The sequence below is a fragment of the Streptomyces sp. NPDC087787 genome (genome assembly GCF_044743035.1).
Taxonomy (GTDB): domain Bacteria; phylum Actinomycetota; class Actinomycetes; order Streptomycetales; family Streptomycetaceae; genus Streptomyces.
The window spans coordinates 112,262-166,744 of the sequence record NZ_JBIUVQ010000013.1; the positions used below are offsets into that span (position 1 = coordinate 112,262).

At 72.9% G+C, this 54,483-nt stretch carries 54 protein-coding genes and 1 pseudogene (2 of these 55 only partly in view); 23 read left to right on the plus strand and 32 right to left on the minus strand.

All coding sequences use genetic code 11. The features are described from left to right. The 5 genes from ACIOWN_RS21470 to ACIOWN_RS21490 all read right to left on the minus strand — a co-directional run. Nucleotides 1-1,446: the 5' portion of an FUSC family protein gene (locus tag ACIOWN_RS21470; RefSeq protein WP_401983118.1), read on the minus strand. The gene continues 849 nt to the left of window position 1, outside the view; only the first 1,446 of its 2,295 coding nucleotides appear in the window; its start codon is at nt 1,444-1,446; the stop codon falls past the left edge of the window. A gap of 61 nt (nt 1,447-1,507) precedes the next feature. Next, nucleotides 1,508-2,437 (minus strand): NAD(P)H-binding protein, encoded by a 930-nt coding sequence (locus tag ACIOWN_RS21475; protein ID WP_401983119.1) that lies wholly within the window; start codon nt 2,435-2,437, stop codon nt 1,508-1,510. Then, a complete protein-coding gene (locus ACIOWN_RS21480) occupies nt 2,395-3,219 on the minus strand; it encodes a hypothetical protein (RefSeq protein WP_401983120.1) in 825 nt (274 codons plus the stop codon). The genes ACIOWN_RS21475 and ACIOWN_RS21480 overlap by 43 nt, the downstream gene beginning before the upstream one ends. Before the next feature lie 21 nt (nt 3,220-3,240). Then, nucleotides 3,241-4,245, minus strand: a complete 1,005-nt coding sequence (locus ACIOWN_RS21485; protein WP_362352716.1) for an inorganic phosphate transporter — start codon at nt 4,243-4,245, stop codon at nt 3,241-3,243. 229 nt (nt 4,246-4,474) lie between these two features. Further along, on the minus strand, nt 4,475-5,170 hold the full coding sequence (locus tag ACIOWN_RS21490) for a type 1 glutamine amidotransferase domain-containing protein (RefSeq protein WP_362352719.1): 696 nt from the start codon (nt 5,168-5,170) through the stop codon (nt 4,475-4,477). Nucleotides 5,171-5,948: 778 nt separating this feature from the next. Here ACIOWN_RS21490 and ACIOWN_RS21495 point away from each other — a divergent pair. Both ACIOWN_RS21495 and ACIOWN_RS21500 read left to right on the plus strand, forming a co-directional pair. Continuing rightward, nucleotides 5,949-8,372 (plus strand): SpoIIE family protein phosphatase, encoded by a 2,424-nt coding sequence (locus ACIOWN_RS21495; protein ID WP_401983121.1) that lies wholly within the window; start codon nt 5,949-5,951, stop codon nt 8,370-8,372. Nucleotides 8,373-8,477: 105 nt separating this feature from the next. Continuing rightward, complete coding sequence (locus tag ACIOWN_RS21500) at nt 8,478-9,101, plus strand: DedA family protein (RefSeq protein ID WP_362352725.1); 624 nt, start codon at nt 8,478-8,480, stop codon at nt 9,099-9,101. A 97-nt stretch (nt 9,102-9,198) separates the two neighbouring features. On the opposite strand, the gene ACIOWN_RS21505 is transcribed toward ACIOWN_RS21500, so the two are convergent. The 4 genes from ACIOWN_RS21505 to ACIOWN_RS21520 all read right to left on the minus strand — a co-directional run bounded on the left by ACIOWN_RS21505 (nt 9,199) and on the right by ACIOWN_RS21520 (nt 12,329). Further along, the gene (locus tag ACIOWN_RS21505; protein WP_401983122.1) at nt 9,199-9,510 is read right to left on the minus strand and encodes a hypothetical protein; all 312 of its coding nucleotides are present in this window, start codon (nt 9,508-9,510) and stop codon (nt 9,199-9,201) included. 155 nt (nt 9,511-9,665) lie between these two features. Beyond that, the gene (gene rocD, locus ACIOWN_RS21510) at nt 9,666-10,886 is read right to left on the minus strand and encodes an ornithine--oxo-acid transaminase (protein ID WP_401983123.1); all 1,221 of its coding nucleotides are present in this window, start codon (nt 10,884-10,886) and stop codon (nt 9,666-9,668) included. Continuing rightward, nucleotides 10,886-11,704, minus strand: coding sequence for a dimethylargininase (ddaH, locus tag ACIOWN_RS21515; protein WP_326801438.1), 819 nt, complete (start codon nt 11,702-11,704; stop codon nt 10,886-10,888). The genes rocD and ddaH overlap by 1 nt, the downstream gene beginning before the upstream one ends. A gap of 121 nt (nt 11,705-11,825) precedes the next feature. Then, nucleotides 11,826-12,329 carry an Lrp/AsnC family transcriptional regulator gene (locus tag ACIOWN_RS21520; RefSeq protein ID WP_362352732.1) on the minus strand — a complete coding sequence of 168 codons (504 nt, stop codon included), beginning with the start codon at nt 12,327-12,329 and terminating at the stop codon, nt 11,826-11,828. Between the two features lie 77 nt (nt 12,330-12,406). On the opposite strand from ACIOWN_RS21520, the gene ACIOWN_RS21525 reads away from it, so the two are divergent. Genes ACIOWN_RS21525 through ACIOWN_RS21540 form a run of 4 tightly spaced genes read left to right on the plus strand, consistent with a single transcriptional unit; the run spans nt 12,407 to nt 16,455 of the window. Further along, nucleotides 12,407-13,162 carry a LytTR family DNA-binding domain-containing protein gene (locus tag ACIOWN_RS21525; RefSeq protein ID WP_362352735.1) on the plus strand — a complete coding sequence of 252 codons (756 nt, stop codon included), beginning with the start codon at nt 12,407-12,409 and terminating at the stop codon, nt 13,160-13,162. A 13-nt stretch (nt 13,163-13,175) separates the two neighbouring features. Continuing rightward, on the plus strand, nt 13,176-13,535 hold the full coding sequence (locus ACIOWN_RS21530) for a hypothetical protein (protein WP_362352738.1): 360 nt from the start codon (nt 13,176-13,178) through the stop codon (nt 13,533-13,535). A gap of 5 nt (nt 13,536-13,540) precedes the next feature. Then, entirely contained in the window at nt 13,541-15,253 is a 1,713-nt protein-coding gene (locus tag ACIOWN_RS21535; protein ID WP_362352741.1) for a cation acetate symporter, read from the plus strand. Further along, entirely contained in the window at nt 15,250-16,455 is a 1,206-nt protein-coding gene (locus ACIOWN_RS21540) for a sensor histidine kinase (protein ID WP_401983124.1), read from the plus strand. The genes ACIOWN_RS21535 and ACIOWN_RS21540 overlap by 4 nt, the downstream gene beginning before the upstream one ends. A gap of 6 nt (nt 16,456-16,461) precedes the next feature. Here the strand turns inward: ACIOWN_RS21540 and ACIOWN_RS21545 are convergent, their stop codons facing one another. The 5 genes from ACIOWN_RS21545 to ACIOWN_RS21565 form a co-directional block, all read right to left on the minus strand. Continuing rightward, nucleotides 16,462-16,632, minus strand: a complete 171-nt coding sequence (locus ACIOWN_RS21545) for a hypothetical protein (protein ID WP_100567333.1) — start codon at nt 16,630-16,632, stop codon at nt 16,462-16,464. Nucleotides 16,633-16,800: 168 nt separating this feature from the next. Continuing rightward, the gene (locus ACIOWN_RS21550; protein WP_362352747.1) at nt 16,801-17,751 is read right to left on the minus strand and encodes a cytochrome c oxidase assembly protein; all 951 of its coding nucleotides are present in this window, start codon (nt 17,749-17,751) and stop codon (nt 16,801-16,803) included. 121 nt (nt 17,752-17,872) lie between these two features. Continuing rightward, on the minus strand, nt 17,873-18,898 hold the full coding sequence (locus ACIOWN_RS21555) for a 6-phosphofructokinase (protein WP_362352750.1): 1,026 nt from the start codon (nt 18,896-18,898) through the stop codon (nt 17,873-17,875). Between the two features lie 236 nt (nt 18,899-19,134). Further along, nucleotides 19,135-19,866 carry a glutamine amidotransferase gene (locus tag ACIOWN_RS21560; protein ID WP_362352753.1) on the minus strand — a complete coding sequence of 244 codons (732 nt, stop codon included), beginning with the start codon at nt 19,864-19,866 and terminating at the stop codon, nt 19,135-19,137. Nucleotides 19,867-19,886: 20 nt separating this feature from the next. Continuing rightward, the gene (locus tag ACIOWN_RS21565) at nt 19,887-21,125 is read right to left on the minus strand and encodes a MurT ligase domain-containing protein (RefSeq protein WP_362352756.1); all 1,239 of its coding nucleotides are present in this window, start codon (nt 21,123-21,125) and stop codon (nt 19,887-19,889) included. Between the two features lie 151 nt (nt 21,126-21,276). On the opposite strand from ACIOWN_RS21565, the gene def reads away from it, so the two are divergent. Further along, nucleotides 21,277-21,816, plus strand: coding sequence for a peptide deformylase (def, locus tag ACIOWN_RS21570; RefSeq protein WP_100567338.1), 540 nt, complete (start codon nt 21,277-21,279; stop codon nt 21,814-21,816). Nucleotides 21,817-21,980: 164 nt separating this feature from the next. Here def and ACIOWN_RS21575 read toward each other — a convergent pair whose 3' ends face one another. Further along, nucleotides 21,981-22,625, minus strand: coding sequence for a TetR family transcriptional regulator (locus ACIOWN_RS21575; protein WP_362352759.1), 645 nt, complete (start codon nt 22,623-22,625; stop codon nt 21,981-21,983). A 168-nt stretch (nt 22,626-22,793) separates the two neighbouring features. Here ACIOWN_RS21575 and ACIOWN_RS21580 point away from each other — a divergent pair, with 168 nt between their 5' ends. Then, entirely contained in the window at nt 22,794-24,020 is a 1,227-nt protein-coding gene (locus ACIOWN_RS21580; protein ID WP_401983125.1) for an acyl-CoA dehydrogenase family protein, read from the plus strand. 92 nt (nt 24,021-24,112) lie between these two features. Here ACIOWN_RS21580 and ACIOWN_RS21585 read toward each other — a convergent pair whose 3' ends face one another. The 8 genes and pseudogenes from ACIOWN_RS21585 to ACIOWN_RS21620 form a co-directional block, all read right to left on the minus strand. Then, a complete protein-coding gene (locus ACIOWN_RS21585) occupies nt 24,113-24,631 on the minus strand; it encodes a cupin domain-containing protein (protein ID WP_362352764.1) in 519 nt (172 codons plus the stop codon). 7 nt (nt 24,632-24,638) lie between these two features. Beyond that, entirely contained in the window at nt 24,639-25,868 is a 1,230-nt protein-coding gene (locus ACIOWN_RS21590; RefSeq protein ID WP_401983126.1) for a cytochrome P450, read from the minus strand. Continuing rightward, nucleotides 25,865-26,932, minus strand: a pseudogene (locus ACIOWN_RS21595) (type III polyketide synthase); the annotation flags it as partial. The gene ACIOWN_RS21590 and the pseudogene ACIOWN_RS21595, both read right to left, overlap by 4 nt. Before the next feature lie 1,020 nt (nt 26,933-27,952). Further along, nucleotides 27,953-28,192, minus strand: coding sequence for a DUF6213 family protein (locus ACIOWN_RS21600; RefSeq protein ID WP_362352769.1), 240 nt, complete (start codon nt 28,190-28,192; stop codon nt 27,953-27,955). 25 nt (nt 28,193-28,217) lie between these two features. After that, a complete protein-coding gene (locus ACIOWN_RS21605; protein ID WP_362352772.1) occupies nt 28,218-29,603 on the minus strand; it encodes an NADP-dependent succinic semialdehyde dehydrogenase in 1,386 nt (461 codons plus the stop codon). Nucleotides 29,604-29,679: 76 nt separating this feature from the next. Continuing rightward, nucleotides 29,680-30,165 (minus strand): NUDIX domain-containing protein, encoded by a 486-nt coding sequence (locus ACIOWN_RS21610; RefSeq protein WP_362352775.1) that lies wholly within the window; start codon nt 30,163-30,165, stop codon nt 29,680-29,682. Continuing rightward, complete coding sequence (locus ACIOWN_RS21615) at nt 30,162-31,700, minus strand: ATP-dependent DNA ligase (protein WP_362352778.1); 1,539 nt, start codon at nt 31,698-31,700, stop codon at nt 30,162-30,164. The genes ACIOWN_RS21610 and ACIOWN_RS21615 overlap by 4 nt, the downstream gene beginning before the upstream one ends. 384 nt (nt 31,701-32,084) lie before the next feature. Continuing rightward, nucleotides 32,085-33,071: an NAD(P)/FAD-dependent oxidoreductase gene (locus ACIOWN_RS21620; protein ID WP_401983127.1), complete on the minus strand. Its 987-nt coding sequence runs from the start codon at nt 33,069-33,071 to the stop codon at nt 32,085-32,087. Between the two features lie 90 nt (nt 33,072-33,161). Here ACIOWN_RS21620 and ACIOWN_RS21625 point away from each other — a divergent pair, with 90 nt between their 5' ends. From ACIOWN_RS21625 to ACIOWN_RS21640, 4 genes are all read left to right on the plus strand, one after another. After that, complete coding sequence (locus ACIOWN_RS21625; RefSeq protein WP_362352784.1) at nt 33,162-33,746, plus strand: XRE family transcriptional regulator; 585 nt, start codon at nt 33,162-33,164, stop codon at nt 33,744-33,746. Between the two features lie 91 nt (nt 33,747-33,837). Further along, the gene (locus tag ACIOWN_RS21630; protein ID WP_401983128.1) at nt 33,838-34,815 is read left to right on the plus strand and encodes an NADPH:quinone oxidoreductase family protein; all 978 of its coding nucleotides are present in this window, start codon (nt 33,838-33,840) and stop codon (nt 34,813-34,815) included. Further along, on the plus strand, nt 34,812-35,993 hold the full coding sequence (locus tag ACIOWN_RS21635) for an acyl-CoA dehydrogenase family protein (RefSeq protein ID WP_401983129.1): 1,182 nt from the start codon (nt 34,812-34,814) through the stop codon (nt 35,991-35,993). Before ACIOWN_RS21630 ends, ACIOWN_RS21635 begins: the two co-directional genes overlap by 4 nt. Beyond that, complete coding sequence (locus tag ACIOWN_RS21640; RefSeq protein WP_401983130.1) at nt 35,990-37,099, plus strand: acyl-CoA dehydrogenase family protein; 1,110 nt, start codon at nt 35,990-35,992, stop codon at nt 37,097-37,099. Before ACIOWN_RS21635 ends, ACIOWN_RS21640 begins: the two co-directional genes overlap by 4 nt. Before the next feature lie 14 nt (nt 37,100-37,113). Here the strand turns inward: ACIOWN_RS21640 and ACIOWN_RS21645 are convergent, their stop codons facing one another. Both ACIOWN_RS21645 and ACIOWN_RS21650 read right to left on the minus strand, forming a co-directional pair. Continuing rightward, nucleotides 37,114-37,308, minus strand: a complete 195-nt coding sequence (locus ACIOWN_RS21645) for a hypothetical protein (RefSeq protein WP_100567352.1) — start codon at nt 37,306-37,308, stop codon at nt 37,114-37,116. Nucleotides 37,309-37,466: 158 nt separating this feature from the next. Next, nucleotides 37,467-37,826 carry a DUF779 domain-containing protein gene (locus ACIOWN_RS21650; RefSeq protein WP_362352796.1) on the minus strand — a complete coding sequence of 120 codons (360 nt, stop codon included), beginning with the start codon at nt 37,824-37,826 and terminating at the stop codon, nt 37,467-37,469. Nucleotides 37,827-38,055: 229 nt separating this feature from the next. On the opposite strand from ACIOWN_RS21650, the gene ACIOWN_RS21655 reads away from it, so the two are divergent. The 3 genes from ACIOWN_RS21655 (at nt 38,056) to ACIOWN_RS21665 (ending at nt 41,513) form a co-directional block, all read left to right on the plus strand. Further along, nucleotides 38,056-40,707, plus strand: a complete 2,652-nt coding sequence (locus tag ACIOWN_RS21655) for a LuxR C-terminal-related transcriptional regulator (RefSeq protein WP_401983131.1) — start codon at nt 38,056-38,058, stop codon at nt 40,705-40,707. Continuing rightward, entirely contained in the window at nt 40,704-41,189 is a 486-nt protein-coding gene (locus tag ACIOWN_RS21660; RefSeq protein WP_401983132.1) for a hypothetical protein, read from the plus strand. Before ACIOWN_RS21655 ends, ACIOWN_RS21660 begins: the two co-directional genes overlap by 4 nt. 126 nt (nt 41,190-41,315) lie before the next feature. After that, nucleotides 41,316-41,513, plus strand: a complete 198-nt coding sequence (locus ACIOWN_RS21665) for a hypothetical protein (RefSeq protein ID WP_100567356.1) — start codon at nt 41,316-41,318, stop codon at nt 41,511-41,513. A gap of 31 nt (nt 41,514-41,544) precedes the next feature. Here the strand turns inward: ACIOWN_RS21665 and ACIOWN_RS21670 are convergent, their stop codons facing one another. Beyond that, nucleotides 41,545-42,135, minus strand: coding sequence for a potassium channel family protein (locus ACIOWN_RS21670; RefSeq protein WP_401983133.1), 591 nt, complete (start codon nt 42,133-42,135; stop codon nt 41,545-41,547). 229 nt (nt 42,136-42,364) lie between these two features. Here ACIOWN_RS21670 and ACIOWN_RS21675 point away from each other — a divergent pair, with 229 nt between their 5' ends. The 8 genes from ACIOWN_RS21675 to ACIOWN_RS21710 all read left to right on the plus strand — a co-directional run bounded on the left by ACIOWN_RS21675 (nt 42,365) and on the right by ACIOWN_RS21710 (nt 50,332). Then, complete coding sequence (locus ACIOWN_RS21675; RefSeq protein WP_362352802.1) at nt 42,365-43,027, plus strand: HdeD family acid-resistance protein; 663 nt, start codon at nt 42,365-42,367, stop codon at nt 43,025-43,027. Nucleotides 43,028-43,084: 57 nt separating this feature from the next. Continuing rightward, complete coding sequence (locus ACIOWN_RS21680) at nt 43,085-44,443, plus strand: hypothetical protein (protein WP_401983134.1); 1,359 nt, start codon at nt 43,085-43,087, stop codon at nt 44,441-44,443. A 133-nt stretch (nt 44,444-44,576) separates the two neighbouring features. Further along, nucleotides 44,577-45,080, plus strand: coding sequence for an SHOCT domain-containing protein (locus ACIOWN_RS21685; protein WP_362352807.1), 504 nt, complete (start codon nt 44,577-44,579; stop codon nt 45,078-45,080). Nucleotides 45,081-45,111: 31 nt separating this feature from the next. Beyond that, nucleotides 45,112-45,639 carry a hypothetical protein gene (locus tag ACIOWN_RS21690; RefSeq protein ID WP_401983135.1) on the plus strand — a complete coding sequence of 176 codons (528 nt, stop codon included), beginning with the start codon at nt 45,112-45,114 and terminating at the stop codon, nt 45,637-45,639. A 180-nt stretch (nt 45,640-45,819) separates the two neighbouring features. Continuing rightward, nucleotides 45,820-45,999: a hypothetical protein gene (locus ACIOWN_RS21695; protein WP_159024817.1), complete on the plus strand. Its 180-nt coding sequence runs from the start codon at nt 45,820-45,822 to the stop codon at nt 45,997-45,999. Continuing rightward, nucleotides 45,996-46,946, plus strand: coding sequence for a ThiF family adenylyltransferase (locus ACIOWN_RS21700; RefSeq protein WP_401983136.1), 951 nt, complete (start codon nt 45,996-45,998; stop codon nt 46,944-46,946). The genes ACIOWN_RS21695 and ACIOWN_RS21700 overlap by 4 nt, the downstream gene beginning before the upstream one ends. Before the next feature lie 638 nt (nt 46,947-47,584). Next, nucleotides 47,585-49,111 (plus strand): FAD-dependent oxidoreductase, encoded by a 1,527-nt coding sequence (locus ACIOWN_RS21705; protein WP_401983137.1) that lies wholly within the window; start codon nt 47,585-47,587, stop codon nt 49,109-49,111. 93 nt (nt 49,112-49,204) lie between these two features. Further along, nucleotides 49,205-50,332 carry a glutamate--cysteine ligase gene (locus ACIOWN_RS21710; RefSeq protein ID WP_401983138.1) on the plus strand — a complete coding sequence of 376 codons (1,128 nt, stop codon included), beginning with the start codon at nt 49,205-49,207 and terminating at the stop codon, nt 50,330-50,332. A gap of 63 nt (nt 50,333-50,395) precedes the next feature. On the opposite strand, the gene ligD is transcribed toward ACIOWN_RS21710, so the two are convergent. The 6 genes from ligD to ACIOWN_RS21740 all read right to left on the minus strand — a co-directional run. After that, nucleotides 50,396-51,298 (minus strand): non-homologous end-joining DNA ligase, encoded by a 903-nt coding sequence (ligD, locus tag ACIOWN_RS21715; protein ID WP_362352822.1) that lies wholly within the window; start codon nt 51,296-51,298, stop codon nt 50,396-50,398. Between the two features lie 38 nt (nt 51,299-51,336). Next, nucleotides 51,337-51,954 carry a DNA polymerase ligase N-terminal domain-containing protein gene (locus ACIOWN_RS21720; protein WP_362352825.1) on the minus strand — a complete coding sequence of 206 codons (618 nt, stop codon included), beginning with the start codon at nt 51,952-51,954 and terminating at the stop codon, nt 51,337-51,339. Between the two features lie 200 nt (nt 51,955-52,154). Beyond that, nucleotides 52,155-52,562, minus strand: a complete 408-nt coding sequence (locus tag ACIOWN_RS21725; protein ID WP_362352827.1) for a DUF3147 family protein — start codon at nt 52,560-52,562, stop codon at nt 52,155-52,157. Nucleotides 52,563-52,618: 56 nt separating this feature from the next. Next, a complete protein-coding gene (locus tag ACIOWN_RS21730; RefSeq protein WP_358731533.1) occupies nt 52,619-52,963 on the minus strand; it encodes a DUF3147 family protein in 345 nt (114 codons plus the stop codon). A 110-nt stretch (nt 52,964-53,073) separates the two neighbouring features. Next, a complete protein-coding gene (gene pstB, locus ACIOWN_RS21735; RefSeq protein ID WP_362352877.1) occupies nt 53,074-53,898 on the minus strand; it encodes a phosphate ABC transporter ATP-binding protein PstB in 825 nt (274 codons plus the stop codon). A 77-nt stretch (nt 53,899-53,975) separates the two neighbouring features. Beyond that, a protein-coding gene (locus tag ACIOWN_RS21740; protein ID WP_362352830.1) for a sortase domain-bontaining protein crosses the window boundary here: on the minus strand, nt 53,976-54,483 show its 3' portion. The gene runs 401 nt beyond the window's last position; the window shows 508 of its 909 coding nt (coding positions 402-909); its start codon lies off the right edge, out of view; it ends in the stop codon at nt 53,976-53,978.

Below are 54,483 nucleotides of genomic sequence, written 5' to 3' on the forward strand. Positions count from 1 at the left end.
GCTCGTGTTGTGTCCGATGAGCTGGAGCAGACCGGCGCCCAGGACCGAGCCGGCCAGGGTGCCGCCGAGGGCGCGGAAGACGTTCTGCCCGGTGCTGAGGGCGTTGGAACGCAGCACCGACAGGGTGCCCAGCGTGACCCAGAAGCCGTGCTGGACGCCGGTCACATCGGCCAGCGAGATGCCGATGCCCAGGCCGATGGCGCCACGGATGCTGTTGTGCAGCCATATGGAGTGCGGTTCGACATGTGCGGCGGCGCGTTCCGTGGCGCTGGTCAGGCGACCGGTCGGGGATTCGGGCTCGCGGCCGAGCAGGCGGTCCGGCCAGCTGCGGTGATCGGCGGTCCGGGCGATGTCGACGTTCCGGGCGATCTGCAGGACTACGAAGGCCACCTCCTGAGCCCGGAAGGTGACGTCGAGGCTGTCGACCAAGGTGTCGGGGCCACGCCTGCCACCGGAGCCGCCGTCCGGCATCGCCAGCCGGTCGACCGCCCCGTCCTCCAGCGCGGTCAACGCCTGACGGAGCTCCTCCACACCGGCGCGCAGGCGGTCCGGCGTGACGCGCGGATCATCGAGCATCTCCGCCGCCAGTTCCAGTACGGCGGCAGCGGCCCTGCGCACCGCTGAGGACTGCCGGGTGCCCGTCGAACCGTCCTCGACGGCGGGGGCGGCCTCCGCGAGGATCGCGCTCAGCCAGGTCAGCTCGTCGACCAGGCGGACCAGTGCACGGGACCCGGTGGAGAGACTGGTGGGCCGGTAGGGGGTGGCGGTGAACGCCTGCTGCAGCTTCTGTGCACTCGACCTGGTCTCCTGGGCGCTGGCACGGCACTCCCCGAAGGAGGGGCCGGCGGCACGGCCCGTGACGTAGTCGGCATCGGTGCGCAACTGCACCGCCGCAGCTCGCAAGACCCGAGCCGCCGGCGCGCTGAGCGGATCGGCCTGCGTCCTCGCCCACAACAGCCGGACCGCGATCAGGGACGTACCGGTCGCCAGCCCCACGCCGATCAGCCGGTCGGGCAGCTGGGTCAGGGGAGCGGGCGCGGACACCGGCAGGATGAACGCGAGCAGCAGCGACGTCGTGGCGCCGGCCAGGACCGAGCTGACCACGCCCGAGAAGAGCACGACGAAGCCCACCACCAGCGTCGCGGCAGTCGCGCTCCATACCGACCGCGACGCGAGGGTGCCCAGTGAGACCAGCACCAGCCAGGCCGCCCCGAGCGCCGCGTGCGCGCGCAGCCGCTGCACCACGGGGCCGGTGTATTCGACCAGCAAGAGCATCGCGAACGCGCCGAACGCGGCGAAGGTGCCCGTGACCGGCGCGTGGAAGACCTGGGTGCACAGCGCGAAGAGGGACGGCATCACCACCGCGGTCCTGGCAGCCCGCCGCATGGCGGCGAGGCCCGGATCCCGGCGGCGCAACCACGCGGTGAACTGACGCGTCTGAATCATCGCAATCCGCCTCGGTGAGGTGGCGGCCATCTGCTGGACGACGCACGCCGAGGACGCGGCTTCAGCGGATGAAGAGGCTGGGGTTCTTCCGGACGTAATCGGCCACCCCCGACGGAGGCCGCCCGGTGACCTGCTCGACCCCTTCCGCCTTGCGGTCGTAGCGATTCTCCGCATGAAGGCGAGCCATGGTGGCGGTGTGCTGGAAGACGTGGTCGGGCAGCCCCAGCGGCCTGAGATCGTCGTCGATCCATTCCTGCAGTGGGACGTCGGTGTAACCGACCGGTCGGCCCAGAGCCGCGGAGACCTCCGCCGCCGTGGCGGCGACGTCCTCCGAGCGCGGGCCGGTCAGCTCATGGATCCGGCCGATGTGCGGGGCCGGGTCGGCCAGTATCTCCTCCACGACCGCGGCGACGTCGCCCGCCGCCACAGGGGAGGTTCTCGCCCGGCCGAAGGGCAGTCTGATGCTTCCGGTCCTCGCGATCGAGGAGAAGCCGACACGGAGCAGCGGGTTCTCCAGGAACACGGTGGGCCTGATCTGGACAACGGGCAGGCCCGACCAGTCGAGGACCTGCTCGACCAGCCACTGCTGGCGGTGCTGAACCGACTCGGAGGTGCTGGTGAGGTCCATCTCGGAGACCGTCAGCTGCGACATGTTCACAAACGCTTCCAGGCGTCCGTACGCGCGCGCGACGGCCGCCGCCGTAACGGCAGCCTCCAGATACTGCGCCGACACGCCCATACCGAAGTACATACGTCCGCAGCCGTCCAGCGCGTCGGCGATGTTGCCCGCGCGCGTCAGGTCTCCGACGACGACCTCGGCGCCCGTCGCGCGCAGCGCCTGCGCCCGCTCGTCATCGCGACGCACCATGGCCCGCACGGGCAAACCCCGTTGTCGGAGGCCTTCGACCACGGATCGTCCGACCGCGCCTACGCTGCCCGCCGCGCCCGTCACCAGAATGGGCAGCACACTGGCTGCCGCGGTGCGGTCCATAGGGGCAGCCTGCGGCGCGCTCCGCCAGGGCGCAACTGGAGCCCGACGAGCCGTCGGCGCTGCGACGGCTCAACAGTCGCGCTGTGACCTGAGGCCGAGGGCCGGTCCTTGCTCGCGTTCCCGCCATGGACGGTGACCGATGCGCGGCACCAGACCCCGCTCCCTGATCCGGCCTGATCCAAACGAAAGACCCCAGGCCGCCGAGTACCCGTGATCGTCGCTGTGCTGCCGGGCGGTCCTGGCTTCTGCATGTCGTCCGGTGCCGTCTGCGTGGCGCACAGGGTCAGCAGCCGTAGCAGTGCTCGGTCGGCTTCGGCGGGAGGCAGGGCTGACAACACCCGCACCGCGGTTTCCGCGGCACGACGTGCCGGGCCGTGCAGGCGCAGCCAGGCCGCCACCCTCCCCTCCCACCGGCACGCCTGAAGCCGTGCGCGGGCCACGTCGCGCCGGCGGCACGCGCGCCGCTCGGCCCGGCTGCCGGGCGCCGCGGCGGCACCGACCGCGTCCCAGCAGTGGAAGACGACCCGGTCGCGCACCCCCGCACCCGGCGCACCGCGTATCAGCAGGGGCGCGAGGTGAATCAGCCGACTGCGGCCGGCATCGCTCACGGCATCGTTGACCATCCGGGCAAGGGCCGCCAGGAGGGCATCGGTGCAGGCCGGTCGGTCGGTGAAGCCGGCACCGGCCAGAAGCGAGACGTACTCCATGAGGCACATCCCGTCCGCCGGGCTCAGGTGCGTGTACCGCTGGAGCGCGAGGGGGTGTGCTCCGAAGCCGTTCATCGCACGTACCTCCTTACACGGTCAGGTGCCCAGGGCCAGGTGGATGAGTGCGTAGGTGGCGGCCGCGGTCAGTCCGGCGCCGGGCAGGGTCAGCAGCCAGGCGGTGGCGATGTTGCGGGCCATGGCCCAGCGGACCGCGGACAGCCGCCGGGTGGCGCCGGCGCCGAGGATCGCGGAGGTGATGGTGTGTGTGGTCGAGACCGGCGCCTGCCAGATGAACGCCGTCGCGTACAGCACGCTCGCGGCGGCCGACTCGGCGGCGAAACCTCGCGGCGGGTCGAGGTGCACGATCCGCCGTCCCAGCGTGCGGATGATGCGCCAGCCGCCCGTGTACGTTCCCGCTGCCATGGAGGCGGCGACCGCCCCGATGACCCACCACGGCACGTCGAACGTGGTCTGCTGCCCCGCGGTGACCAGCGCGAGAACGATCACGCCCATCGTCTTCTGCGCGTCCTGCAGGCCGTGCCCGAGGCCCATCCCGGCCGCCGAGACGGACTGCGCGATACGGAAACCGTGCATGGCCTTAGCCGGCCGGGCGCGCCGGAAGATCCACAGGATCAACGTGTGCACCAGGTAGCCGAGCACGACCCCGAGAAGGGGCGAGAAGACCATCGGCAGGACGACCTTGTCCACCACCCCGCTCCAGTGGACGCCGCTGGCCGCGGCGAGCGCGGCGCCCACCAGCCCGCCGATCAGGGCGTGGGTGGAGGAGGTGGGCAGTCCCAGCCGCCAGGTGATCAGGTTCCAGGAGATGGCGCCGATCAGGGCGGCGAACACCACGCTCAGACCGTGGGAGCTGGTCGGTGTGGCGATGATGCCCGAGCCGACCGTCTTCGCCACCCCCGTGCCCAGCGCCGCACCGGCGAAGTTCATGCACGCCGCGAGCGCCAGCGCGGCACTCGGGGTCAGCGCACGGGTGGAGATCGACGTCGCGATCGCGTTCGCGGCATCGTGGAAGCCGTTGGTGAAGTCGAACGCCAAGGCGATGACCACCACAGCGACCAGGGCAGCCAGATTCGCGTCCATCGAGCCTGACTCCGTCCACCGAGAGCCCCGCTACCCCTACATAGCTACCTACCCCTACATAATGGACACTCGTCCATGGACGGGGGAAATGGGGGAGGAGGCCCGGCCCGGGGCAGCGGTGACAGCCGGCAAAGCCGGGCCAGCGCACGCGCAGGGCGCTTCGCCGGTCGGCCCGCAGACGGGTCCCGGCACCTGTCCTGGGGCGGAGGCTTCTCCTGGCACCTGCTGTCTACGCCAACGCCTCCTTCAGCAGGCGCTCCGCAAGGACCCCTGCCGAAGCGGGGTTTTGTCCCGTGTACAGGTTGCGGTCCACCACCGTGTACGGTTTCCAGATCTCGCCGCGAGTGAAGTCGACGCCCAGGTCCTTCAGTTCGTCCTCCAGCAGCCACCGGGCCCGGGAGGCCAGCCCGACGGCCTCTTCCTCGTCGTTGGTGAAGGCCGTGACCCGGTAGCCGGCGAAGGGCGAGACACCGTGCATCCTGGTGGCCAGCATCGCGGCCGGGGCGTGGCACACGACGGCGAGTGGTTTGCCCGAGGCGAGCGCCGCGGTCAGGAGCCGGCCCGCGTCGGCGTCGACGCACAGGTCCTCCATCGGACCATGGCCGCCGGGGAAGTAGACGGCGTCGTAATCTTCCAAGCGGGCGTCCGACAGCCGGATCGGCCGCCGCATCTCCTCCGCGGAGCGGATGACGCGCTCGAGGTCGAGGGCGATCTCGGCACTGCCCGCCATCTCGGGGCGGAGGCTCATCATGTCCACGTTCGGGACCACGCCATGGGGCGTGGCCACCACGATCCGGTGGCCGGCTTCCGTGAGCGCCTTGTACGGGGCCGCGAACTCCTCGGCCCAGTAACCGGTTGCATGTCGGGTGCCGTCCTTGAGCGTCCAGTACGTGGCTCCGGTCATCACGAACAGCAGCTTCGCCATCAGGGAGCACCTTCCCATTCTCGCCCGACGCGACGGGGAGTTACCTGTGTCCATTGCCAACCTAGGCCGGTATTCGAGCAGGCGCATGCGGACGGCTGCGCGACGACAACGCAGGCACACGACGAGGCGCCCGCCGAATCCTCGGCAGGGGCCTCGCGCCGCGCAGTCCGATGTCAGGTCAGTGCCGACTGGCCTTGGTGATAAGGCACTTCAATCCATCGGGTGCCCTGGCCAGACCCCGGCCGACCTCGACGAGGTCCGCACCGCCCCGGAGACGCTGACATTCCGGCTCGCGGCCCAGCGACGCAACCGCGCCGGCCTGGAGAAGCTGCGGACGGATCTGGACGCCGACCTCGAAGCGGCGCGCCGGGGCGACGCCGTCAAGGCCCGGCGTGCCGCGGCCGACAGCCGACGCGGTAGCGGTCCGAAGTACGTGCGCGGCGGGGGCCGGACCGGGGCTCTGCCGCTGCCTGGGGTTCTGAGGCCGCCGGACGGCCGGGAACAGGCCGGATGCGAGCGGTGCGGCGCGTGTCGGCCGTCGATGACTGCTGACCAGCCGCCAGGGCCCCGGCACCTGCGTGACCGTAACCGACGAGAGTGAGAGGACGTGCGCCTCCTCGGCCCGGACCGCGCCGCGCAGGCCGCTCCGGGGCCGCCGACCGTGTGCCGGACCGGCGTCGTCGGGTGGGCCCGGCGGGGGAGCGGAGGCGCGGGTTGTCCCGAATCGCCGATAATGGGACGAGCCTGTCGGGCGGCTCGACCGCCAGCGAGGAGCGAGATGAACGGGTTCGACCCCGCCGGCGCCCTTGCCCCAGGTGCCGTGGCAGCCGCCGTGCTCGACGAAGCCGGGACCGTCGTGCGCTGGTCCCGCGCGGCGGCCGACCTGTTGGGACACCCGGCCGCACACGTCTGCGGCCGCCCCGTCGGGGGCCTGCTCGCCGACACGCCCGGTCGGACGCACCCCTGCGCCTTCGCGGCGGACGGGTCTCCGGCCGTCGGCCGGACCCGGTTGCGGCACAGCTCAGGGAGTGCGGTGGAGGTCGCCTTCCGGATCGAGCCCATGGAGGGTTCCGCCGAACTGCTGGCCCTGGCCGCCCCCGTGGCCGGGGCGACCGAGCGGCAACAGGGCCTGTCCCTGCTGCACGCGCTCTTCTCCCAGACCCGGATGGGGGTCACCCTTCGCGACACGGACCTGGCCCTCGTACGGACCAACATCACCCTCGAGACGCTCGGCGGGCCTCCCGGCGCCGACGGCGTGCACATGCGGGAGGTGGCCGACGCCGCGAGCGCCGAAGCCGCGGAGGCGGCCCTGCGCCGGGTGCTGGAGACGGGCATGCCGCTGATCGGGGAGGCACAGGAGGTGCACTCGCCGCACCTGCCCGGGCGGCACCGGACACTCTCCCTGTCCGCCTTCCGGCTGGAGGACGCGCGGGGGGAGCCCGTGGGCGTCGTCACGCTGGTCACCGACATCTCCGAGCAGCAGCGGACCCGCCGGCACCTGGACCTGCTGCGCGACGCCTCCACCCGGATCGGCGGCTCACTGGACGTCATGCGCACCGCGCAGGACCTGGTCGACGTCCTCGTCCCCGCTCTCGGGGACCTCGCCTGGGTGGAGCTGGCGGAGCCCGTCATCGAGGGCGACGAACCGGCCAATGTGCTCGGCGGCGCCAGGCTGAGCTGGCGCCGGGTCGCGGTCGCCTCGGCCGCCGGGCCGTGGCCCTCCCGCCTGCTCCAGAAGGGCGCGGTGGCGCCGCCGCAGCCGGACATGCCCACCCTGCTCGCGGTCCAGCGCGGCGACGTCGTCGTCGCCGACAGCGAGACCATCAGCGCCATGTTCGGCGAGCCGCGCCTGATCGAGTTGCTGGTGCCCGACAACGCGCGCTGGATCGCCGTGGCGCCACTGGTCGCACGCGGCTCGGTGCTCGGCGTCGTCGGGGTCTGCCGCACCGGGCAGGGAGAGCCCTTCGAAGAGGACGAGGGCGACCTGCTGAAGAAGATCGCCTCCAGGGCGGCGCTCAGCGTCGACAACGCCCGCCGCTACACGCGCGAGCGGCGTGCGGCCGTCGCGCTCCAAAGGCGCCTTCTGCCGCGCGCGACCACGGAGACCCCGGCCGCCGAGACCGTCGGCGTCTACCGGCCCGCGGGCGGCGGGGCGGAGATCAGCGGCGACTGGTTCGACGTCCTCTCACTGCCCTCGCTGCGGGCCGCGTTCGTCGTCGGCGACGTCTTCGGGCACGGCCTGCACGCCTCCGCCACCATGGGCCGGCTGCGCACCGCCGTGCAGACCCTGGCCGACCTGGAACTCGACTGCGACGACCTGCTCACCCACCTCGACGACCTGGTGCAGCGGCTCGCGGGGGAGGCCGCCCCCGAGAACCGGGACACCGTCGGGGCCACCTGCCTGTACGCCCTCTACGACCCGGTCGCCCGCCGCTGCGCACTCGCCAGCGCCGGGCATCCGGTGCCCGTCCTCGTCCCCTGCGACGGCAGGGCCCGGCCCGTGGACCTCTCTCCCGGCCCGCCCCTGGGCGTCGGCGGCATGCCCTTCGAGACCGTCACGTTCGATCTCGCACCCGGCAGCGTCCTCGCCCTGTACACCGACGGACTGATCAAGGGCGGCGACGGCGACACCGACGCCGGACTGCGCCGGCTGACCGACCGCCTCGCCACCTGCTGCCGTCCCGGCCGGCCGCTGGAGGAGATCGGCCGGGCGCTCCTCGCCGACCTCGACGACCATCCGCCCAGGGACGACATCGCGCTGCTGCTCGTCCGCACCCGCGCGGTCCCCGCGGAGTCCGTCGCCGACTGGGAGTTCCCCGCGCACCCCGCCAGCGTGGCCGACGCCCGGGAGGCCACCACCCGCCAGCTCGCCGAGTGGGGGCTCGACGACATCGCCTTCAGCACCGAGCTCATGGTCAGCGAACTGGTCACCAACGCCATCCGCTACGCCGGCGGCCCCATCGGGCTGCGGCTGATCCACGAGGACGTCCTGGTCTGCGAGGTCAGCGACCCGAGCAACACCCAGCCCCGCCTGCGCCGGGCCCGCACCACCGACGAAGGGGGGCGGGGCCTGTTTCTCGTGGCCCAGCTCAGCACCCGCTGGGGCAGCCGTTACAGCCGGCGCGGGAAGACCATCTGGGCCGAGCAGACGGTCGGCCCGGGGCCGGACGAGCTCATGTTCTCCTCCGTGCCGCCTTTCTGACCGGGCACCGGCACGGCGGGGCCGCGGGGCGCCGTCCGACACGTGCGCGGTCGCGCGTTGCCGTGCCTGCCGGTGACCGTTGGCCCGGCGTCGTACGGTGTGGACATGGCCCCTCCGCTTCCGGGTCCGCTGGAGCACCTGGCACCGCTGCTCAGCCACTACGGGTACTGGGCCGTGGGCGGCGTGGTCCTCGTGGAGGACTTCGGCGTCCCCGCGCCGGGCGAGACGATCCTGATCGCGGCCGGGGTGTATGCCGGGGCCGGGCAGCTCGACGTCGTGGCCGTGGCCCTGATCGCGTTCGCCGCGGCCGTCGTCGGCGACAACATCGGCTACCTCGTCGGCCACCTCGGCGGACGTCCCTTCGTGCACCGCTGGGGCCGGTACATCTTCCTGACGCCGGAGCGGTTCGCGGCGGCCGAGCGGTTCTTCGGCCGGCACGGCGGCAAGATCGTCGTGGTGGCACGGTTCATCGAGGGCCTGCGCCAGGCCAACGGCATCATCGCCGGGACCACCGGCATGCACTGGCTCCGCTTCCTCGCCTTCAACGCGCTCGGCGCGGCGCTGTGGGTCGGCCTGTGGGTGAGCCTCGCCTACGCGGCGGGCTCGCACATCGACACGGTCTACGACGAGATCAGCCGCTACCAGGTGTACGTGCTCGTGGCGCTTGCGGTCCTCGTCGTCGCGCTGATCGCGCGGCACCTGCTGCGGCGCAGGCGACGCCAGGACTGACAGCGGACGCGCGCTGCTCCGCGGGCGTCCATGATCCCCGCGGGCACGCACGGCCGGCGCCCGCACCGGCGGCCGACCGCGTCAGCCGTGGGAGGTGTCAGCGGCCGTCCCGGCCCGTGGGCTCGTTCAGCGTGCCGGTGTCATGGCGGCCGCCGAAGCGGTGCATGGGCCGGTGCGCGTGCCGGTGGTGCGTCGCCGCGCCGGCGATGAGGCTCGCGCCCAGGCAGAAGAGCAGGGCGAGGGCGAGACCGGCACTGAAGATCTCGAGCGTGTTCATGGTCGCGATGTGGTTGCCGAGCAGCGACACCGGGTAGTGCGGGCCGCCGGCGAGGTTGCCGGCGATGGCCAGGCCGGTGAAGGCGGCAGTCGCCGCGAGGAGGAGCAGGCCGATGAGCAGCATGGGAGTCATCCCCTCAAAGAGTCCTCGGAGAGTCACTCATCGAGGCGGGTACCCAGCCCGCCACCGGCCAGGCGATCCGTCAGGCCCCTTCGAGTGCCGAGGTGCCGAACGGGAGCGCACACCGCCGGGGAGCCCCGGCGGTGTGCGTCCGGCGACGGTGTCCGTCAGGCGGCCAGCACCTTCTCCAGGGAGGCGAGCGCCGAGCGCAGATCCTCCTCGGTGATGGTCAGCGGCGGCGCCAGCCGGATGGTGGAGCCGTGGGTGTCCTTGGCCAGGACACCCTCCCGCATCAGGCGCTCGCCGATCTCCCGCCCGGTGCCGATCGCCGGATCCACGTCCACGCCCGCCCACAGGCCTCGCGAGCGGAAGCCGACGACACCCCGGCCGACCAGGTCGACGAGCCCCTCGTGCAGCACCTTGCCCAGCTCGGCCGCCCGGAGCTGGAACTCGCCCGTCTCCAGGAGCCCGACCACCGCCGTGCCGACCGCCGCGGCCAGCGGGTTGCCGCCGAACGTCGACCCGTGCTCACCCGGCCGCAGCACCCCGAGCACCTCCCGGGACCCGACGACCGCGGACACCGGCACGATGCCGCCGCCGAGCGCCTTGCCCAGCAGCAGGACGTCCGGGACGACGTCCTCGTGGTCTACGGCGAGCGTGCGCCCGGTGCGGCCGAGGCCGGACTGGATCTCGTCCGCGACGAACAGGCAGCCCTTGCGGCGGGTCAGCTCCCGTACCCCGGCGAGGTAGCCGTCGTCGGGGATGAGCACGCCGGCCTCACCCTGGATCGGCTCGATCAGCACCGCCGCCGTCGTCTCGTCGACCGCCGCCTCCAGGGCCGCCAGATCGTTGTACGGGACGATCTTGAAGCCCGGCGTGAACGGCCCGAAGCCCGACCGTGCCGTCTCGTCCGTGGAGAAACTGACGATCGTCGTCGTACGGCCGTGGAAGTTGTCCGCCGCGACCACGATCGTCGCCCGGTCGGCCGGCACGCCCTTGACCTCGTACGCCCACTTACGGGCGACCTTGATGCCGCTCTCCACCGCCTCGGCGCCGGTGTTCATCGGCAGCACCATGTCCTGCCCCGTCAGCGCCGCGAGCCGCTCGGCGAACCCGGCGAGGCGGTCGTTGTGGAACGCCCGCGAGGTGAGGGTGAGCAGGTCGAGCTGGCGGTGGGCCGCCTCCGTCAGCACGGGGTGGCGGTGACCGAAGTTCAGTGCCGAGTAGCCGGCCAGCATGTCGAGGTAGCGGCGCCCCTCGACGTCCTCCACCCAGCTGCCCTCGGCGCGGGCCACGACCACGGGCAGCGGATGGTAGTTGTGCGCGAGGACCGGCTCCTCGGCCTCGATCAGCTCCGCGGAGGTACGGGTACGGGCGGGTGCGGTCATCAGCGGATCTCCTGGGTGCAGCACTTGATTCCACCGCCGGCCTTGTGGAACTCGGACAGGTCGACGGGGACGGGGACGTAGCCGCGGTCGGCGAGCTGATCGGCCAGGGCGGTGGCCCCGGGCGAGATGAAGACGTGGTGGCCGTCCGAGACGGAGTTCAGGCCGAAGGACATGGCGTCCTCCCGGGTGGCGATCAGCGCGTCCGGGTACAGCCTGGCGAGCACCTCGCGGCTGCCCGGCGAGAACGCGTCCGGGTAGTACGCGATGTTCCCCTCGCCCTCGTCGTCAAGCACGAACAGCGCGGTGTCCAGGTGGTAGAAGTACGGGTCCACCAGGGTCAGGCCGATCACCGGGGCACCGAGGAACTCCTGCGCCTCGCGATGGGCCTCACGGGTGGTGCGGAAGCCGGTGCCGGCGAGGATCCAGCGGCCGGCCGGCACGAAGTCGCCCTCGCCCTCGCACACCGACTCGGGGCGGTAGACGTCGAAGCCGGCCGACTTGAACCACGTGTCGTAGGGAAGGGACTCCGGACGGCGCTCGGGCGCGCGGAACAGGGAGCCGAAGACGCGGCCGTCCACGACCACCGCCGCGTTGGCGGCGAAGACCATGTCGGGCAGTCCGGGCACGGGCTCCACGGTGTCGACGGTGTGGCCGTGGGCGCGGTAGACGCGCGTCAGCTCGTGCCACTGCTCCTGGGCCAGGGGCACGTCCACGGGGACGTCGGGATGCATCCAGGGGTTGATCGCGTACTGCACGGCGAAGTGTCTGGGTTCGCAGACGAGGAAGCGCCGCCGGCGCGGCACACGGGATTCGGGCACAGAGGGGTTCCTCCGCTTCCTGGGTGGCTACAGGGTTGGCACAAAGGTAGGAAGTGGCGAAGACGAACGACAAGAAACAAAAGCTGCGCGCTGAAGCAGCGATGCTGCGTCTTTCCGGCGCTCAGCGCACGTCTGATGCGTCCTGCGGGGCGGGCTGGCTGGCGCCCGCCTCCGGACTGTCCGGCAGCAGGTGGGACAGCACCATCACGCTGATCGTCTTGCGGATGAACGGCTCCGTACGGATGCGTTCCAGCACCTCCTCGAAGTGCTCCACGTCCCGCGCCCGCACGTGCAGCAGCGCGTCCGCGCCGCCGGTCACCGTCATCGCCGCCGTGATCTCCGGATGGTGGCGCACCACCTCGGCCAGCCGCCTCGGCGGGGCCGCGCCCTCGCAGTACACCTCGACGTACGCCTCCGTGCGCCAGCCCAGCGCCGCCGGCTTCACCGTGGCCGTGAACCCGGTGATCACGCCGCTCTCGCGCAGCCGGTCCACGCGCCGCTTGACGGCCGTCGCGGACAGGCCGACGGCGGCGCCGATCTCGGCGAAACTGCTGCGCGCGTTCGCCATCAGAGCGGTGAGGATCTTCCGGTCGAGTTCGTCGAACGGTGCCGGCCTGCTGTTCATGGCCGCACTGTATCCAGCGCGGACGCCGGTGCCCGGCACATGTCACACCGTGCTGTTCGCCCCTACACTCCACGTTCATGCTGCGCGCCCTCGCCGTCGACGACGAACGCCCCTCGCTCGAGGAACTGCTGTACCTCCTGAACGCCGATCCCCGGATCGCCGGCGTGGAGGGCGCCGGCGACGCGACCGAGGCGCTGCGCCGCATCAACCGGGCGCTGGAGTCCGGCCCGGACGGACCCGACGCGATCGACGTCGTCTTCCTCGACATCCACATGCCGGGCCTCGACGGCCTCGACCTGGCCCGGCTGCTCAACGGGTTCGCCCAGCCGCCGCTGATCGTGTTCGTCACCGCCCACGAGGACTTCGCCGTGCAGGCCTTCGACCTCAAGGCCGTCGACTACGTGCTCAAGCCCGTCCGCAAGGAGCGCCTCGCCGAGGCCGTCCGCCGCGCAGCCCAACTGCGCGGCGCCGCCCCGCGGATTCCCGTCAGCGAGCCCGATCCCGATCATCTGCCCGTCGAACTCGGCGGAGTGACCCGGTTCGTGGCCGTCGAGGACATCACCCACGTCGAGGCGCAGGGCGACTACGCCCGGCTGCACACCGGCAGGGGCAGCCACCTCGTGCGCATCCCGCTGTCCACCCTGGAGGAGCGCTGGCGCGGCCGCGGCTTCGTCCGCATCCACCGCCGCTACCTGGTCGCCTTGCGCCACATCGGTGAACTCCGCCTGGACGCGGGCACGGTGAGTGTCCTGGTCGGCACCGAGGAACTCCAGGTCAGCCGGCGGCACGCGCGGGAACTGCGCGAGCTGCTGATCCGCCGGACCGCGCGCTAGGGAGCCGTACGCCATGCCGCAGGACCCGACCGAACGCCGTGTCGTCGTCACCGGGCCGCCCCGCCGCACCCGCCGGGCCCCGGTCCACTACCGTCCGCGCACGGAGATCGACGAGCAGACCACCCTCGGCCACACCTACGTCCGCTCCCTGATGCGCAGCCAACTGCGGGCCGCCCTCACGGTGTTCGCGGTGCTCGTGCTTCTTATCGGCCCCCTGCCGCTGGTGTTCGCCGCGGCCCCCGACGCCCGCGGGCTGAAGTGGGCGGTCCTCGGCTTCGGCCTCTACGCCCCGCTGGTGCTGCTCGCCCGCTGGTACGTGCGCCGCGCCGAGCGCAACGAACGCGACTTCGTACGGCTCGTCGGAGACCGCTGAGCACCGTGAACTCCGCCTACACCGTCCCAGCCGTCGCCCTCGTCGTGGTCGCCACGATCCTCGTCGGCGCCTTCGGCCTGCGCATCTCCCGCACCACCTCCGACTTCTACGTCGCCTCCCGCACCGTGGGCCCGCGCCTGAACGCGGCCGCCATCAGCGGGGAGTACCTCTCCGCGGCCTCCTTCCTCGGCATAGCCGGACTGGTCCTCGTCCAGGGCGCCGACATGCTGTGGTACCCCGTCGGCTACACGGCCGGCTACCTGGTCCTGCTGCTGTTCGTCGCCGCACCGCTGCGCCGGTCCGGGGCCTACACCCTGCCCGACTTCGCCGAGGCCCGGCTCGCCTCCCAGGGCGTACGGCGGCTCGCGGGCGCCTTCGTCGTCGGCGTCGGCTGGCTGTACCTGCTGCCGCAGCTCCAGGGAGCCGGACTCACCCTGGCGGTCCTGACCGGCGCGCCCGACGCGCTCGGCGCGGTGATCGTCGCCGTCGTCGTGGTCGCCATCGTCGCCGCGGGCGGAATGCGCAGCATCACCTTCGTCCAGGCCTTCCAGTACTGGCTGAAACTGACCGCGCTGCTCGTCCCCGCCCTCTTCCTCGTCCTCGCCTGGCAGGGCGACGGGGCACCACGCGCCTACGACGAACCGGCCGCCTTCCGCGAGCAGCGCACCGTGCGCGTCGCGGAAACCCTCGACCTCAGGCTGGAGGGCCCGCTCACCGTCACCGTGACCGGCACCGTCGACGGCCGCGCCCACCGCGAGCGGCGGGTGAGCCTGCCGGCCGGGACGCACCGCGTCGACGGCGGCACCCGGCTCACCTTCGCGCGGGGCGCCGAAGTCCCGGTGGCCGCCGCCCGCGGCGGCAGCGGCGGCATGTCCACCTCACTGGCCGCGGGCCGCGAGGAACGCCCCCTGTACGCCACCTACGGACTGATCCTCGCCACCTTCCTCGGCACCATGGGCCTGCCGCACGTCGTCGTCCGCTTCTACACCAGCCCGCACGGCGTGGCCGCCCGCCGCACCACGGTGGCCGTGCTCGGCCTGATCGGCGCCTTCTACCTGCTGCCCCCGGTGTACGGCGCCCTCGGCCGCGTCTACGCCCCCGAACTCACCCTCACCGGCAGCGCGGACGCCGCCGTGCTGCTGCTGCCCGACCGGGTGATCGGCGGCCTCGGCGGCGACCTGCTGGGCGCGCTGGTCGCGGGCGGCGCGTTCGCGGCGTTCCTGTCGACCGCCTCCGGCGTGACCATGGCGGTGGCCGGGGTGCTCACCCAGGACGTGCTGCCCTCGCGCGGAGTGCGCCACTTCCGGCTCGGCACGGTGCTCGCCATGGCCGTACCGCTCGCCGCGAGCGTCCTGGTCGGCGGGCTGTCGGTCGCCGACGCCGTCGGACTCGCCTTCGCGGTGTCCGCCTCCTCCTTCTGCCCGCTGCTCGTCCTCGGCATCTGGTGGCGGCGGCTCACCCCGCCCGGCGCGGCCGCCGGGATGCTGGCGGGCGGTGGCGCCGCGCTCGTCGCCGTCGCCGTGACCATGGCCGGCTTCCCCGGCAACGGGCCGCTGTACGCGCTGCTCGCCTGGCCCGCCCTGTGGTCGGTGCCGCTGGGCTTCCTCACGATGACGCTGGTGTCCCTGGCCACGCCCGGCCGGGTGCCGGCCGGGACGGCGGCCGTCCTGGCCCGCTTCCACCTGCCCGAGCAGCTGCGGGCGGAGGTGACGGGATGAGCGGCTTCCTCGCCGGGCTGTGCGTGGCCGCGCTGCCGCTGCTCGCCGCGGGCTACTGGCTCGGCCGGCGCACCGCCCGCCCGCACAGCCTCGGCGGGCTCGGCACCCCCGTCGAGCACGCCACCTTCCAGACCCTGCACGCCGCCTCGCTCGCGGCGCCCCCGCTGCGGGCCGGGCTGACCGAGGAGACCGCCCGCAAGTCGGCCCGCCGGCTGCGCTCCCTGCTCGGCACCGACGCGCTCTGCCTCACCGACGACGAGCGGGTCCTCGCCTGGGACGGTGTGGGCGGCCATCACCGCACCGAGATCATGGAACGCCTCGCCGGGCCCCTGGAGGCCGGCCGCGGCGAGGCCTTCCGGCTCACCTGCCGGACCCCGGACTGCCCGGTGCGCTGGGCCGTCGTCACCCCGCTCACCGTCGACGACCGTGTGCACGGCGCCCTCGTCGCCTGCGCGCCCCGCGAGTCGGCCGTGCTGGCCCGCGCAGCGGCCGAGGTCGCCCGCTGGGTCTCCGTACAGCTCGAGCTCGCCGACCTGGACCGGTCCCGCACCCGGCTCATCGAGGCCGAGATCAAGGCGCTGCGCGCACAGATCTCCCCGCACTTCATCTTCAACTCGCTCGCGGTGATCGCCTCGTTCGTCCGCACCGATCCCGAGCGGGCGCGGGACCTGCTGCTGGAGTTCGCCGACTTCACCCGCTACTCGTTCCGCAGGCACGGCGACTTCACCACGCTCGCCGACGAACTCCACGCCATCGAGCACTATCTGGCGCTCGTACGCGCCCGCTTCGGCGACCGTCTCTCGGTCACCCTCCAGATCGCGCCCGAGGTGCTTCCCATCGCGCTGCCGTTCCTGTGCCTGCAACCGCTGGTGGAGAACGCCGTCAAGCACGGCCTGGAGGGCAAGAGGGGCACCTGCCACATCAGGATCACCGCGCGGGACGCGGGCGCCGAGGCGGTGGTCGTCATCGAGGACGACGGCGCCGGCATGGACCCCGGCCTGCTGCGCCGCATCCTCGCGGGTGAGGACAGCCCGTCCGGCGGCATCGGCCTGTCCAACGTCGACGACCGGCTCCGCCAGGTCTACGGCGACGACCACGGACTGGTCATCGAGACCGCGCGGGGTGCGGGCATGAAGATCAGCGCCCGGCTGCCGAAGTACCAGCCGGGCGTCCACTCGGCGACGCGGCTCACCGGGGAGTGAGCCGCCTCAGGTGCCGCGGGTGACCACCAGGCCCAGCGTCACCAGGCCCAGCACGACCCAGCCGAACCACAGCCAGCCGTTGCCGCCGAGCGCCACCGTGTAGGCCGTCACCACGACGAGCGCGCCGACCGTGAGCGCCCCCATCGCCTTCGTGGAACCGTCCGTGGAACCGTGCATCGCGGCACCCTCCTCCTGGTCCGTAACCTCCATGGTGCCCCGGTTCGGCCCATTGGCATCCCCTACAACAGGCCTGTTCGCCTCTCCCGACCGCGGGGCCGCCTCGTGGGACGGGCAGGGGGCGCGGCATCGCTGCCGCGCCCCCTGCCCGTCCGGTCGCCGTCCGGCTCAGTTGCTCCGGGCGTTCAGGGACGCCAGGTACGCGTTGTACGCCTCGAGTTCCTTGTCGCCGTCGCGGTCCGCGGCGCGGTCCTTGCGGCGGGCCTGGCGCTGTTCGGAGCCGTACCACTGGTAGAGCAGGGCCAGCAGCACCAGGACCGAGGGGATCTCGCTGAACGCCCAGGCGATGCCGCCGGCCGCGGACTGGTCGGTGAGGGCGTCGATACCGAGCGAGGCGGGCGGGTTCTGGAAGGTGCTGACCATGGGCGTGGTCGCCATCATCAGCGCGATGCCGAAGAACGCGTGGAACGGCATGCCCGCGAACAGCTCCAGCATCCGCATGAGGTGACCGGGACGGTTCGGGCCCGGGTCGACGCCCATGATCGGCCAGAAGAACACCAGGCCCACCGCGAGGAAGTGCACCATCATCGCGATGTGCCCGGCCCGCGAGCCCATCAGGAAGTCGAAGATCGGCGTGAAGTACAGGGCGTACAGGCTCGCCACGAACATCGGGATGGTGAAGGCGGGGTGCGTGACGACCCGCAGATACCGGCTGTGCAGCAGGACGAGCAACAGCTCACGCGGCCCCTTGCGGCCCCGCCCGGCCACCGGCAGCGCGCGCAGCGCCAGCGTGATCGGACCGCCGAGCAGGATCAGGATCGGCGACAGCATGCTGATGATCATGTGCTGGACCATGTGCACGCTGAACATGACCATGCCGTAGTCGTTCAGCTTGGTGCACATCACCAGGCCCACGGTCAGCACACCGATGACGTACGCCACCGTCCGGCCCACCGGCCAGGCGTCGCCGCGCCGCCGCAGCCGCACCACACCCCAGCCGTACAGGCCGAGCCCCAGCAGGCAGGCGACGAGGAAGAACGGGTCCGCCGACCACTCGAGGCCGCGTCCCAGCGTGAACGGCGGCAGATCGTGCGTCATGCCGTGCCCGCTGTGATCCATCCGCCGGCTCCTGATTCGTGGGGGTTGTGCGCTGTCTGTCCACAGCTGTCTGTCCGCACCCAGACTAGAGCCGCCCCCGGCCGCGACTGCGACCGGGGGCGGCGGGGACGTGCGGCGTGTTCTACAGCACGCACTCCGCCTCGGCGTACCGCTCCGCGGGGACCGTCTTGAGGGTCGCCACCGCCTCGGCCAGGGACACCATCACGATGTCCGTGCCGCGCAGCGCCGTCATCCGGCCGAACTCCCCGCGGTGCACCGCCTCCACGGCGTGCCAGCCGAACCGGGTCGCCAGCACCCGGTCGTACGCCGTCGGCGTGCCGCCGCGCTGGACGTGCCCGAGGATCACCGGCCGGGCCTCCTTGCCGAGCCGCTCCTCCAGTTCGAGGGCGAGCTGCCGGGCGACGCCCGCGAACCGCTCGTGGCCGTAGACGTCCTTGCCGCCCTCGTCGAAGTCCATGGAGCCCGCCCTGGGCTTGGCGCCCTCCGCGGCCACGACGATCGCGAACCGCTTGCCCGCCGCGAACCGCTCGCCGACCTTCGCAGCCAACTCCTCGATGTCGAAGGGGCGTTCGGGGACGACGATGGCGTGGGCGCCGGCCGCCATGCCGGACTGGAGCGCGATCCAGCCGGTGTGACGGCCCATGACCTCCACGATCAGCACCCGCTGGTGGGACTCGGCGGTCGTCTTCAGCCGGTCCAGGGCCTCGGTGGCGACGGTCACGGCCGTGTCGAAGCCGAAGGTGAGGTCCGTGACCGCGATGTCGTTGTCGATGGTCTTGGGCACGCCGACGATCGGCAGGCCGTTGTCCGACAGCAGCCGGGCCGCCTTGAGCGTGCCCTCACCGCCGATCGGGATGATCGCGTCGAGCCCCAGCTCCTCGACATGGCCCCTGGCCCGCTGCACGCCGTCCCGCAGGTGCTCGGGACGCACCCGGGAGGAGCCGAGGATGGTCCCGCCGCGGGCGAGGATGCCGCTCACCGCGTCGAGGTCGAGCTTGAGGTAGTCGCACTCCAGGAGACCCTTCCAGCCGTCGCGGAAGCCGATGACCTCGTCGCCGTGATCGACGACGGCACGGTGCACGACGGACCGGATGACGGCGTTCAGGCCGGGACAGTCGCCGCCGGAGGTGAGGACGCCAATGCGCATAGCCCGGACAACCTTCTCAACGTGGGCGCGGGGACCGGACCACACTGTCCGGTCGGTCCCCGCCACCCTAGCGGCACCGGGCGGTCGGGCCGAACCGTGCGTCCGCCTGCTGGACGGGCCCGCTCACCTGTGCGGACACCCTGTCAGACGGGCTCCCGCCGGGGCCGTCCCGGCGGGCCGCCGCGGGCCTGTCACGGCGCGCGCGACGGTCTCCGCACGGGCTGTCGAGCGGCTGTCTACGCGGGCTGCTGCTGCGCCGCCGCGATGCGCTCGTTGCGCAGCGCCTCGTACCAGTGGTCGTCGATCGGCGGCAGCGCGTTGACGTCGAGCGCCAGCTTCAGCAACAGGTCCGCGATCAGCGGGTTGCGGGCCAGCACCGGCCCGTGCATGTACGTGCCGAAGACGGTGTCGTTGTACGCGCCCTCCGTGCCGTCGCCCGTGCCGTTGCCCCGGCCCAGGCTCACCTGGGCGAAGGGGCGGGCAGTGGGGCCGAGGTGGGTGACGCCCTGGTGGTTCTCGAACCCGGTCAGCGGGGGCAGGCCGAGCCGCGCGTCGATGTCGCCCAGGACGTCGCCCACGCACCGCTCGCCCTCACCGCGCACCGACACGACGTCGAGCAGACCGAGCCCCGGCTCGCGCTGCCCGAGGTCGTTGATGAACTCGTGCCCGAGGATCTGGTAGCCGGCGCAGACGGAGAAGACGATCGCGCCGTTCTCCACCGCCCTGGGCAGACTGCCGTCGCGGCGCAGCCGCTCCGCCGCCAGCCGCTGCGGCCGGTCCTCGCCGCCGCCGATCAGGTAGATGTCGCCGGAGGTCGGGATCGGCTGGTCGCTGCGCACGTCGAGACGGGCCACGTCCAGGCCGCGCTGGCGGGCCCGGCGCTCCACCACCAGGACGTTGCCCTGGTCGCCGTAGGTGCTCAGCAGGTCCGGGTAGATCCACACCAGCCGCAGTTGGTTGTCACTCATGAAGTGCTCGTCCTTTGTGGTCAGTTGCCGACGCGGCGGCGCAGGTCCTGGAACGCGGTGTAGTTGGCGATGACCTCGATCCGGCCGGGCGGGGCCTGCTGCACGGCCTGGTCCAGGCTCTCGCAGACCTGGAACTGCTGGCCCGCGACCTCCAGACGCACCGCGAGGTCCAGCTTCCGGTCCCCGAGCACGAAGAGCGGGTGCCCTGTCAGGCGCGTGTAGTCGACGTCCCACAGCCAGGAGGTGTCGGTGCCGTCGGCGCTGCGCGCGTTGACCGACAGGATGACCGGGGTGGGCGGCGGGTCGATCAGCGAGAACGTCTCCAGCCAGCCGGCCGGGTTCTTCGCCAGCAGCAGGCGCAGGTCGCGGTTCTGGAACTGCACGACGTCGTAGCGGCCGGCGACCGCCTGCACCTGGTACATCCGCTCCAGGGCGACCTGCGGCGGCACCCCGAAGACAGCGGCGACGGCCGCCGAGGAGGCGGCGTTGGCCTTGTTGGCGCGGCCCGGGAGCTGCAGGTGGATCGGCCAGGCCGAGCCGTGCGGGTCGAGGACGTGGTCGCCGGACAGGGCCCAGGTGGGGGTGGGCCGGCGGAAGCCGCACTCGCCGCAGAACCAGTCGTCGCCCGGGCGCTGCATCACTCCGCCGCAGGAGGGGCAGGACCAGGCGTCGTCCTTCCACATCTGCCCGGCGGCCACCCAGACCACGTTGGGCGACGAGGACGCCGCCCACACCACCAGCGGGTCGTCGCAGTTGGCGACGAGCACGGCCTTGGAGCCGCTGAGCGCCTCACGCCAGTTCTCGGCCAGCATCCGGGTCTCGCCGGCCCGGTCGAGCTGGTCGCGGGAGAGGTTGAGCAGCGCGATGCACTTGGGGTCGGTGTCGCGGGCCACGCCCGCGAGGTACTTCTCGTCGACCTCTATGACGCCGAACTTCGCGTCCGAGCCGCCGGCCAGCGCCGAGGTGATGCCCGCGGGCATGTTCGCGCCGAGCGCGTTGGAGACGACCGGGCCCGCGGCCCGCAGCGCCTCGGCGATGAGCCGGGTCGTCGTCGTCTTGCCGTTCGTCGCCGAGACCAGGATCACGTCCAGGTGCTGGGCGAGCCGTGCGAGCAGATCGGGGTCGAGCTTGAGGGCCACCCGACCGCCGATCACCGAACCGCTGCCGCGTCCCGCTGCACGCGATGCCGCGGCGACCGCCTTGCCCGCGGTCACGGCCAGCTTGGCCCGCGGCGTGAGCGGGTCCGAGTTGCCTGCCATCAGTTCTCGATCCTCCTTGCGTACGCGCCGCGCCCTGGGTTCTCCGGCAACGTGGTGTGGACCTCAGCCTATCGATATCCGTTGACGCTCCCGAATCCCGGCCCATGCCGACGCGGCAGGCAGGGGCACAGGGAACCGTACCCTTGCCGCCATGCGACACGGCTCGATCCCGGGCGCCCACGGGCGCGTCCGGCCCCTTTCCCTGCTCGGCAGCCCCGTTCTGCACGCCCCCTGCGAGGAAGTCACCGACTTCGGACCCGAACTGTCCCGGGTGGTGGAGGACTTGTTCGCGACCATGTACGCGGCCCGCGGCGTGGGTCTCGCCGCGAACCAGATCGGGCTGCCGCTGCGCGTCTTCGTGTACGACTGCCCGGACGACGAGGAGGTGCGTCACCTCGGTCATCTGGTCAATCCGCGGCTGGTGGAGGCGGACGGCGTGGTGATCCGCGGGCCGGAGGGCTGCCTGTCCCTGCCGGGCCTGGAGGCGGGGACGGAGCGCCACGACCACGCGGTCGTCGAGGGTTTCACGGTGACCGGGGAGCCGGTCACCGTGCACGGCACGGGGTTCTTCGCGCGCTGCCTCCAGCACGAGTGCGACCACCTCGACGGAAAGGTGTACGCCGACCGCCTCACGGGATGGCGGCGCGGCCGGCTGCTGCGGCAGGCCGCGCGAGCACCGTGGGGACGGTGAGCCTCCGCACGGGGCCGCGGGCCGGCGGCCGCCCGAGCGGCACGGTGGGGTCGGTGAGTCTCCGCACCTGGCTGCGGGCCGGCGGCCGCCCGAGCGCTTCGGGGCGGCGGCCGGCTGAAGCTCCGCGCGGTCGGGCCTCGCGGTGACGGGTCCGCGTACGCGGCTCAGAATCCGGGGCCGCCCACCTTGTCGCCGACCGCCGCCAGCCGTCCCCACAGGAGGTCCGCCAGGCTGCGGACCAGTTCCGCGCGCGGGCACGGCCGCTCGCCCAGCCACCAGTCGCCGGCCGCGTGCATCATGCCGACGATGCCGTGGCCCCACACCCGGGCCAGTTGCTGCCCGGACGGCCCCAGGTCGAGCCGCTCCTCGATGACCCGGGCCAGCTCCTCGCCCATGCGGCGCAGCAGTGGGGCGGAGTGCTTGCCGACGTCGAAGCCCTGGTCGGTGCCCTGGCCGCCCTCCGCCGGGTGCATGAGGAAGCGGTAGACCTGCGGGCGGGCCTCGATGGCCGCGAGGTAGGTGTCCAGCGTCGACTCGACGCGCTCCCGCCGGTCGGCGGGGGCGTCCAGCGCGGCTCGCAGGGAGTCGAGCAGGGCGTCGGTGTGCCGTTGGGCGAGGGCGGCGTACAGCCCGCCCTTGTCGCCGAAGTGGCGGTAGAGGATCGGCTTGGTGATGCCGGCCTCGGCGGCGATGGCGTTCATCGACGCGTGCGGGCCGTCGCGCAGCACCACCCGGTCGGCGGCCTCCAGCAGCTCGCGCCGTCGGCGGTCGGCGGACCGCTGCTGATCGCTCCGCTGCCTGGTGTCCATGAGATCTCCCCACCCGTACTGGTTCGGTGACGCCTGCGCAAAGTAACACTGACAGGGCCGGATGCCTCGAACGGGCTGCCGCAGGACCGTCGGCGGTCGACTTCCCCCACCGGTCGGTGACACAGTACGGTTACCGCAAGTAACATGCAGGTGCGCGCTGGAGGGGACATGGCCGAGTTCACCATGGAGCTCAACGACGAGCAGAAGGAGGTCAGGGACTGGCTGCACGGCTTCGCCGCCGATGTGATCCGCCCCGCCGCCGCCGAGTCGGACGAGCGCGAGGAGACCCCCTGGCCGGTCATTCAGGAGGCCGCCAAGGTCGGCATCTACTCCCTCGACTTCTACGCGCAGCAGTACTTCGACGCCACGGGCCTCGGCATCCCGATGGCCATGGAGGAACTGTTCTGGGGTGACGCCGGCATCGCCCTGTCCATCGTCGGCACCGGCCTCGCCGCCGTGGGCGTCCTCGCCAACGGCACCGAGGAGCAGATCGGCACCTGGATCCCGCAGATGTACGGCGAACCGAACGACGTGAAGGTCGCCGCCTTCTGCTCCTCCGAGCCCGACGCCGGCTCCGACGTGGCCTCGATGCGCACCCGCGCGGTGTACGACGAGGCCAAGGACGAGTGGGTGATCAACGGCACCAAGACCTGGGCGACCAACGGCGGCATCGCCAACGTGCACGTGGTCGTCGCCTCCGTCGACCCCGGACTCGGCTCCAAGGGCCACGCCTCCTTCATCGTCCCGCCGGGCACACCGGGACTGACGCAGGGCCAGAAGTTCAAGAAGCACGGCATCCGCGCCTCGCACACCGCCGAGGTGGTCCTGGACGGCGTGCGGGTCCCCGGGTCCTGCCTGCTCGGCGGCAAGGAGAAACTGGACGAGCGGCTCGCCCGCGCCCGGGAGAAGGCCCGAAAGGGCGGTGACCGGGTGAAGAACGCCGCGATGGCGACCTTCGAGGCGTCCCGCCCCGCCGTCGGCGCCATGGCGGTCGGCACCGCCCGGGCCGCCTACGAGGTCGCCCTCGACTACGCCAGGACGCGCGAGCAGTTCGGCCGGCCGATCATCGACAACCAGGGCGTCGCCTTCCAACTCGCCGACATGCGCACGCGGATCGACGCCGCCCGGCTGCTGGTCTGGCGGGCCTCGTGGATGGCCGTCAACGGCAGGCCGTTCGAAGCCGCCGAGGGCTCGATGTCCAAGCTGTTCGCCAGCGAGACCGCGAAGAAGGTCACGGCCCAGGCCATCCAGATCCTCGGCGGCAACGGCTACACCCGGGAGTACCCGGTGGAGCGGATGCACCGCGACGCGGCGATCTACACCATTTTCGAAGGGACCAGCGAGATCCAGCGGCTGGTGATCTCCCGCACGATCTCGGGCATGCCGATCCGCTGACGGTGCGCCCGCCGACGCCGACGATGCCTCCGTCGACGATGCCTCCGTCGACGATGCCTCCGTCGACGATGCCTCCGTCGACGGTGGCTCCGCTAACGGTGTCGCAGCGGCGTCAGTTGCTCGATGTCGTAGCGCTTTCTGAGGGCCTCGATCGCCGTGTGGTCCGGCGGGCCCCCGTTCCCCAGGATCTCGAGGAGTTCCTCGAAATACCGCTCGTGGTCCGGCGGCGGAGACGCCTGGAAGAACATCTTGGCGGGGGTGTCGGTCGGGTTGGCGAAGGCGTGCGGGCAGCCCGGCGGGACGACGATGACCGTGCCCGGGGTCGCCCGCACCACGCGGTTTCCGGAGGAGGACTCCCACCGCTGCCAGTGGTCGGGGGTCCGGATCCGCGGCTCGAAGGCGAGCACGTCCAGCTCGCCCTCGAGCACGTAGAACAACTCCTCGCTGCGCGTGTGCACGTGGGCGCCGACGTCGAAGCCCGGTGGGACCTCCACCTCGAAGGTGGAGGCCGCCCGTGAGTGCGTGCCGGTCACCTTGAACGTCACCCGCTGGGCCGGCGCCTCGACGACACGGCCCTGGCCAGGCGGTACGAGCAGTCCGTCCGTGGTCATCGCCGGATCACCACGCCACCGGCAGGGCCTCGGGCCCCCAGATCAACGTGCCCTTTTTGAAGGGCACTTGCTCCGGGGGCACCGCGAGCCGCAGGTTCGGCACCCGGTCCAGCAGGGCGTCGACCAGCAACTCCGACTCCATCCGGGCCAGTTGGTCGCCCGGGCAGTAGTGCGGGCCGAAGCCGAACGCCACGTGCGGGTTCGGGCTGCGCGTGAGGTCGATCTTCCCGGGGTCGGGGAAGACGTCCGGGTCGCGGTTGGCGGCCAGGTACGACACGTAGACCGCGTCGCCCGCCCGGATCCGCACCCCCTTGATCTCCACGTCCTCCAGGGCGATCCGGGACAGCCCGACCGCGTTGCGGTGCGGGATGTGGCGCAGCAGTTCGTCGATGGCCCGAGGGCGGATCTCCCGGTCCGCGCGCAGCCGGTCGGCCAGCTCGGGACGGGTCAGCAGGAGGTAGAACATCTGCCCACTGTTGCCGGTGACCGCCTCGCCGCCGATCTGGAGCAGCACCGCGAGCCCCACGGCCTCCTTCAGACTGATCTCACGGCGGGCCACGGCGGTCCCGAGCAGTGAGGCGATGTCCTCCCCGGCGCTGTCCGCGCGGGCGTCGAGGAGTTCGGCGAAGTACGTGCCCATCTCCTCCTTGGCCTGCTCGCCGACGGCGGCGCCGTGCGAGGAGGACAGGATCAGCCGGGTCCAGGCGTGCATGCCCTGCCGGTCCGCGACCGGCACACCCATCAGCTCGCAGATCACGGCGATCGGGAACGGGCTCAGCACCCCGGCGGTCAGGTCGGCGGGCGGGCCGCCCGCGAGCAGGTCGTCGACCAGCTCGTCCAGCATCCGGCGGGCGCTGTCCCGCACCCGCTCGACACCGTGCGCGGTGAGGGCGGGGGCGACCACGCGGCGCAGCCGGGTGTGGTCGGGCGGGTCGAGGAAGCCGACCGCGGCGCGCGACGGGACGAAGTGCGGGGCCAGCCGGGTGACCTGCCGGTCGACGACCGCCTCGCGGCTGAACCGGGGGTCGTCGGTGACCGTCCGCACGTCGTCCATGCTGGTCACCAGCCACGCCCAGCCCTCGCCGTTGGGCAGCTCGACGCGGGTGACCGGGCCCTGCTCCATGAGCTCGGAGAGCACCGGGTCGAAGGCCACGCCCGGCAGGTCGAGCGCCGGCCAGGGCCGGACCGGCGGCACCGTCTCGGTGCGCGCCTCCTCGACGAGTGTCTCCTCCGTCATGCGCCGCCCCCGGTCTGCCAGCAGCCGAGCGACATCTCGGCGGTGATGCCGGGGCCGAACCCGGCGAGCAGTCCGCGCGCCCGGTCCTGGGGACCGCCTTCCTCGAACAGTCGGCGCAGCGCGTCCAGGACGACGGCGCTGGCGATGTTGCCGTACTCGGTGAGCGTGGCCCGGCTGAACCGGAACGCGTGCGGTTCGACGTTCAGGAACTTGCTCAGGTCGTCCAGGATGCGGGGGCCGCCCGCGTGGATGACGTAGAAGTCCAGGTCGGACGCGTCCCAGCCGTGCACTCCGGCCAGGTCCTGAAGGGCCGGTGCGAGTGGCTCCATGGTGGCGGGCACCCGCTTGTCCAGCAGGAAGTGGAAGCCGGTCGCCCGGACGTCGTAGGCGATCCACTCCTCCGTCTTGGGGATGAGGTACGAGCCGTTGCGCTCCAGCCGGACGCCGGTGCCTCCGCTGCCGCGGACCACGGCGGCGGCGATGCCGTCGCCGAACAGGCCGTTGGAGAGCAGGGAGCCGACGCCGAGGTCGGTGGGCTGGTAGCACAGCGAGCAGAACTCGCAGGCCACGATGAGCGCGTTGGTGTCGGGGTAGGCCGTGCAGAAGTCGTGGGCCCGGTTGATCGCCGCGCCTCCGGCCGCACAGCCGAGCTGGGCTATGGGGATCTGACGGGTGGTCGACTCGAACTCCATCGTGTTGATCAGCCACGCGGTGAGCGAGGGCATCATGAAGCCCGTGCACGAGACGTAGATGATGACGTCGATGTCCTTGGTACGGACCTCGGCGTCGTCGAGCGCGCGCTGGATGACGGCGGGGACGCGGGCCTTCGCCTCCTGCTCGTAGAGCTTGTTGCGCTGCTCGAAGCCGGGATGCTTGAGGGTCTCCTCGATGGGCTGCACGATGTGCCGGGTCTGCACACCGGTGTTCTCGATGAGCCGGAGGGCCAGCGGGAGTTGCGGGTGGTCCGCGTGGCGGGAACGCGCGAGCTCCAGCGTCTCCTCCATCGTGATCACGTGCTCTGGAACGGACACCGAGGGTCTGCACAAAGTCGCCATGAGCCGTGCCTGCTTTCGCCTTCCGGAAGGCCGGTTGCCCCCCGGTCAGAGGGTGGTGCACCCAGAAGGGTGGTCCATCCACGATCACCCGGAGGAGCGACGATCTCTCGCGGAGCTACTCCAATCCGGCGACGGCGCCCAAGCTCGGCCTGGCTCGGACGGCTTGACCCCGGCGGCCGTGAATCGACCTCCAGCACCCGAGAAGCCCCTGGTCACAGCCTTGCGATCACCTCCGTCGGCGACCCTCCCGACCCGCGCCACCGCCCCCACCACACGAAGATCACCCCCGCGTCTCCCACACCGCCCCGACCGGCCCCCGGCATCCGCCTCCAGGAGTACGAGACGCACCCACCGCCCGTGCCGTGCGGGGGGAGTGCCGGCGGGAGCGGGCGGGTGCGGCGGCGGGCGCGCCGAGGGGCCCGCCGGGCCGCCGGTGGCCGGTCCCCGCACCGCGCGGTCGGATCGGCCCGCCAGGCCGATCCGGTCAGCCGCAGGCGGCTTTGCTGCTGCGGGCCGGGCGGGCCGGGCGGGCTGAGGCGAGCGGGTGGGCGCAGGGCGGGAGGAGCGACGCGCCCGCCGGGCCGTGGCCGTGGGTCCGGTCCGTGCGGTCGGCCGAGGGGCGCCGCGGATGGGACGAGACGGGGCGGGCTGGGCCGGGTGGGAGGGCGATGCGGGCCGAAGCGTTCGCCGGGCCGTGGCCGTCGGTCCGGTCCGGCCGGTCCGCCGAGGGGCGCCGCGGATGAGACGAGACGAAGCGGGCCGGGTCGGGTGGGCGAGGCGCGGGTCGGTGCCGTGCGATCGGTCCGGTTCGTCCGGTCGGCCGAGGGGCGTTGCGGATGGGACGAGACGGGGCGGGCTGGGCCGGGTGGGAGGGCGATGCGCGTTGAAGCGTTCGCCGGGCCGTGGCCGTCGGTCCGGCTCGTCCGGTCAGCCGGGGTGAGTTCGCCGCCGCCGGGTCGGCGAGGCGACCCGAGGCGTGCTCGACGGCGCCACGACGAGCACGGCGGGGGCTCGGTGCGGTTCGGGTGGTCAGCCCGGGGTGGGGCCGCTGCTGTGGGCGATGCAGGCCACGTCGATGCGGTCGGCCAGCTTGGCCAGTTCGATGGTCAGGGCGGCCACCGTGTCCTCGTCGAGGCCGTCCTGGCCGGCCTCCACCAGACGCAGCCACCGGCCGCCGACCGTGCGCAGCAGCTTGCTCACGTCGGCCGCGGCCACCTGCAAGGTACCGCGGTCGTCGACGATCAGAGGCAGAGTCACTTCGCGGTTCACAAAGGGGATCGTAGCGGCGGAAGCCTCACGCCCCGTGCCACACGGTGGTGATGTTGCAGAACTCGCGGATTCCGTGCCCGGACAGCTCACGTCCGTACCCCGACCGCTTCACTCCGCCGAACGGCAGCGCCGGGTGCGATGCCGTCATCCCGTTGACGTACACCCCGCCCGCCTCCAGGTCCCGTACGAAGCGGTCCACCTCGGTCTCGTCCTCGGTCCAGACGTTCGAACTCAGCCCGAAGAGCGAGTCGTTGGCGATCAGCACCGCCTCGTCGAGATCAGTCGCCCGGTACAGCGTGGCCACCGGACCGAACGCCTCCTCGCGGTGGATGCGCATCTCGCGGGTGATGCCGGCCAGCACGGTCGGCGGGTAGTACCAGCCCGGCCCGTCGGGCCGTTCGCCACCGCACAGCACACCGGCCCCGCCGCGCCGCGCGTCGTCGACGAGCTCCTCCAGATCCGCCCGCCCCCGCTCGCTGGACAGCGGCCCGACCTCGGTGTCCTCCCGCATCGGGTCGCCGACCCGCAGCGCCCTCATGCCGGCCACGAAACGCTCGGCGAAGGCGTCGTAGACGTCCGTGTGCACGATGAACCGCTTCGCCGCGATGCAGGACTGCCCGTTGTTCTGCACGCGTGCGGTCACCGCGACCTCGGCGGCCCGGTCGATGTCGGCGGACGGCATCACGATGAACGGGTCGCTGCCTCCCAGCTCCAGCACCGTCTTCTTGATCATCTCCCCGGCGGTGGACGCCACCGCCCGCCCGGCTGGCTCGCTGCCGGTCAGGGTGGCCGCCTTCACCCGCTCGTCGCGCAGGATGTCGTCGACCGCTCCCGAGCCGATCAGCAGGGTCTGGAAGCAGCCCTCGGGGAAGCCCGCCCGGTGGAACAGGTCCTCCAGGTACAGGGCCGTCTGCGGCACGTTGGAGGCGTGCTTGAGCAGGCCGACGTTGCCGGCCATCAGCGCGGGCGCGGCGAAGCGGACCACCTGCCACAGCGGGAAGTTCCAGGGCATGACGGCCAGCACCGGTCCGAGTGGCCGGTAGCGGACCAGGGCGTGGGACGCCCCGGAGTCCTTCACGTCCGCGTCGGCGGGCCGCTCGTCGGCGAGCAGCTCCTCGGCGTGCTCGGCGTACCAGCGCATCGCCTTGGCGCACTTCGCGGCCTCCGCGCGCGCCTGCTTGACCGGCTTGCCCATCTCCGTGGTCATGACACGGGCGATCTCCTCCTGGTCCTCTTCCAGGAGAGCGGCGGCCCCGTTCATCAGCCGGGCACGCTCGGCGAAGGCCGTCGTCCGGTACGTACGGAACGTGGCCTGCGCGAGCTGGAGCCGGCGCTCGATCTCCTCCTCGCCCAGCGCCTCGTACGTCTTGAGCGTCTCGCCGCTGGCCGGGTTCACCGTGGCGATGGACATGACTGACCTCCCTGGGAGCGGCCTGTGCTTCGACCTTCCCGCGCCGCGGTGCCGATCGCAACGCGTGAGGCCCTCGTCAGAGCGAGTGCTCGGCCAGGCGGTCGAGAAACGCCCTCTGGGCCGTGACGATCACCTCGCGGGCCCGGTCCAGACCGAGCCACGCCACCCGGTCGAGCTCGGGGAACTCCTGGGTGCGCCCGGACCGCGGCGGCCATTCCATGAGGAACGTGCCGGGGACGACCGCCGCCGGGTCGAGGTCGGCCTCGACGGCCCAGGCCGTGACGGTCTTGCCGTTGGTCTGCCGGACCTCGCCCAGCGGCACCGCCTCCCCGTCGGGCGGCGGGAGCCCGAGCTCCTCCTGGAACTCGCGCCGGGCCGCGTCCCAGGCGGGTTCCTCCGGGTCGTACTCGCCCTTCGGAACCGTCCACGCCCCCGCGTCCCGACGGGCGAAGAAGGGGCCGCCCATGTGTCCCAGGAGCACCTCCAGCCCGTCGCCGGAGCGCCGGAACAGCAGCAGACCGGCACTGCGACGCCCCCGCCGGGCCTCCCGCCGGGCGCTCATGGCGCGATCTCCGGGTGCGCGGCCAGCAGCGTCGTGACGGTGTCGGCGTCCTCGGGCCGCTTGTCCTCCCGGTAGCGCACGACCCGGGCGAAGCGGAGGGTGACGCCCGCCGGGTAGCGGGTGGAGCGCTGCAGGCCGTCGTAGGCGATCTCGACGACGAGTTCGGGGCGTACGGTCACCACCCAGCCGTCGTCCTCCACGGCGAGGCGGCGCAGCCGCTCGGTCTGCCAGGCGAGCATCGCGTCCGTCATGCCCTTGAACGTCTTGCCGAGCATCGCGAAGCCGCCCGCGGCGGTACGTGCGCCCAGATGCAGGTTGGACAGCTTGCCGGTGCGTCGGCCGTGGCCCCACTCGGCGGCCAGGACCACCAGGTCCAGGGTGTGCACGGGCTTCACCTTGAGCCAGGACGCGCCGCGCCGGCCCGCGCTGTAGGCGGCGTCGAGGGCCTTGACGACCACGCCCTCATGGCCGCGTCGCAGGGTCTCGGCCAGGAACCGTTCGGCCTCGCCCACGTCGTCCGGACCGCACACCAGGGTGCGCCTGACCCGCATCGGCTCCGGCACCAGACGGGCCAGCTCGGTGTGGCGCTCGGTCAGCGGCAGGTCGAGCAGGTCGCGGTCGCCGACGGACAGCGCGTCGAAGAAGACGGGGGAGACGGGGACCGCCTCGGCGGCCGTGGCCACGTCCACGCGCGAGCCCACGCGTCCGGCGGTCTCCTGGAACGAGCGGGGCCGCCCGTCCGCCCCGAAGGAGATGACCTCGCCGTCCAGGATGAATCGGTCGCCGCGCAACTCCCGTGCGAGCGACGTCAGTTCCGGAAGCCGGTCGGTGATGTCGTCCAGGGTGCGGGTGTGCACCCGTACGGTGTCGCCGTCCCGGTGGACCTGGACCCGGATGCCGTCGAGCTTCTCCTCGACGGCGCACGCGCCGAGCTTCTCGACCGCCTCGGCCACGGAGGAGGCGCTGTGCGCCAGCATCGGCAGGACCGGGCGGCCGACGGTGAGCCGGAAGCGCTCCAGCGCCGGCGGGCCGTCCGAGAGCAGGGCCTGCGCCACCGTCTGCAACGATCCGGCCAGCATCACCGCCCGCCGCACGTCCGCCGGGGGCGCGCCCGTCGCCCCGGCCAGCGCCTCGACGGCGATGGCGTCCAGCGCGCCCTGCCGGACCTCCCCGGTGAGCAGCCCCAGCAGGAACCGCTGCTCGTCCTCGGTCGCAGCGCCCATCAACTCACCCACGAGCCGGGAGCGAACGGCCTGCGACCCGGGGCCGGACACCTTGCCGAGTTCGCTCAGCCGGGCATCCACCTCGTGCACGGTGAGCGATGCCTCGGCGGCCGGGGCGACCCGGCGGCCGAGCACCTTCCAGCCCACTCCGAGCCGCCCCTGCGGCAGCCGCCCCGCCAGATACGGAATGACGACCGGCACGTCCTCGGCCCCGGCCTCCCGGAACAACTCCGCGAGCAGAGCCGTCTTCCGTGACCGGGCCGGGGCCGCGGCCACCTCCCGCGACACCTGAGCCAACCGGGCAAGCAACATGCAGCCATGGTGCAACGCACGGCGCCGCCCTACACCCGGGCCCTGCCGCGCACCCGCTCCCCGCCCTGCTCTGTGGACGCGGCCCGGTTCGAGGGCGGGGCCCGCACGCCGGCGTGTCCAGACAACGGGGAGGGCGGGGGCCCTGCCCGTACGCGCCCGCCGCTTCACCCGCGGGCGTCGCCCCGCGGAGGGGGGCCGCCGTGCACACACGGCGCCCCTGGCACGGCGCCCCTGGCACGGCGCCCCTGGCACGGCGCCCCTGGTACGGCGCCCCTGGTACGGCGCCCCTGGTACGGCGCCCCTGGTACGGCGCCCCTGGTACGGCGCCCCCGCGGGGGACGGCTCGCAGCCGGGCGCTGCCCTGCCTCCAGGTGCCGCCCACGTTCAGCGCGCCAGTGCCGTCCTGCCCCGCGCCGCGCTTCCCTTCGCCACCGCCGCGTCCAGGTCCGTGAACAGCAGTTCGCCGTTGATGGCCGCGCCTGCGCGGTAGCCGCGGCTGGCCGCGTTGATCACCTGTTCGGCGAAGCCGCTCGCGTTGCCGGCGGCCCAGAGGCCGCGGACGGTCGTCAGGCCCCGTTCGTCGATCACCGGGTAAGCGCCGAACGGCGTCTCGTTCAGCTCGGCGCCCAGTTGCCGGAGGAGGTGCGTCCGGGGCACCGCGCGCGGCGCGACGAACAGCGCCTCGCGCGCGTGCGTCGTGCCGTCGGCGAGCCGGACCCCGGTCAGCCGGTCCGCCTCGACGACGATCCCGGTCACCTCACCGGGCACCACGTGGACGCCGGCCGCGGCGAGCCTGCGCAGGTCGTCGTCGTTCAGCTCGTCCTCGCCGGTCCGGTGCAGGAAGAGCGTCACGTCCTTGGACCACTGGGTCACCATCAGGGCCTGGTGAACGCTCAGCGGTGTCGTGGCGAGCACGCCGAAGGCCTGGTCGCGGACCTCCCAGCCGTGGCAGTACGGGCAGTGCAGCACGTCGCGGCCGAAGCGCTCGGCGAGTCCAGGGACCGCCGGGAGCTCGTCCTTCAGGCCGGTGGCGACGACCAGCTGCCGGGCGTGGACCGTACGCCCTCCGGCCAGCGTCACGTCGAACTCCCCGTCCGCGTCCCTGGCCGCCTCCACCGCCCGGTCCCGGACCAGCTCGACCCCGTACCGTTCGATCTCCTCGCGGCCGGCGGCGAGGAACCGGGCCGGGGACATGCCGTCCCGGGACAGGAAGCCCTGCATGTGCCCGGACGGCGCGTTGCGCGGCTCGCCCGCGTCGACGACCAGCGTGCGCCGCCGGGCCCGGCCGAGGACCAGTGCGGCGGACAGCCCCGCCGCGCCGCCTCCGACGACGACGACCTCGTACTTCTCGTTCTCGTTGTTCTCGGTCATGCGACCACCTCCACCGAGAAGGTCGTCCGTGCGCTGCCGGATTGACAAACACATTTGCCGGTTCCGCAATCGAGGCGGGAGTATCGGGGCATGAGCATCGAGGACGTTCTCGCCGACGTGGGCCCCCGGCTGCGCCGGACGCGCAAGGAACGGGAGGTCACTCTCGCCGCGCTCGCGGAGGCGACCGGGATCTCCGTCAGCACCCTCTCGCGCCTGGAGTCGGGCCTGCGCAAACCCAGCTTGGAGCTGCTGCTGCCGATCGCGCAGGCCCATCGGATGCCACTGGACGAGCTGGTCGGAGCGCCTCCGGTGCGCGATCCGCGGGTGCGGGCCGAGCCGATCGTGCGCGGCGGCCGCACCCACTGGCCGCTGACCCGGCAGCCCGGCGGCCTCCAGGCGTTCAAGGTGCTGGAACCCCGGCGCAGGCTCGAACCCGACCCGCGCACCCACGAGGGCTACGAGTGGCTGTACGTGCTTTCCGGCAGGCTGCGGCTGGTGCTCGGCGAGCACGACGTGGTGCTCACGGCCGGAGAGGCGGCGGAGTTCGACACGCGCGTGCCGCACTGGTTCGGGTCGACGGGGGAGGGGCCGGTGGAGTTCCTGAGCCTGTTCGGACCGCAGGGGGAGCGCATGCACGTACGGGCCCGGCCGGCGCGCACTGCCGAGGACGGCTGACCGCGGGTGTTCCCCGATGGGCAAGCGACCGCTTAGTATGCGACCGACCCCGGTCACACGACGCGACGACGCGGTCCCCTGGAGGCGGCACATGCAGGCATGGCGAGTGCACGACAACGGCGAGCCGGGCGAGGTGATGCGGCTGGAGGAGACCGGGCCGCCCACCCCGGGCGAGGGCCGGATCCTGCTCAAGGTGCGTGCCGCGAACGTCAACTTCCCGGACGCGCTGCTGTGCCGCGGCCAGTACCAGGTCCGGCCGCCCCTGCCCTTCACCCCGGGCGTGGAGATCTGCGGCGAGACGGAGGACGGCCGCCGGGTGATCGCCAACCCGGAGCTGCCGTACGGCGGTTTCGCCGAGTGGGCCGTCGCCGCCGCCGACGCCGTACTGCCCGCCCCCGACGCGCTGGACGACGCCGAGGCGGCCGCCCTGCACATCGGCTACCAGACGGGCTGGTTCGGCCTGCACCGACGGGCGCGCCTGGAGGCCGGCGAGACCCTGCTCGTCCACGCCGCCGCCGGAGGCGTCGGCAGCGCGGCCGTGCAGCTCGGCAAGGCGGCCGGCGCCCGGGTCATCGGTGTCGCCGGCGGCGCGGCGAAGGCCGCCGTGGCCCGCGAGCTGGGCTGCGACGTGGTGATCGACCGGCACACCGAGGACGTCGTCGCCGCCGTGAAGGAGGCCACCGGCGGCCGGGGCGCGGACGTGATCTACGACCCGGTCGGCGGCACGGCCTACGCCCAGTCCGCCAAGGCCGTTGCCTTCGAGGGACGGATCCTCGTCGTCGGCTTCGCCGGCGGGACCGTCCCCAGTCCGGCGCTGAACCACGCGCTCGTCAAGAACTACTCGATCGTCGGCCTGCACTGGGGCCTGTACAACACCAGGAACCCCGGGCTGGTCCGGCACTGCCACGAGCAGCTCACCGACCTGGCAGCCCGGGGCGCGATCAAGCCGCTGGTGAGCGAGCGGGTGCCGCTGGCCGGAGCCGCGGCCGCCGTCCAGCGGGTCGCCGACGGAGCCACCACCGGCCGCGTCGCCGTGCTGCCCGCACTGAAGGACGGAGCCGCCGCATGACGAACGCCGAGGAACTGCGCCGCCGCGCCGCCGAGTTGTTGACCGCGCATCCACCGGCCACCACCGGCAGGCTCGACTTCCTCAAGGCGCGTTTCGACGCCGGGCTAGCCTGGGTGCACTACCCGCCGGGCCTCGGCGGACTCGGCGCCAACCGCTCCCTCCAGGCCGTCGTGGACGCCGAGTTGGCGGCCGCGGGCGCCCCGGACAACGACCCGCGCCGCATCGGCATCGGCCTCGGCATGGCCGCGCCGACCATCCTGCGCCACGGCACCGAGGAGCAGAGGCGGCGCTTCCTCAGGCCGCTGTGGACCGGGGAGGAGGTCTGGTGCCAGCTGTTCAGCGAACCGGGCGCCGGATCCGACCTCGCCGCCCTCGGTACCCGGGCGGTCTGTGAGGGCGACACCTGGGTGGTCAGCGGCCAGAAGGTGTGGACCTCCAGCGCCCACCTCGCCCGCTGGGCCATCCTCATCGCCCGCACCGACCCGGACCTGCCCAAGCACCAGGGCATCACCTACTTCCTCTGCGACATGACCGACCCCGGCGTCGAGGTGCGGCCGCTGCGCCAGATCACCGGAGAGGCCGAGTTCAACGAGGTCTTCCTGACGGGCGTGCGCATCCCCGACTCCCACCGCCTCGGCGCGGTCGGTGACGGCTGGCGGGTCGCCGGGACCACGCTCATGAACGAGCGCGTGTCCATCGGCGGTATGCGGCTGCCCCGTGAGGGCGGCATGATCGGCCCGGTCGCCAGAACCTGGCGCGAGCGCCCGGAACTGCGCACCCATGACCTGCATCAGCGGCTGCTGAGGCTGTGGGTGGACGCCGAGGTCGCCCGGCTGACCGGCGAACGGCTGCGCCAGCAGCTCGCCGCGGGCCAGCCCGGCCCCGAAGGATCCGGCATGAAGCTCTCCTTCGCCCGGCTCAACCAGGAGATCAGCGGCCTGGAGGTCGAACTCCGCGGCGAGGAAGGCCTGTTGTACGACGACTGGACCATGCGCCGCCCGGAACTGGTCGACTTCACCGGCCGCGACGCCGGCTACCGCTACCTGCGCGCCAAGGGCAACAGCATCGAGGGCGGGACCAGCGAAGTGCTGCTGAACATCGTCGCCGAGCGCGTCCTCGGCCTGCCCGCCGAGCCGCGCACCGACAAGGACGTCGCCTGGAAGGACCTCGCCCGATGAGCACGGTGAGCATGACGAGTGCCGAACCCGACCTGCTGTACTCCGAGGAGGAGGAGGCGCTGCGCGCCGCCGTCCGGGACCTGCTCACCGACCGCTGCGCCCCGGCGGACGTGATCGCGCACGCCGAGTCGGACGCGCCGCACGACCTCGCGCTGTGGCAGACGCTCGCCGACGGCATGGGCCTGGCCGGTCTGCTGGTGCCCGGGGAACACGGCGGCCAGGGCGCCACCCACCGCGAAGCGGCCGTCGTGCTGGAGGAGTTGGGCCGCGCGGTGGCTCCCGTTCCGTACCTCACCAGTGCCGTGGTCGCCACCGAGGCGCTGCTGGCCTGTGCGGGGGATGCCGCCGCCGGGCTGCTGTCCCGCCTGGCGTCCGGTCGTACGATCGGCGCCCTGGCGGTCGGGCTGCACACCGCGCCGGGGGGTGCCTTCGGGACCGTCCGCCTGGAATCCGGGCTGCTGCACGGGAAGTTGATTGGGATCGCGGACGCGGCGGTCGCCGACGTGCTGCTGGTGCCCGCGCAGGACGGCGGGCTCCACGCCGTCGACGCGGACGACGTCACCCTCACCCCGCAGGTGTCGCTGGACCTGACCCGGCCGCTGTCGACCCTCTCCCTCGACGGTGTACGGGGCCGCCGGCTGGGCGACGCGGGGCCCGCCGTGCACCGGGCGTTGCGCTCCGGCGCCGGACTGCTCGCCTCCGAACAACTCGGCCTGGCGGACTGGACGTTGACCGAGACCGTCCGCTACCTCAAGGAACGCACGCAGTTCAACCGGCCCGTCGGCGGCTTCCAGGCGATCAAGCACCGGCTCGCCCAGCTATGGCTGGAGGCGGCCGGGCTCCGCGCCGCCGCCCGGTCCGCGGCCGACGCGCTCGCCGGGGAGCAGGACGCCGACGTGGCCGTCGCCGTCGCGCAGGCCTACGCCGGGCCCGTCGCCGTCCACGCCGCCGAGGAGGCGCTGCAATTGCACGGCGGCATCGGCATGACCTGGGAACATCCGGTCCACCTGTACCTGAAGCGGGCCAAGGCGGACTCGATCGCGTACGGCACCGCGGGCGCCCACCGCGAGGCGCTGGCCCGACTGGTCGGCCTCGAAGCGCCCTGACGTCGGGCCGGGCGTCAGGGGTGCAGGCTGCTGACGATCTGCGCCGTGGCCATCAGACCCTCGTGAATGGTGGGCGCCATGCTCGTACCCGCCAGGAAGAAGCCGAGCAGGACGCAGACCAGGGCGTGCGAGAACTTCAGCGCGCAGTTGCGCACGAAGATCACCGCAAGGAGCAGGAGCAGCAGCACCACAGAGATGGAAATGGCCATCGTCGTCCTCCTCCGCCACGCCCACTTCGCGGCTTTCGGCCGCAAGTGTGGCGTAGCGGAGGGCCGGTCCGGGCGGTAGACGTGTCCTCCGAACGTGTGGTTCTGCCGCCGTTCCGGAATTGCCCCCGGTGGTCCGGAGCGTGATGCCGGGCGCGGGCTCAGGCCTCGATGACGCGGGAGCGGATGAGGAAACGCACTCCCTCGGGTGCCTCCAGGGAGAAACCGCTGCCCCGACCGGGTACCACGTCCACGATGAGCCGCGTATGGCTCCACACCTCGAACTGGCTGCGCGACATCCAGAACGGCACCGGCAGGTCCAGCCCCTCGACCTCCAGCTCCGCGAGCAGCACGTCCGAGCCGCCGGTACGGAACTCGCCCGCCGGATAGCACATCGGCGCGCTTCCGTCGCAGCAGCCACCCGACTGGTGGAACATCAGCGGTCCGTGCGCCTCGCTCAGCCGCCGCACCAGACCGGCCGCCGCGGGGGTGAACTCGACGCGCGGGATCTCCTCGTACATCGTCGCCGTCCTTCGCCGCCCGGGAAGCCCGGGAAGAAGCACCGGAAGAAGAAGCCGGACCCAGCCAAGCAGCGAGGAGGTTGCGACAAGGTTGCACGGCCCCGCCCCCCTGGGCTCGCCGTACGCGGTCGTGCCGCCGTGCCCGGTCGCGACGCGCGCCCACCGGCGATCGCTGAGATCCTGAGCGGGAGAAGCGCTGCCCATGACATGACCGGTGGTGGTGAGCGCGGTGTCCGAACGCGGCGACAACAGTCCCGGGCCGACGGCCGCGGACGTGGATCCCCTGGGGGACCCGTTCCTGCGGACCTGTTTCGCCGTGCCGGTGCCGCCGGCCACGTTCCTGCGCCGCCGGCGCCTGGTCGAGCATCTGGACCAGGCGCCGGCCACGCCGCTGACGATGGTCAACGGCTGCGCGGGTGCGGGCAAGACGCTGCTGGTCGCCGACTGGGCCGCCCACCTGGACCGGCCGGTGGCCTGGCTCACCGCGGGCGCCGCCGACCAGGCACCCGGCGTCTTCTGGGCCTACCTCCTGGAGGCCCTGCGCGCCTGCGGAGCGCACGAGATCCGCGACGTCGGCTGCCCGGCCGAGGCCGGCACGGTGGACCACGGCCTGCTCGCCCGGCTCGCCGCGCGGCTCAACGGCCGCGACCTGCCCGTGACCGTCGTCCTCGACGAGTACGACCGCGTGACCGCCCCCGAGATCGCCGACCAGCTCGGTTTCGTCCTGCACCACGCCGGCCGGGGCATGCGCCTGGTCCTCGTCACCCGCACCGAACCGACACTGCCGCTGCACCGCTACCGCGCGGACGGCACCCTGACCGAGATCAGGGACGCGGAACTGGCCTTCACCCCCGAAGAGGCGGCGACCCTGCTGGAACTGCACGGACTGCGGCTCGGCGGCGACGCGGCCCGCGCGCTCGTCCAGCGCACCCGGGGCTGGGCGGCGGGCCTGCGGCTGTGCGCCCTGGCCGCGCGGCAGAGCAGCGACCCGGAGACGTACCTCAAGGAGTTCGAGGCCGGACAGAGCACGATCGCCGACTTCCTGCTGGCCGAGGTGCTCAAGAGACAGCCGGCCCCCACCCAGGACCTGCTGCTGCGGGTCAGCGTCCTGGACCGGTTCTGCCCCGACCTGGCCAACGCGCTCGCCGGGCGCCGGGACGCCGAACCCATCCTGGCCGAGCTGCACCGGGCGAACGCGTTCGTCGAGCACCTCGGCCACTCCTGGTACCGCCTCCACCCGCTCTTCGCCGAGATCCTCGCGGCGCACCTGCGGGTGCGGTTCCCCAGCCTGGAGACCGAACTGCACCGCAGGGCCGCCCAGTGGCTGCGGCACACCGGGCCGCTGCCCGAGACGCTCGCCCACGGCGCCGCCGCCGGCGACTGGCCGTTCACCGCCCGCACCCTGGTGGACGACCTCGCGATCGGGCAGTTCTTCACCGGCCTGCGCTCCGGGGACCTGGGCGAGCTGTTCTCGCGGATGCCCCCCGAGACCACCGGCCCCGAGGCCGACCTCGTCCGCGCGGCACGCGAACTGTCCGACGGCGACCCCGGCCACGCCCTCCCGCACCTGGAGCGCGCCCGCCGGGAGCTGGCCCGCGCCCGCTCCGGCGGGGCGGCGGCCCGGCTCGGCCTCGCCCTCCTGGACACCCTCGCCGCCCGGATGACCGGTTGCCCGGACCGGGCCGAGCACGCCGCCCGGTCGGCGGGGGAACTGCTGCGGGACCTCCCCGCCGAACTCCCCCGCAAGCACCCCGAACTCGCCGCCCTGCTGCAGACCCACCTGGGCGCCGCCCGGCTGTGGGCGGGACGCTTCGAGGACGCCGGGGCCGCGCTCCGTGCCGCGGCGGCCGGCTCCGAGGGGGCCACCGCGCTGTCGCGGCAAGACGCCCTGAGCCTGCTCGCGCTCATCGACTGTCTGACCGGCTGGCCCACGCGCGCGGAACGCAGGGTCCTCGCGGCGCTCGCCGACGCGGAACGGTTCAGCCTGGCCGAGCCGACCGGTTCCGGACTCGGCCACCTGGTCCTGGCCGCGGTGGCCCTCGACCGCGACGAGCTGGGGGAGGCCCGGGCCCTGCTGGACCGGGCGACAGCCGCGCGGCTCTCGCCCTGGGACCCCGTGACGGCCGCCGCACTGGTCATCGTGCGGGCACGGCTCCAACTGGCCCGCAAAGAGACCCGGGCCGCCCTGGAGACCGCGGAGTCGGCCGTCCCCGCCGCCGTGGCCTCACCCTGGGCCGAGGCGCACATGGCGCTCGTCGTCTCCGCCGCCCACCTCGCCGAAGGCCGCCCCGAACAGGCCGTGAAGGTGCTGCGGGACGCCGTGGGCCAGGACGCCGCCTGCACGGTGGCGGCCGCCCGCGCCCACCTCGCCGCGGGCGACCCGGGCGCGGCCCTCGACCTGCTCGACGCGCTTCCCGCCGGGCAGCGCGCCGGCCCCGCCGTCACGGTACGGGCCCTGCTGGTGCGCGCCGAGGCCACCGGCCGGCAGGGCGATCATGCCACCGCCCGCCGGCTCGTGACCCGCGCGCTGCTGGACGCCCGGAACGAACGGCTGCGGCGCCCCTTCCTGGAGACGGGACCGTGGCTGCGCCGCCTGCTGGACACGGACGCGTTTGCCCGGCTGCCCGCCCGCCCTGGCCCCCGGTCCGGGAAGGAGCCGGAACCGGGCCACCCGCCCGCCCTGGTCGTCGACCGGCTCAGTGACCGTGAACTGGACGTGCTCCAGCGGCTCGCGCGGATGATGACGACCGAGGAGATCGCCGCGGACCTGTTCGTGTCGGTCAACACGGTCAAGACCCACCTCAAGAGCGTGTACCGCAAGCTCGGCGTGAACCGGCGCAACGAGGCGGTGCACCGGGCCCGCGAACTGCGCCTGCTGTGAACCACCCGGGACGGGCCCGCACCGACTACACCGGCGGGGTGTACGGGTCCATGCTCGCCGCCTCCGTGGTGGTCGGCGCCGGCGTTCCGGAGTACTTCCCGCGGCTGCGACTGGCGCTGTTGCTGCTGCTCACCGGTGTGGTGTTCTGGCTCGGGCACGTGCACGCCCAGCTGTTCGGCGCGCGGCTGGCCGAGCGCCGCCCGGACCGCGGCACCGTCCTGCACGTGTGCCGCGACGAGTGGCCGATCGTCCAGGCCGCCGTGCCACCGGCCCTCGCGCTCGCCGTCAGTCCGCTGTTCGGCCTGGACCTGCCGGGAGGGCTGTGGCTGGCGCTCGCCGTGGCCGTGGCCGGCCAGGTGGGCTGGTCGGCGGCCGCTGCGCGCCGGGCCGGCGCCCCCTGGGGCCTGGTGGCGGGGACGGCGGCGGTCAACCTGGTGATCGGGTTGCTGATCCTCGTGCTCAAGGCCGTCCTCACCCACTGACACGCACCCGCCCGGCCGCCGTATCACCTGCGCCGGGTGAGGCCCGGCGGCCCGGCCGGGCGGACCCTCGGACAGGGGGCTGTGGTACGCCCTACGCCCGTCCCCAGGCCACCGTGGGAGCGGCTGATGCGCTACGAGATCCGCGTCGACGGGCTCATGTCGGAGACGCTGACCAAGGCATTCCCGGAGCTGGACCATGTGGTGATGTCCGGTCAGACCGTCCTGTTCGGGCCCGTGGTGGACGAGGCGCACCTGTACGGGCTGCTGGCCCGCTGCCAGTCGCTGGGCCTGCGGGTCCTGGAGATGCGCCGCATCCCGGAGTGAGCCGGCCGGGCGGCCCGAGTGGCCGTGTGAGCTACCCGGGCGGCCGGTCGCGGTGCTGCTGGCGCAGGCCCGCCTGGATGGCACCCGTCAGCACGCGCGCGGCGACACCCACGAGCAGCAGCCCGCCGGTCATCTGGAGCATGGTCAGAATCCGTCCCGTCTGCGACTGCGCCGTGATGTCGCCGTATCCGACGGTGGTGAACGTGGTCAGCGCGAAGTACAGGGCGTCCGTCCTGGTCAGCGGCTCGGTGAACGAGTCGGGGTCGGCGTGGTCCAGGAGGTAGTAGGCGCCGGCGAACAGCAGCAGGAAGAGCGGAAGCGCGATCGTCAGCGCCTCCACGGCCTTCAGCCGGGGGTACGGCGAGCGGGTGATGGCCCACACCTCCCACGCGAAGAACAGCGCGACACCGAGCAGCCCGAGGCCGAGCAGGGCCGCCGTCATGCCCGTGGCCCGGCCGTCCAGGGGCAGCAGGTAGTACGCCGTCACCAGACCGGTCGTCACCACGACCGAGCGGGCGAGCACCATGACGGTCGCCGACCGGGGCACACGCCACTCCCCGTCCCGCCGCGGCGGGCGCCTGCCCGCGGTGTCCGGGGTACGGGGAGCTGCCGGGTCGCTCATCTCGGGTCCCTTCGGTTCCGCCGCCCGGGAGACGGGCGCGTCCGGGAAAACTGTCCGGGAACGCGGGGCGGGTGCGCATCCAGATCACCGCGGCGGCGCGGGAGACGGATCACCCCTCATGGGTGACCCGCGGGACACCGCTTCGCGGCACGCTGGCGTACGGGTCCCCGTACACCGTCCCGTCGGCGGTCCGGCAGTGACCCGCAACCGATCCCCGCGAGGAGGAGTCATGACCGTGCCGCGTGGTTCGGCAGCGCGTGCCGGATCGGAGCACAGGCCCGGCGGGACGGGCCACCACCAGGACGGCGACCCCGCCGACATGCTGGCCGGACTCGGCACCTCGTGGTCCTGGCTGCTGGGCTCGGCACTGGCGACACTGGTGCCGGGGATCATCGTGCTCGCCTGGCCGAACGAGACCCTGCACATCCTGGCGATCGTGATCGGGCTCTACCTGCTGGTGACCGGCGCGTTCCGGTTCGTCGCCGCGTTCTCCCGGGAGGAACACGGCGAGCGCCTGCCCAGGCTGCTGGTCGCGGTGCTGTTCGTCCTCGCCGGGGTGCTCTGCCTGAGGCACCCGTTGCAGACCATCGCCGCGCTCTCGCTGATCGTCGGGATCGTCTGGCTGCTGTCCGGGATGCTCACCGCCTACACGGCGCTCGCCTACCGGGGCCTGCCGCACCGCGGTGTTCTCTTCGGCGCGGCGGCGCTCGGCATCGTCGCGGGCATCGTGGTGCTGGCGCTGCCCGCGCAGTCGGCCCTGGTGCTGACCCGGCTGCTCGGCGTGTGGCTCGTGCTGCTCGGTCTGGTCGAACTGGGCGTCGCCTTCGCCTGGCGGTCGGCGCTGCGCGGGGACGCCGCGGGCACCCCGTCCGGGCCCGCGGCCACGGTCTGAGCCCATAAGCCCCGCAAGGCCGTCCGCCGAGCCGGTCCGCGACGCCCAGGAGGATCCATGGACCCCGCCGACGCCCCTGTTCCCGCGGCCCCGGGTGGCGCGGGGGAGCCCCGGCGCTCCCTGACCCCCGCGGAGTCCGCCGAGTACGAACGTCTCCGCCGGGCGGCCGCCGTCAAGCACCGGAGGCTGCGCCGGGCGGGTGCCACCGTCCTGCTGGTGGTGACGCTGGTGTTCGCCCCGCCGGCCGTCGTCGCTGCCTGGGTGAACAGCACGGTCGGCGACACCGACCGCTATGTCCAGACCGTCACCCCGCTGGCCCGTGAACCGGCCGTGCAGAACGCCGTGACCGACCGGTTGACCAAGCGAGTCGTGGACAACATCGACGTCAACGCGTTGACCGCGTCGCTGACCGACGTCCTCAAGAAGTCCGGGGCGCCGCCGCGCGTCGTCGACGCCTCCGGCGCGCTGACCGGCCCGCTGCGCGGGGCCATCACCGACGCGGTGCACCGCGTCGTCAAGCGCGTCGTCACCAGCGGCGTCTTCGAGGAGGTCTGGGTGACCGGCAACCGGCGGGCCCAGACGGCGCTGATGAACGTCCTCACCGGCAGCCAGAAGGGCGCCCTGCGGGCACAGGGCGAAGACGTGAACCTGGACATCGGGGTCGTCGTCGACCAGGTCAAGCACGAGCTGGAGCACGCCGGCTTCAAGAGGGCCTCCGTCATCCCCGCGCCCGACCGTACGATCACGCTGTTCAAGGCCGAGAAGCTGGACAAGGCCCAGGACGCCATGCGGCTGCTCGACATCGTCGGCGTATGGCTGCCCGTCGTGACCCTCGTGCTCGCCGCGCTGACCGTGTGGACGGCCCCGTCGCACCGGTTGATGCTTCAGGTCACGGCCATCGGCGTCGGCGTGATGATGATCGTGCTGCTCATCGCCCTGGCCGTGGCCCGCCGGGTCTACCTCGGTTCCGTCCCGCCGGCCGTCCTGCCCCCCGACGCCGCCGCGGTCGTCTACGACACCCTGGTGCGGTTCCTCCGCGACAGCGCCCGCACCCTCCTGGTCGTCGCCGTGATCACGGCGCTGGCCGCCTACCTGTACGGCCCGGGACGCGTGGCGCGCGGGGTGCGGAGCCTGTCCCGGCGGAGCACCACCTCCGCGGGCGAGGCACTCGGCCGCGCCGGAGTGCGCACGGGCGCGACCGGACGCTGGCTGGACGCCCACCGCAAGTGGACCACCGGCGTGGTCATCGCCGCCGGCGCACTGACTCTGGTGCTCTGGAACCACCCCACGGCCGCGGTCGTCGCACTCGTCCTGTGCGTCGTCCTCGTGGTGCTGATCCTCCTGGCCGTCCTCGCCTCCGCCACGGGCTCCCGACAGTCCGCGGGATCCGGCGGCGCACACCCGGCGACGTCCTGAGCCCCTCGACGCCACGCGCGGCCGCGGGGGCGTCTCACGGTCACCCGCATCGGGTGAGGCGCCCGGTCCGTGCCCTGCGCACGCTGGCAGAGGGCAGACAGCGCAGCCGGGCACAGGCCCGGAACGGAGAGAAATGAGCACGCAGATGAACCTCGCGTACGACTACCCGCTGCTGAGCGCCTTCTGGACGATGCTGTGGTTCTTCCTGTGGATCATGTGGTTCGTCCTGCTCTTCAGGGTCGTCCTCGACATCTTCCGCGACGACGGCATGAACGGCTGGGCCAAGGCCGGGTGGCTGGTGTTCTGCATCGTCCTGCCGTTCCTCGGCGTCCTCGTCTACGTCATCGCCCGCGGCAAGAGCATGAGCCGCCGGGAGATCGCCCAGGCGCGGCAGCAGCAGGACGCCTTCAACGCCTACATCCGGCAGACCGCGGCCGGCAGCGGTGGCGGGTCCAAGGTCGACGAACTCGCCCGGCTGTCCGACCTGCGCGCCCGCGGAGACATCACCGACGAGGAGTTCGCCCGGGCCAAGGACATGATCCTGACCGGCGGCGTGCCCGAGGGCCGCGCCACCTCCGTGACCTCCGCCCCCGAGGGCCCCGACAGCTCCGTCAGCTCCACTCCCGGCCGTCGATGAGCACGCCGGACGAGACGAAACGAGGGAGAAGATGACCGCGACCCACACCGCACGGCCGCATTCGGCGAAGCAGGCATGGGCCACCGGCCTGACGGCCTTCGCCGCCGTCATGCTGATGATCGCCGGAGTGCTCGACATCTTCCGCGGGATCATGGGCATCGCCCATGACGACGTCTTCATCACCACGCGCAACTACGTCTTCCAGTACGACCTCACGGGCTGGGGCTGGATCCACCTCGTCCTCGGGGTGCTCGCCGTGATCATCAGCATCGGGCTGTTCCAGACGGCGATGTGGGCGCGGGTGGCCGGAGTGGCCATCGCCGGGCTGATCATCCTCGCCAACTTCCTGTCGCTGCCCTACTACCCGGTGTGGTCGGTCGTGATGATCGCGTTCTCCGGGTTCATCATCTGGGCCCAGTGCGTGCTGCAGCCCGAGGAGTTCCCGGCCTCGCGCCACGCCGCCGAGTCCACCTCCGCTCCCACGTCCTCCACGCCGGCCACGTCGTCCACGGCCACCACCTCCGCCACGACCGGGACCACTCCACCGCGTACCCCGTGACGGGCGTACGGGCGGAGCGGCGCGACCCGGGCGGCAACGCGTCGTCCGGGCCGCGCCGGCGCGGCCTTGCGAGGCCGGTCGTCCCGGGATGCGTCACCGCTACCGGCGCGTAGCGTGGAAAGGGCGATGCAGGAAAACCGTGATGCAGAAAACAAGGGAGACCTGGCGGGAGGGATTCTCATGGGTGCAGCACCGGAAACCCTGCGGAAGGCCGAGCTGACGGAGGAGCAGCGACGCGCCAGTGAGCGTGAGTGGTTCCTCGACGCCGACACCGGGGAGCTGAAGCCGGAGGAGGACTCGGACCGCGACGAGCAGACCGGGCCGGGCCCGGTGCGCGTGGCTCGCTGGACCTTCGATTGACCGCTCCGCCCGAGGACCGCGTCTGGGCGCGCCACCGGCGGCGCAGGGGAGCGGTGCTGATCGTCGGCGCGGGCGCGGTCGGCGGCTTTCTCGCCGAGGAACTCGCCCGGATCGGGTTCAGCCCGCTCCGGCTGGTCGACCCCGACACGCTCGCGGTGGAGAACCTGATCCGCCATCCGCTCGGGGCCCCGGCCCTGGGACAGCCCAAGGCCCTGGCACTGGCCGGGCAGATCCGTCGCGACTTCCCCTCCTGCGACGCCACCGGCCACCACGCGGACTTTCTCGAACTGCCCGCGGAGCAGCAGCGGTCACTGGTGGGCGGTGCGAACGTGGTGGTGGCGGCGACCGACTCGGCCGTGTGCCAGCGCCACGTCAACCGCGTGGCCCTCGCGGTGGGCAGGCCCGCCGCCTACCCGGCGGTCTGGGTGGACCCGAGGATCCGTGACGCCGAGGTCGGCGAGATCCTGTGGGTGCTCCCCGGCAGGCGAACGCCCTGCTACGAGTGCGCGGTGGCCTTCCGGCAGGGCACCGCCGACACGCAGGCGGCCCGCGGCGCCCGGGTGGACATCCAGCTCGTCGCCCTGGCCACGGCCCAGGTCGTGACCGCGCTGGCCCACCCCGACGACGACCGCTCGGCGATCCTCGACCCGCGGCGCACCGCCATCTACCTCCACGGACTGACGCCGACCTCGCCGGGCGTCCGGGCCACCTTCCCCACGGCGGGGCTGAGCAGCCAGAACGTCAGGGTCCCCTTCCCGTCCACCCCCTGCGTCGCCTGCCACGGCTGGCGCCATGTGGCCTCCTCCCCGGCATCGGCCGACGCGGGCGTGGGCGGGCGGCCCGGCGAGGAGGAGGACCAGGGACGCGGCTGGCCCGTCTTCGCCGCCGTCGTGCTGTGCATCGTGGTCCTGTTCATCGTCTCGGTCGCCCACGGCAGGCACATGTAGGGCCCGGCGACACGGGTTCCGACGGTGCTCTCCGGGCCGCTCCCGAGAAGGTAGCGATCGCGAGGACGGCTCCGTGGCGCCGCGATGCCCTCTTCGCTTCGGGACGCCGGGGTACTTGGTCGGCGGGATGCGGTGGGGAGGAGCAGCGGTGAGTGGGAAGCAGGTTGTGGAGCGGGTGGAGAGTGCCGTCTACACCGTTGCGACCGATGGGCCCGAAGCGGACGGGACCCTGGCCTGGGACAGCACCACGCTCGTTCTCGCCACCGTTCGCTGCGGCGATGTCACCGGACTCGGGTACACCTACGCCCCCGCCGCGGCGGCGCATGTCATCGACGACCTGCTGGCCGGCGTGGTCAAGCAGGACGGCCAGGACGAGTGTCCGATAGAGCGGGCCGGGCATGTTCCGGAGCCTGACACCCGCCTGGGCCAGGTAGGTGGAGTCCTGCCGGTCGAGCAGCGCCCGCACCACCGCCCTCTCGGTGCGGTCGGGAGCGTTCTTCCTGGTCGTGGAGCTCATGACGCCTCGCTACGTCGGCGAAGCCCGGGTGCGGCCCGGGGGACGCAGTGCGGGTTTCACGAGTGCGGCGACCGAAAACCCGCCGGTTCCGCACGCCCGTGCGAGGGGAACTCGGGCGGCCATGAACGACGAGACAGGAATCCGGGGCTCCTACTGGCTCGAGACCGCGCCCCCCGGCGACCCGGCACCCCCGCCCTCCGGTGACATCGCCGTCGAGGTCGCCGTCGTCGGCGGTGGCATCGCCGGACTCAGCACGGCCTGGGAGCTGGTACGGGAGGGACGTGAGGTGGCCGTCCTGGAGGCGGACCGCATCGCCGCCGGGGTCACCGGATACACGACGGCCAAACTCACCGCGCTGCACACCCTGATCTACGACCACCTCCGCCGCACCCGCGGCCCCGAGGGCGCGAGGCTGTACGCGCAGTCGCAGACCGAGGCCATCCGGCACGCGGCCGGCATCGTCGGTGAACTCGGCATCGAGTGCGAGTGGGAGGAGGCCGCCGCGTACACCTACGCCGAGAGCCCACGGAACGTGGAGAAGCTGCGGGCGGAGGCGGACGCGGCGCACGAGGCGGGCCTGCCCGCCGAGTTCGTCACGGAGACGGGGCTGCCGTTCGAGGTCGCCGGCGCCGTCCGGGTGGCCGACCAGGCGCAGTTCCACCCCCGCAAGTACCTGCTGGCGCTCGCGGACGACCTGCGCAGGCGCGGAGGGTCCGTGTACGAGGGAACACGCGTCGTGGGCCTCACCGAGGGCGAGCCCTGTGTCCTCACGACCGACGCGGACGTGTCGGTCCGCGCCGACGAGGTGGTGATCGCCACGCACTACCCCGTCTTCGACCGCGCCCTCCTCTTCGCCCGGCTCTCCCCGCGCCGCGAACTGGTCGTCGCCGCGCCGCTCGCGGAGGAGCGGGCGCCGCGCGACATGTACATCACGCCCGAGCGGAACACGCGGTCCGTGCGCACCGCACCGTACGGGGACGGCCGGCGCCTGCTGATCGTCACCGGCGAGCACTTCAGCCCCGGAGCCACCGACGTCGAGGAGCGGTTCACCCGCCTGTCCGCCTGGGCCGACGATCGCTTCCCGGGGCTCACCCACACCCATCGGTGGGCCACCCAGGACAACGACTCCACCGACTCGGTCCCCCTTGTCGGACCGCTCCACGCCGGCAGCCGCCACACCTGGGTGGCCACCGGGTTCGGCGGCTGGGGCCTGAGCGGCGGCATCATGGCGGGCCGCCTGCTCAGCGAACTCGTCAGCGGCCGTACGGTCGAGTGGAGCGGCCTCTACGATCCTCGCCGCCTGGCCACCGTGGTCCGCGAAGGAACCTCGTTCCTGAAGCACCAGGCCCACGTCGCCAAGCACTTCGTCGGCGACCGGCTGCCGTCCCTGACGGAACCGGCGCTGAAGGACATCCCCCGGGGCGAAGGCGCCGTGGTCCGCGTGAACGGACGGCAGTACGCGGTCCATCGCGACGAGCAAGGCCGGCTTCAGGCGGTCTCCGCCCGCTGCACCCACCTCGGCTGCATCGTGTCCTACAACAGCGCGGAACAGGCCTGGGAATGCCCGTGCCACGGCTCCCGCTTCGCTCCGGACGGGCAGATCCTCCAGGGCCCCGCCGTGCACCCGCTCAAGAGGCGGGAGATCTGAACGCCGAGGACTCGCGTGAGCGCGTACGAGTCGCCCCTGGGGGTACCCGAGCAGGCCGGAGGCCGGACAACCCGGACAACAAGGAGGGGGGCAATGCCGGTCATTGGCGCAGCGGGGACCGTGGTCACGCTGGGGGCTGAGGAAGAATACGTCCTTCTCGATCCGCACAGCGGGCTGCCGGTGCCCTGGGCGGCGAAGGTCGAGGACGCCGCCGACATGGAACTGGCGTCGGGCGGCGGGGACGTCGACCGTGAGCTGCTCCAGGCGCAGATCGAAGTGGCCACACCGGTGTGCGGCGAACTGGCGGAGCTGGCCGAACGTCTCACGCGGCTGCGGGACGGCATGCGCAGAGCGGCGCTGCGCAGCGGCTGTCTGGCCGCCGCGACCGGTGCCGCGCCGCTCGCCACCGACACCGCCGTGCCCGTCACGCCGAAACAGCGCTACGAGGACATGCTCAGCGAGGCCGCGCTGCTGGTCGAGGAACAGCTGATCTGCGGGATGCACGTCCACGTGGCCGTCCCAGGCCGCTCCCTCGGCGCGGGCGCGCTGGCCCGGATACGGCCCTGGCTCCCGGTACTGGTGGCGCTCGGCGCCAACTCCCCGTTCTGGCAGGGCAAGGACACCGGGTTCGCAAGTTGGCGCACGGTGGTGTTCGGGCGGTGGCCGGCCAGCGGGGTCCCGCCGTTCGCCGCGGACGCGGCACAGTACGAGCAGCGCGTCGAGGAACTGCTGGCGACCGGTGTCGTACCGGACCGGCACCAGCTCTACTGGCACGCAAGGTTGTCCGACACCTACCCGACGCTGGAGGTGCGCGCGGCGGACGTGCAGCTCGACGCCGACAGCGCGGTCACCCTCGCCGGCCTGATCCGTGGCCTGGTCGCCACCGGCCTGGACGAGGTCCGCGCCGGAGCCGACGCGCCGAACCCGCCGGCCGGCATCCTGACCGCCGCGGGCTGGCACGCCGCCCGTCACGGTCTGACCGACGTGCTGGTCGATCCGAGGAGTGGCAGACCCGCGCCGGCCGGCCGGGTCGCCGAGAGGCTGTACGACCATGTCGCCCCCGCGCTCCGCCGGTTCGGCGACCACGACCGGGTCTCCGAGGGCCTGAACAGGTTGCTGGACGGCGGCACGGGAGCGGTCCGGCAGCGCGCCGCCGTCCGCGGCGGCGGCCTTCCCGCGTTGTTGGACCTGACGGCGGGAGGCACCGCCGATCGGACATGAGCGGCTTGCGGCGGCGATGATCGCCTCGGCCCGTCCGTGACGCCCACGAGATGGGCCGCGTGATCAGATCGCTTCGAGCTTGCGCCGTGCCGGGCCCAGTGCATGGCCGCGGCTCAGCGCGGGCTGCCAGGGATCGTCGTCCTTCAGGCGGGCGTCGATGGTGGCCAACGTCCAGCGCCGCGGGCCGAGTTCGGGGTCGTCCAGTTCCCTCCAGCCCAGGGGCGTCGCGACGGGGGCGCCGGGCAGCGCGCGGACCGCGTACGGGGTGACGCTGGTCTGCGCGTAGGCGTTGCGCTGGACGTCCAGGTACAGCCGGCCCTTGCGGGCCTGCTTGCGCGGCGCGGTGGTGAGCCGGTCGGGGTGCCGGCCGGCGAGCAGGTCGGCGACACCGTGCGCGAACGCGCGCACCTCGTCGAACCCCGCGCGGCGGTCCAGCGGCACCAGTACGTGCAGGCCGCGCGAGCCGGTGGTCATCAGGCCGGAGGGCAGCCCGAGTTCGTCCAGCAGTTCGTGCAGGAGGGCGGCTGCCTCCCGTACGGGCGCGAAGTCCCCGTCGGGCGGGTCGAGGTCGAAGACCAGCCGGTCGGGGTTGTCGGGGCGGTCGGCCCTGGACAGCCAGCGGTGCGGCGTGACGCACGCCTGGTCGACGAGGTAGAGCAGGCTCGCCAGGTCGTCGCAGACCGGGTAGGTGACGGTGCCGCCCTCCTTGGGCAGTTCGCAGCGGTGGACCCAGTCGGGGAAGTGGTCCGGGGTTTCCTTCTGCATGAAACGGCCGCCGCCGATCCCGTCCGGGTACCGCTCCAGCATCAGGGGGCGGCCGCGCAGATGCGGAAGGATGCGCCGGCCGACGCGCCGGTAGTAGCCGGCCAGGTCGGCCTTGGTGATGCCGTCGTCCGGGAACATGTCCTTGTCGGCCCGCTTGATCTCGACGGTGCGGTTGCCCGCCTGGATCTCGGCCGTGGTCATGGTGCACCTCCCTCACACGTCGTGCTGGTCCGGCCCGGTCACTCCGCATCGCCCTCCAGCGCGGCGACCTGCCCCAGGGTGTGCCCGGAGCGGACCGACCGGGCTCGGCGGGGATCGGGCGTGTGCTGCCGGGCGCCGTCGGTCTCACGGGACTTGACCAGCAGCCACGCCTCGCGTTCGCCCCCGTCGCCCTGGCGGAACCTGGTGAGCGCCCAATCGCCGTGCAGCTTGCTGCCGTTGAGCCGGAACGAAGCGTGGCCCCGCTCCAGCGCCCCGGCGAACGGGACCTCCCGGCCGCGCTTGTCGGTGCTGCGGTTGCGGAAGGTGCCCTCGTCCCAGATGATCACCGTGCCGGCGCCGTACTCGCCCTCCGCGATGACGCCCTCGAAGTTCCGGTAGTCCAGCGGGTGGTCCTCGGTGGGCATGGCGAGCCGCTTGTCGTGCGGGTCACCGGACGGTCCCTTGGGGACCGACCAGGACTTGAGCACCCCGTCGACCTCCAGCCGGAAGTCGAAGTGCATGGTGCTCGCGTCGTGGATCTGGACCACGAACCGCGGCTTCGGACCGGACTCGGACCGGTCCTCACCTCTCGGCTCCCGTGTCGTGTGGAAGTTCCGTTTCCGGCGGTACTCCGCCAGCGTGTCCGGGGCGGGCATGGTCCTTCCTTCCTCGTACCGGCGGCGCCGGGACCGTCACCGACCGCGGCCGCACACGGCTCCGACGCCGCAGGGGCCGGACGCCGGCGACCGGTGAACCGCCCCTGGGGGCCGGCTTCGGCCCGTCACTCGGGTGGCCGCGAGCTGCCGGGCCAAACCTGCGCGGGCGCGGGCGTCGACGGCCGGCTGGGGGCTCTCCGTCACTTGTCCGCGCGGGGGCGTTCCTCGCCCCCGTACCCCGTCGCTCGCGCGAGCGCGTAGGCGCCGAGCGACACCACGAGCCATGCCGCCGTCGCGACGCCGAGCGCGAGCCACGCCGAGTGGTGGGGGAGGAGAACCGCGGCGACCACGGCGAACGCCGCAAGACCCAGGGTGCCGAGAGCGGCGCCACGCGCGTCGTCGCGGGCGCTCGTCAGCCCCTCCTCCTCGGCCACCAGCGTCAGGCTGGCCAGCAGGATGGCGGGGAAGGCGAGGAACACGCCGCCGACGAACGGCCCGAACAGCCGTGACGCCACGGCCGCCAGGAGTGACACGCCCGCGCCGAAGCCGAACCGGAGGAACAGGTCCTTGCGCGGTGTGCGCGCGGCGGCCCGCAGGTCCAACCGCACCCGGTCCTCGTCCTCGGCCCCTTGCCCGTTCCCTCCCGCGGGCCGCCGCGATGGCCTCACGGCGCCACCGCGAAGGCGATGGCGGCCGCTGTCGCGAACCACACGACAAGGGCCGCCGCGGAGCCGCGCATGGCCCCGAACCTGCCGAGCGCCGGGACCTCGACGAGACAGTAGGCGGTGAACGCCAGCGCCCCGGCGACCATGCCCCGTGCCGCGGTCGCCGCGTCGAGGTCGCCCTTGAACACCACCGTCAGGATCAGCCCTGCCAGCGCCACCGAGGGGGCGGCCGCGAAGATCCCGGCCAGCCGCTTGGGCTGGACGGCCTCCGCCACCAGGGCGAAACCCACCACGAGCAGACCACCGATGAAAGGTTTCAGGACGATCTCGAGCAGGGTCTTCATCTGACAACCTCAATGCCGGGGCGGCGTTCGCGCAACGACCCACGCGGGCAGCGCGCCGAACGCGCGCTGCCCGGACGCATGGGGCGTACGGATTCCGCCCCCCGGGTCCGTCAGCCGAACCGGCCCGCCACGTAGTCCGCCGTCCGCTGGTCCTTCGGCGTGCCGAAGACGTCCTCGGTCGGACCGTGCTCGACGATGCCGCCGGGAGTGCCCTGTTCGGCGAGGAAGAAGGCGCACTGGTCGGAGACGCGGGCCGCCTGCTGCATGTTGTGGGTGACGATCACGACCGTCACCTGTCCGGCGAGTTCCTGGATCGTCTCCTCGACCCGGCGGGTGGAGGTGGGGTCGAGCGCCGAGCACGGTTCGTCCATGAGGAGCACCCGGGGGCGTACCGCCAGCGCGCGGGCGATGCACAGGCGCTGCTGCTGACCGCCGGACAGCGCGCCGCCGGGCTGGCGGAGGCGGTCCCTGACCTCCTTCCACAGGCCGGCGCGGCTGAGGGACTCCTCGACCAGCTCGTCCTTGGTACGGCGGTTCGCGCGCGTGCCCGTCAGACGCAGGCCGGCCACCACGTTGTCGTAGATCGACATGGCGGGGAACGGGTTGGGCTTCTGGAAGACCATGCCGATGCGCCGCCGGGCGTCGGTCAGGCGCCGCTCGGGGGCGTAGATGTCCTCGCCCTCGAAGAGCACCTCGCCCGCGAAGGCCGCGGCCGGGATCAGCTCGTGCATGCGGTTGAGCGTGCGCAGGAACGTCGACTTGCCGCAGCCGGAGGGGCCGATCAGGGCGGTGACCCGGCCGGCGGGCATCGTCAGGGACACCCGGCTCAGCACCTGATGGCTGCCGAACCAGGCGGACACCGCGCGGGCTTCGAGCGTCGCGGGAGCGGCCGCCGGCCCGTCCGGGGCGGCGGGAACGGTGGTGACGGGGGGCAGGACGACCGTGTCGGTCAGGGAGTCGGTGGCGTCGGTCACGGCGGGTACCTCGGTTCGCGGCAGGGCTCGGGAAGCGGTCACGTCAGGTTGGGCAGCAGTTCGGTGGTCCTGGTGGCGACCTGGAGTCCCAGCAGGGCGACGACCGGGGCGAAGACGATCCACGTCTGGTGGCGGCCCCAGCGGTGCCAGGTCCACACCGCGGCGACGGCCGCGACCAGCAGGGCCTGGAGCCACATCACCAGTGGCCACGGCACCCCGGAGGGGCGGGCCAGCGGCTGCTCGGCCTCCGGCAGTGTGCCGGGCCTGATCACGGCCGCCGGGGTCTCGAAGGGCGCGGAGACCAGGTCCGCGTCGACGCGCAGGACGCCGCCCGGCATGTAGGCCGGACCGGTGGCCGTGGCCAGCACCAGACGGCCCTGGCCGGAGGCGAGCGGGGCGGGCGCCGGGTCTCCGGCCCGCCGCACGCCGACGACCTGGTACTTCGCCTCGCCCTGGCCGGTCGTCACCGTGAACCTGTCGCCCTCGGCGAGGTCGGCCAGCCGTCCGAACGGGCCGCCGTAGGCGGCTGCCCGCCCCATCAGCACA

What these genes read in the sequence shown, in the direction of transcription:
- ACIOWN_RS21670 (WP_401983133.1), bottom strand. Translation starts at nt 42,135, where the DNA reads ATGAGCGACCCGGCAGCTCCCCGTACCCCGGACACCGCGGGCAGGCGC.
- ACIOWN_RS21530 (WP_362352738.1), top strand. Translation starts at nt 13,176, where the DNA reads ATGCCGCAGGACCCGACCGAACGCCGTGTCGTCGTCACCGGGCCGCCC.
- ACIOWN_RS21705 (WP_401983137.1), top strand. Translation starts at nt 47,585, where the DNA reads ATGAACGACGAGACAGGAATCCGGGGCTCCTACTGGCTCGAGACCGCG.
- ligD (WP_362352822.1), bottom strand. Translation starts at nt 51,298, where the DNA reads ATGACCACGGCCGAGATCCAGGCGGGCAACCGCACCGTCGAGATCAAG.
- ACIOWN_RS21615 (WP_362352778.1), bottom strand. Translation starts at nt 31,700, where the DNA reads ATGTTGCTTGCCCGGTTGGCTCAGGTGTCGCGGGAGGTGGCCGCGGCC.
- ACIOWN_RS21495 (WP_401983121.1), top strand. Translation starts at nt 5,949, where the DNA reads ATGAACGGGTTCGACCCCGCCGGCGCCCTTGCCCCAGGTGCCGTGGCA.
- ACIOWN_RS21585 (WP_362352764.1), bottom strand. Translation starts at nt 24,631, where the DNA reads ATGACCACGGACGGACTGCTCGTACCGCCTGGCCAGGGCCGTGTCGTC.
- ACIOWN_RS21475 (WP_401983119.1), bottom strand. Translation starts at nt 2,437, where the DNA reads ATGGACCGCACCGCGGCAGCCAGTGTGCTGCCCATTCTGGTGACGGGC.
- ACIOWN_RS21605 (WP_362352772.1), bottom strand. Translation starts at nt 29,603, where the DNA reads ATGTCCATCGCCACGGTGAACCCGGCCAGCGGCGAGACGCTCAAGACG.
- ACIOWN_RS21500 (WP_362352725.1), top strand. Translation starts at nt 8,478, where the DNA reads ATGGCCCCTCCGCTTCCGGGTCCGCTGGAGCACCTGGCACCGCTGCTC.
- ACIOWN_RS21710 (WP_401983138.1), top strand. Translation starts at nt 49,205, where the DNA reads ATGCCGGTCATTGGCGCAGCGGGGACCGTGGTCACGCTGGGGGCTGAG.
- ACIOWN_RS21675 (WP_362352802.1), top strand. Translation starts at nt 42,365, where the DNA reads ATGACCGTGCCGCGTGGTTCGGCAGCGCGTGCCGGATCGGAGCACAGG.
- ACIOWN_RS21690 (WP_401983135.1), top strand. Translation starts at nt 45,112, where the DNA reads ATGACCGCGACCCACACCGCACGGCCGCATTCGGCGAAGCAGGCATGG.
- ACIOWN_RS21485 (WP_362352716.1), bottom strand. Translation starts at nt 4,245, where the DNA reads ATGGACGCGAATCTGGCTGCCCTGGTCGCTGTGGTGGTCATCGCCTTG.
- ACIOWN_RS21580 (WP_401983125.1), top strand. Translation starts at nt 22,794, where the DNA reads ATGGCCGAGTTCACCATGGAGCTCAACGACGAGCAGAAGGAGGTCAGG.
- ACIOWN_RS21525 (WP_362352735.1), top strand. Translation starts at nt 12,407, where the DNA reads ATGCTGCGCGCCCTCGCCGTCGACGACGAACGCCCCTCGCTCGAGGAA.
- ACIOWN_RS21555 (WP_362352750.1), bottom strand. Translation starts at nt 18,898, where the DNA reads ATGCGCATTGGCGTCCTCACCTCCGGCGGCGACTGTCCCGGCCTGAAC.
- ACIOWN_RS21625 (WP_362352784.1), top strand. Translation starts at nt 33,162, where the DNA reads ATGAGCATCGAGGACGTTCTCGCCGACGTGGGCCCCCGGCTGCGCCGG.
- ACIOWN_RS21665 (WP_100567356.1), top strand. Translation starts at nt 41,316, where the DNA reads ATGCGCTACGAGATCCGCGTCGACGGGCTCATGTCGGAGACGCTGACC.
- ACIOWN_RS21730 (WP_358731533.1), bottom strand. Translation starts at nt 52,963, where the DNA reads ATGAAGACCCTGCTCGAGATCGTCCTGAAACCTTTCATCGGTGGTCTG.
- ACIOWN_RS21545 (WP_100567333.1), bottom strand. Translation starts at nt 16,632, where the DNA reads ATGCACGGTTCCACGGACGGTTCCACGAAGGCGATGGGGGCGCTCACG.
- ACIOWN_RS21645 (WP_100567352.1), bottom strand. Translation starts at nt 37,308, where the DNA reads ATGGCCATTTCCATCTCTGTGGTGCTGCTGCTCCTGCTCCTTGCGGTG.
- ACIOWN_RS21590 (WP_401983126.1), bottom strand. Translation starts at nt 25,868, where the DNA reads ATGACGGAGGAGACACTCGTCGAGGAGGCGCGCACCGAGACGGTGCCG.
- ACIOWN_RS21560 (WP_362352753.1), bottom strand. Translation starts at nt 19,866, where the DNA reads ATGAGTGACAACCAACTGCGGCTGGTGTGGATCTACCCGGACCTGCTG.
- rocD (WP_401983123.1), bottom strand. Translation starts at nt 10,886, where the DNA reads ATGACCGCACCCGCCCGTACCCGTACCTCCGCGGAGCTGATCGAGGCC.
- ACIOWN_RS21565 (WP_362352756.1), bottom strand. Translation starts at nt 21,125, where the DNA reads ATGGCAGGCAACTCGGACCCGCTCACGCCGCGGGCCAAGCTGGCCGTG.
- ACIOWN_RS21520 (WP_362352732.1), bottom strand. Translation starts at nt 12,329, where the DNA reads ATGAACAGCAGGCCGGCACCGTTCGACGAACTCGACCGGAAGATCCTC.
- ACIOWN_RS21480 (WP_401983120.1), bottom strand. Translation starts at nt 3,219, where the DNA reads ATGAACGGCTTCGGAGCACACCCCCTCGCGCTCCAGCGGTACACGCAC.
- ACIOWN_RS21685 (WP_362352807.1), top strand. Translation starts at nt 44,577, where the DNA reads ATGAGCACGCAGATGAACCTCGCGTACGACTACCCGCTGCTGAGCGCC.
- ACIOWN_RS21650 (WP_362352796.1), bottom strand. Translation starts at nt 37,826, where the DNA reads ATGTACGAGGAGATCCCGCGCGTCGAGTTCACCCCCGCGGCGGCCGGT.
- def (WP_100567338.1), top strand. Translation starts at nt 21,277, where the DNA reads ATGCGACACGGCTCGATCCCGGGCGCCCACGGGCGCGTCCGGCCCCTT.
- ACIOWN_RS21550 (WP_362352747.1), bottom strand. Translation starts at nt 17,751, where the DNA reads ATGGATCACAGCGGGCACGGCATGACGCACGATCTGCCGCCGTTCACG.
- ACIOWN_RS21640 (WP_401983130.1), top strand. Translation starts at nt 35,990, where the DNA reads ATGAGCACGGTGAGCATGACGAGTGCCGAACCCGACCTGCTGTACTCC.
- ACIOWN_RS21720 (WP_362352825.1), bottom strand. Translation starts at nt 51,954, where the DNA reads ATGCCCGCCCCGGACACGCTGGCGGAGTACCGCCGGAAACGGAACTTC.
- ACIOWN_RS21680 (WP_401983134.1), top strand. Translation starts at nt 43,085, where the DNA reads ATGGACCCCGCCGACGCCCCTGTTCCCGCGGCCCCGGGTGGCGCGGGG.
- ACIOWN_RS21505 (WP_401983122.1), bottom strand. Translation starts at nt 9,510, where the DNA reads ATGACTCCCATGCTGCTCATCGGCCTGCTCCTCCTCGCGGCGACTGCC.
- ACIOWN_RS21540 (WP_401983124.1), top strand. Translation starts at nt 15,250, where the DNA reads ATGAGCGGCTTCCTCGCCGGGCTGTGCGTGGCCGCGCTGCCGCTGCTC.
- ACIOWN_RS21695 (WP_159024817.1), top strand. Translation starts at nt 45,820, where the DNA reads ATGGGTGCAGCACCGGAAACCCTGCGGAAGGCCGAGCTGACGGAGGAG.
- ACIOWN_RS21620 (WP_401983127.1), bottom strand. Translation starts at nt 33,071, where the DNA reads ATGACCGAGAACAACGAGAACGAGAAGTACGAGGTCGTCGTCGTCGGA.
- ACIOWN_RS21490 (WP_362352719.1), bottom strand. Translation starts at nt 5,170, where the DNA reads ATGGCGAAGCTGCTGTTCGTGATGACCGGAGCCACGTACTGGACGCTC.
- ACIOWN_RS21610 (WP_362352775.1), bottom strand. Translation starts at nt 30,165, where the DNA reads ATGAGCGCCCGGCGGGAGGCCCGGCGGGGGCGTCGCAGTGCCGGTCTG.
- ACIOWN_RS21575 (WP_362352759.1), bottom strand. Translation starts at nt 22,625, where the DNA reads ATGGACACCAGGCAGCGGAGCGATCAGCAGCGGTCCGCCGACCGCCGA.
- ACIOWN_RS21635 (WP_401983129.1), top strand. Translation starts at nt 34,812, where the DNA reads ATGACGAACGCCGAGGAACTGCGCCGCCGCGCCGCCGAGTTGTTGACC.
- ACIOWN_RS21630 (WP_401983128.1), top strand. Translation starts at nt 33,838, where the DNA reads ATGCAGGCATGGCGAGTGCACGACAACGGCGAGCCGGGCGAGGTGATG.